Here is a 55,293-nt window from a genome sequence, read left to right as displayed (position 1 = left end):
CGCCAGCGACAGGCCGGCAAGACCCATGACCACGGCGAAGAAGGTGACCGGAAAATGCTTCAGCTGCGATTCCGCGAGCGCGTTCGATCCGTCGCCGTCCTGTGTCGCTTCCATGTCCTGCGTTCCCTGCATCCAATATTTTTCTATATTTCCAACATACGAAACTTGAAGAATCGTCCACTCACTCACCGTCGTTCTTGGCACGGGCCGCGACAAAAAGGCAGCCCCGTGCGATCAATGGCTTGACGCCGCGCGACCGGCCTTCGAGAACGTGACCCCGTCCGATTGCAAACCCTGAGACCCACCATGCCGCACAACTCCCGTCTCGCCATTGTCCTTGCCGCCGGCCTCGGTACCCGCATGAAGTCGGAGCGGCCGAAGGTGATGCACGAGGTTGCGAACCTGTCGCTCGTCGGGCACGTGCTGAAAGCGGTGACCGGGGCGGGGATCGACCGTGTCGCGGTCGTGGTCGGACCCGACATGCCGGAACTTGCCGCCGAGGTTGCGCGATTGGCGCCGGAAGCCGGATGTCACGTCCAGGGCGAGCGGCTTGGCACGGCGCATGCCGCGCGCGCTGCCGCGCCGGCGTTCGCCGACACGCCCGACCAGGTCTTGGTGCTGTTCGGCGACACGCCGCTGGTCTCTGCACACACGCTCGCGCGGGTTTCGGCCAGACTGGAAAGCGGTGCCGATGTCGCCGTGCTCGGGTTTCATGCCGCCGATCCGACCGGTTACGGGCGACTTCTGACGCAGGACGGGCGGCTGGTAGCCATCCGCGAAGAACGCGATGCAAGCGCCGAGGAGCGGAAGGTCGATTTCTGCAATTCCGGCATCATGGGCTTTAGCGGGGCACGCTTCGCCGAAATCCTCGGACAGGTCGGCAACGCCAACACCAAGGGCGAGTACTACCTGACCGACGCGGTCGAGATCGCCAACAGCATGGGCCTTTCCGTCGTGACGGAAACCGCCGAGGAGTGGGAGGTGCAGGGGATCAACACCCGCGCCCAGTTGGCGCGCGTGGAGGCCGACTTCCAGGCCCGCGCGCGGCTTGCAGCGATGGAGGAGGGTGCCAGCCTCGTTGCTCCGGAAACCGTGTTCTTCTCCCACGATACAAGGCTCGGCCGGGATGTGCTGGTGGAGCCCAACGTGGTCTTCGGACCCGGCGTCACCGTTGGCGACGGCGTCACGATCCGCGCCTTCTCGCATCTGGAGGAGGCCGTGGTCGAGGCCGGTGCGACGCTCGGTCCCTACGCGCGGCTGCGTCCCGGCGCGAGGATCGGCGAGGGCGCGCATGTCGGCAATTTCGTGGAGATCAAGAACGCGCGGATCGAGGCGGGCGCCAAGGTCAATCACCTGACCTATATCGGCGATGCCCGTGTCGGCGCGAAGGCGAATGTCGGCGCGGGAACCATCACCTGCAATTATGACGGGTTTCTCAAGCACCACACGGATATCGGCGCGGGCGTCTTTGTCGGCTCGAACTCGACCCTGGTCGCGCCGCTGACGATCGGCGACGGCGCCTATCTGGCGGCCGGCGGCGTCGTGACCGAGGATGTGCCGGCGGACGCCCTGTCGCTGGGCCGGTCGCGGCAGGTGATCAAGGAAGGGCGCGGCGAACAGCTGCGCGCCCGTTTTGCCCGCGCCAAGGCGGAGAAGCAGGGCGGCAAGTAACCGCCCTGGCGTCTCACACGCCGTAGAAGTCGCGATACCAGTCGACGAAGGCTTTCACGCCGTCCTCGACACTGGTCCTGGGCCGGAAGCCCGTCTCCTCGACCAGATCCTCGACATCCGCCCAGGTCGCCAGCACGTCGCCTGGCTGCAGCGGCATGAAATTTCGGATCGCCTTGACACCGCAGGCCGCCTCCACCGCGTCGACATAGCGCAGCAGCTTCACCGGTTCGGAATTGCCGATATTGTGGATCCGGTAGGGCGCACGGCTCGTCGCCGGGTCGGGTTCCGCGCCGTTCCAGTGCGGATTGGCCCGCGCCGGACGGTCGGCGATCCGCACGATGCCCTCGACGATGTCGTCCACATAAGTGAAATCGCGCAGCATCTCGCCATTGTTGTAGATGTCGATCGGCCGGCCTTCGAGAATGGCGCTGGTGAACTTGTAGAGCGCCATGTCGGGCCGCGCCCATGGGCCGTAGACCGTGAAGAAGCGCAAGCCGGTCAACGGGATGCCGAAGAGATGGGCGTAGCTGTGCGCCATCGCCTCGTTGGCCTTCTTCGTCGCTGCGTAGAGGGAGATCGGATGGTTGCCGCCGCGATGCGGGGACAGCGGCATCGCCTCGTCGAGGCCGTAGGCCGAGGAGGTCGAGGCGAAGACGACATGATCGACCGGGAAGGCCCGGGCCGCCTCCAGGATCGTCAGGAAGCCGGTCACATTGGCGTCGACATAGGCCTGCGGCACTTCCAGCGAATAGCGCACACCGGGCTGCGCCGCGAGATGGATGATCCGCTCCGGAGCGTGCTCCGCCATCAACGCCATGACCGCATCGCGATCCTGAAGCGAGATCCGCGCCTCGATGAAATTGTCGATCCCGTTGAGGATCTTCAGGCGCGCCTCCTTCAGCGCGGGGTCGTAATAGGGGCTGACGCAGTCAAGCCCGACCACGCGCCATCCGTCATCGAGGAGACGGCGGCACAGATGATAGCCAATGAAGCCGGCCGAGCCGGTAACGAGAATGGTGCGCATGGTCGCCGGTGTCGGGTGGGTCGGATCAGGTGTTCAGCATGGCATTGAGTAAGGGGCGCAGTTCCGATGCCAGTTCCTCGTCCTCCAGCGCATAGGCGATGTTGGCGGCCAGGAAGCCGGACTTGGAGCCGCAATCGTAAGTCTCGCCTTCGAAACGCAGACCGGTGAAAGGCTCCATGCCCATCAGCGCCAGCATGGCGTCGGTCAACTGGATCTCGCCGCCGGCGCCCGTCTCCTGGTTCTCCAGCAGTTCGAAGATCTTCGGCTGGAGGATATAACGACCGTTGATGAAAAGGTTGGTCGGTGCGGTTCCCGGTGCGGGCTTTTCCACCATGCCGGTGATCGAGAGCGTTTTGGCGGACGCGTCGCCATCGACCTCCACGATGCCGTAATTGTGGGTCTGGTCTTGCGGAACCTCTTCCACGGAGATGACGTTGCCGCCGTGCTCGTTATAGACCTCGACCATCTGCGACAGGCAGCCCGGATCGGATTTCATCAGCATGTCGGGCAGCAGGATGGCGAAGGGCTCGTCGCCGATGATGTCGCGGGCGCACCAGATCGCGTGACCAAGGCCCAGCGGCTCCTGCTGGCGGGTGAAGCTGGTCGTGCCGGGCATGGGACGAATCGCCTCCAGCAGCTTCAGCGCGCTGGCCTTGGTGCGGGCCCGCAGCGTGTCCTCCAGCTCGTAGGCGATGTCGAAATGGTCCTCGATGACGTGCTTGTTGCGCCCGGTGACGAAGACGACATGCTCGATGCCGGCGGCACGGGCCTCGTCGACCACATACTGGATGATCGGCCGGTCGACGATCGTCAGCATTTCCTTGGGCAGGGCCTTGGTGGCCGGCAGGAAACGGGTGCCCAGTCCCGCCACGGGAAGGACTGCCTTGCGGATCTTCTTTTTCTGCATCGAACGCGCTTTCCGGTTTGTTCTGGCCGTCTGGCGAGGCCTGAGGTGCGGGAAGGTAGCCTGAAAGGATGACGGAACCAAGTTGGAGCATCCGCTTAAACCGGAAGGCGTTTCCGTTTCGACAACGCAAGACCTCCCGGGAGGATGGCGACGGCCGATGCTTGCGCGCGGGCTCCATGCGGACTACTGACGGGCGGTGAAAATCTTGAGGGCCGGGGCGGCAAGGAGACACGGGACAGCCATGACGATGACCTGCAATCAGAGCGTGAAGGTCGGCAACGTGACGTTTGCCCAGGAGGCGCCCTTCGCGCTGATCGCCGGGCCCTGCCAGATGGAAAGCCGTGCGCATGTGCTGGAATGTGCGGCGGCGGTGAAGGAAATCGCCGACGGGCTCGGCATCGGTGTCGTTTTCAAGGCCTCCTTCGACAAGGCGAACCGCACCTCGATCGCCGCCTCTCGCGGGGTCGGGCTCATGGAGGCGCTGCCGGTCTTCGCCGAGATCCGCGAGACATTCGGCATGCCGGTCTTGACCGACATCCATTCCGCCGACCAATGCGCGCCGGTCGCGGAAGTCGTCGACGTGCTGCAGATCCCGGCCTTCCTGTGCCGCCAGACCGATCTGCTTGTCGCCGCCGCCAGGACGGGCCGTGTCGTCAACGTCAAGAAGGGCCAGTTCCTCGCTCCCTGGGACATGAAGAACGTGCTCGCCAAGATCGTCGACACCGGCAATCCGAACGTTCTCCTGACCGAGCGTGGCGCCTCCTTCGGCTACAACACGCTGGTCACCGACATGCGGGCGCTGCCGGTGATGGCCCAGACCGGCGCGCCGGTAGTCTTCGATGCCACCCATTCGGTGCAGCAGCCGGGCGGGCAGGGGGCGTCCTCCGGCGGCGAGCGTCACATGGTGGCGGTTCTGGCGCGCGCGGCCGTTGCCGTCGGCGTTGCCGGGCTCTTCATCGAGACCCATCCGGACCCGGACAACACCATCTCCTCCGACGGGCCCAACATGATCGCGCTCAAGGACCTGAAGGACCTGCTCGAGGACCTGATGGCCTTCGACAAGGTCGCCAAGTCGCGCCCGCGCGGCATCTGAGAACACGCCCGCGCTTCCCCTTTTGCGCCGTCTCGGCTAGAAGCGCGGACGATACGTTCCATCGTCACGATTTCATCGTAAGCCGTGCCCGCAGGGTGCCGGGCTTCACGCCTTCAGACCTCACTGCCATTTCTGATTTCACAGGGAGACGAGCATGACCGCCATCGTGGACATTACCGGACGCGAGATCCTCGACAGCCGGGGCAATCCGACCGTCGAGGTCGACGTCTATCTCGAGGACGGCGCCTTCGGCCGCGCCGCGGTCCCCTCCGGCGCCTCCACCGGCGCGCATGAGGCGGTGGAGCTGCGCGACGGCGGGTCCCGCTATCTCGGCAAGGGCGTCGAGCAGGCGGTCGACGCCATCAACGGCGAGCTCTTCGAGGCGCTCGGCGGTCTCGACGCGGAAGACCAGATCCAGATCGACGAGGCGATGATCGCGCTCGATGGCACGCCCAACAAGGCGCGCCTTGGCGCCAACGCCATTCTCGGCGTGTCGCTTGCCGTTGCCAAGGCGTCCGCCCAGTCGGCCGGCCTGCCGCTCTACCGCTATGTGGGCGGCACGGGCGCGCGGCTGCTGCCGGTACCGATGATGAACATCATCAATGGCGGCGCGCATGCCGACAACCCGATCGACGTGCAGGAATTCATGATCATGCCGGTCGGCGCCGAGACGCTGAAGGATGCCGTGCGCATGGGCTCGGAGGTGTTCCACACGCTCAGGAAGGAGCTGAAGGACGCCGGCCACAACACCAATGTGGGCGACGAGGGCGGCTTTGCCCCCAATATCGGTTCCACGGACGAGGCTATCGGCTTCGTCATGAAGGCGATCGAGAAGGCCGGCTACCGTCCGGGCGAGGACATGTTCCTGGCTCTCGACGCCGCCTCGACGGAGTTCTTCAAGGACGGCAAGTACCATCTCGACGGCGAGGGCAAGGTGCTCGCTCCCGAGGAGATGGCCGCCTATCTCGCCGATTTCGTCAATCGCTACCCGATCATCTCGATCGAGGACGGCATGGCCGAGGACGACTGGGCCGGCTGGAAGGCGCTGACCGACATGGTCGGTTCCAAGTGCCAGCTCGTCGGTGACGATCTCTTCGTCACCAACTCCACGCGCCTGCGCGAGGGCATCCAGAAAGGCGTCGCCAACTCGATCCTGGTCAAGGTCAACCAGATCGGCACGCTGACCGAGACGCTGGATGCGGTCGACACGGCGCACAAGGCGGCCTACACGGCCGTCATGTCGCACCGTTCGGGCGAGACGGAAGACGCGACCATCGCCGATCTCGCCGTTGCCACCAATTGCGGGCAGATCAAGACCGGCTCGCTGTCGCGCTCCGACCGGCTCGCCAAGTACAACCAGCTCATCCGCATCGAGGAAGAGCTCGGCACCCAGGCCCGCTATGCCGGTCGGGATGTGCTGCGGGGGTGAGGGTCTGAGTGCAGGGCGTACACCTTGCACCACCTGTCACTGGCCGACTGAAACGCGAAGCCGCCGGAGCGATCCGGCGGCTTTTGTTTTGGGGAAGACGACAGCCGGTTACAGGCGGATTGGAGCTGTGTGCCTGATCGCGACGGTGAGGGTTTTCGGTTTGTCTGTGGCGGCGGTTAAGTAAGGACCGGCCTAGTTCTTCCCGCCGGAGGCTGACGGCGGGTCGCTGCGTTTGATCGTCAGATGGATACCATCTTTGCGGTTCAGGATCAGGAGCGTCTCGAGGCGGCACCATTTGCCGCCAAAGCAGGGCGCGGCCCATTCGCTGACGTGGTCGTAGCGCTCCGCCACCGCAAACCCGTCCTCGGGCCGGGAGACGCGCACGGCCTTGAGCCGGAAGGACAGCCAGGGATCGAAGAGGACGGCGGTGTCGGTCATGACCTTGTCGACGCCGTCGGCATAATCCCATGTCCGCTTCCAGGCGACCCGGCACGCGCCGTTCGGCGCGGCATCATTGGGAAGTCCAAGTTCGACATAGGGATGTCCGCCGGTGAAATCTTTCTCCTCGTCCCCGGTCATGGACAGAACCGTCGTCCTGGGCTCGACGGCGGTTTCAAGGCCGAGGGCATGCAGGCTTGAAGAGACAATCCGGTAACCTTCGGGAAGAAGCTGCTCGTCAAGGCCCTGTGTCACGGGCTGGGCAAGGCACGCGGTCCGGAATGTGTCGAACACGTTCAGTATGCCCCGGAGGTCGGAAAAGTTCTTGTGGGAGAAGGCGATGCGGTGCGGTTCGGCCGAAACAGGCTGTCCGGCGGCCAACGACAAACCCAGCGCAAAACAGGAAAGTCGCAGCGCTCGGGGAAAGCGGTGACTTGACGCGAACACCATCGTCATGGCCCTCAGTTATCGCTTCGCCGCCAGAAACAATAACACGAAAGCCGGCAACCCGGACCAGCGCCCGTTCAGCCTGCGCGGGGTGCGAGGTCGACGAGGCTTCTGGCACTCACCCCGGCTTTGTCTCATGTGCATGCTTGATCGCGGCGGCGATGGTTTCCGGTTTTTCCGCGCCCATCACCATGAAACGCTCGTCGATGATGAAGCAGGGCACGCCCGTGACGCCGATGGCGTGGGCCTTGTCGAGGTCCTTGCGGATCTTCTCGAAGTCGGAATCCGTCGGCAGCAATTCGGCGACAAGGTCCGACATCATGCCGACATCGGCGGCGGCGCCAATGAGCACCTGCGGGTCGGTGAGGTCCGCGCCTTCGACGAAATAGAGCTGGAACAGCCGCTCGGCCATCTCGCTCTGCACCCCGTCGGCGCGTGACCACAGGATCAGCCGGTGGCAGTCGAGCGTGTTGGGCGACTTCTTGATGCGCTCGAAGGCGAAGGGAATGCCTTCTTGCGCGCCGGCGGCCCGGATCGGCGCGTAGACGGCCTCGGCCCGCTCGGTGCCGCCGAACTTCTCGTTCAGATAGGCCTGGCGGTCCTTGCCCTCGCGCGGCAGCGTCTCGTCGAGCTGATAGGGGAGCCAGCGCAGCGCGACGGGAATATCGGGGACGCTGGCCAGCGCCTTTTCCAGCCTGCGCTTACCGATATAGCACCACGGGCACATCACGTCGGAAATGACGTCGATCTGCATCGGCTGCGGCTCGGTTTCGGCGTCGCTGGTTTCGGCATCCATGAGGGCATTCCTTGTAGGCTGGCCTGACTGCCGCTCGAAGCCATGCTCCGAAAGGCGTCAGGCGAAACTTGTGCTGGCGACGATGGCCGCAATGCGACGCTCGATACGTTCGAGCGCTTGCCGGTTGCGAACCAGCGCGACGTCGCCGATTTCGGCCACCCTAGCAACAAAATCCTCGTCGCGCGATGCGGCGAGCGCAGCCGAGCGTACGGGATTTCCGATTGCCGCCGCGAAGGGATCGTCATTGTCGGCGGCCATCGGCGGCGTTGCGACGTCGATCTCGTCGAGCCGCAGCAGGTGCGGTTCGCCGCCGCGGAAGGCAAGGACGCGCCGCAGGGCGGCGAGATAGTGTTCGAACGCATCATGCGGGAGTTCGGCTCGCACGCGCGGTCCGCTTGCCCGGTAGCGCGACAGGCAGGCGCCGGCCAGGTGCCGCCGCGCGCCGGAGCGCAACAGCATGCGGCAGCGGGCGCCGAGTTCGTCGTCGGGCGCGGTCGAAGTGACGACGTCGCTGGCGCTGGCCTCCAGCAAGGCGGCGGCGGCCGGCTGCCCCTCCGCAAGCACCATGACCGGCAGGGCGATGTGGCGCGGGTCGCGGCGCAGGGCGGCGACAAGCTCCAGCGCGCGCGCCTCGGGAAGGTCCGCCACCAGCATGCGGAACGGGTGTTCGCCAAGCCGGGCAAGGGCCGCGTCCGGTGTCAGGCAACCGACAAGCTCGATGGCAGACAGGCCGCCCGACAGCGCGGCGGCGATGCGGCTGCCATTGCCGGCGACAAGAACGGGAATGCGGGTGCGCCGCGCCGCATCCTCTTCCGGCAGGAGCGGCTTTGTATCCGGGGCAAAGGGATCGCGGCCAAAGGCGGACCGGCGCAGCCGGGCCTCCTCCATGCGCAGGGATTGGCGCACGGCCTCCGCGATGCGTTCCTGCAGGACGGTCGGCGGGCAGGTCCCGGGCACAATCACGTCGGCAGCGCGCACGTCGAACCCGGCCGGCATCCGGTCGCCGACGATGACAAGCGGCAGGGCGATCCTCGCCGCGCGTGCCCTTTCGCGCAGGACCGCAAAGGCCGGGGGCAGTCCGTCCGCCGGCCCGCCGACCCAGACGAGCGCATCGGGAAGCGCTGCAAGCTCGCGCGCATCGTCCGGACAGGCAAAGGCGCCCGGACCGGTTTCAACGAGGCTCCGCGCCTGTGGTTCGGTGTCGCGTCCCCCGGCATGGCCGACGAGGATGCGCGGGCCCGCTTCCCTGGCAGTTTCCATGTCGGTCAGCGGACCCGTCACGCCACTTCGGCCCGGCTCATGCCGGCGCGCGCGGCGAGCGCTGCGCGGTCGACCTTGCCGGTTTCGCTGCGCGGCAGGCGGGCGACGGGCATCACCCGGAGCGGGATTTCGGCAAGGCCGGCATGTTCCGCCTCCAGATAGGCGAAGAAACCCTCGACATCGAAGAGCAGGCCTTTTTGGGGAACCAGCGCGGCATAAAGGCGGGCGCCGACCAGGTCGTCCTCGACGACGAAGGCGGCCGCCTCCAGGATGCCGGGATAGGCGGCATAGAGCGCATCGAGCGAAGGCAGCGAACCAACGCCGGGAGCGGTCATGCCGGGAATGCCGAAGGCGGTGATGCCGCTCTCGTTCTGGCGCAGCGGCAGGAGCGTGTCGACGAAACCGGCCTTGTCGGTCGGCACCCGCACCTTGCAGGCCGGCCAGGCGGCATCGGGGACCATGGCGCCGCGCACCTTCAGCGTGTTGGGCACGGATTCGGTGTCGATGTCGATTTCCAGCAACGCCGGTCCCTTTGCCGCGCTCGAAGGCGAGCCGATGCGGCCACTGGCGAAGGGGCGGGGCAGGGCGCTTCCCTCGCGACGTCTTGCGACCATGGCGAATTCGTCGGCGACATGCAGGTCGACCACGTCACGGTTGGTCTGGTGGGGCGTGGCCGCGGCCGAATGCGCATGCCACACGGGCACGATGCGGCACTCGGCAGTGTCGATGCGCCGTTCCAGCGCGGGGGCCAGCGAACCCGGGCACAGCACCATGTCAGCCTTGACGGCATCGGCATGGGCGGCGAGCCGGCGCAGCGAGGCCGGGTGGTGAAGATGCAGCGTGCCGCCGGAAAGCAGCCAGGGAACGAAGCCGGCACCAAGGCCGGCCATGCCCGTCAGTGCATAGGGCTGGACGAAAACCGGCGCGGGCGGCAGCGACAGTTCCAGATAGGGCATCAGGCCGGCGGCGATCCACTGGTTGTGGCTGCGGGCGATGGGCAGCGGCTCGCCGCTGGTGGAACGGGTCCAGGTCAGCGTCGCCACGTGATCGGCGGCGTTCGGGTCGCGGCGGACAGGCGCCGGCTCCATGTCGTCGGGCAGGTCGGCGAGGATCTGTTCGAGTTCCATCAGCCCGTCCTCGACCTCGTCCCCGAGACCGAAGACGAACCGCAGCGCGAAGAGTTCGGCGGCCGTGTCGCGGGCCTCCATGCCGATGGAGCGCCCACCGAAGCTCTCGCCTGCGATCAGCGCCTTGGCCCCGGCGCGCGTCAGCGCCTCGATGACGTTCTTCTGGCGCCAGTGCAGCGGCAAGGGAGCGACGACAAGACCGGCACGCAGCGCCGCCAGCAGGGAGATCACCGCATCGACAGTGTTGGCGCTCTGCAGGCCGACGACGTTGTCCTGCTTGAGGCCGACGGCGGCGAAAAAGGCGGCCAGCCGCGCGATCTCGCGATCGGCCTCAGCATAGGTGAGGCGGCGCGGCGTGTCGCGCAGTCCGCCGCTCGCCGCATCCGCATCGACAAGCGCGAGCCGGTCGGGGTGGGCGGCGGCGGTCTTGCGGAACAGCGCATCCAGCGTGACCTGACCCCAAAGGCCGGTCTGGCGGTGCATCTCGATAGTCTTCAGCGGCGTCAGGATCATCGCGTTACATCCACAACACTCAATTGTCCCTGGCAGACCACCAGGTCTCGAAACGGGGACCGAAAACGGAATGCGCCTGCGGGCGGGCGATGTCCCGCCAGCGGGCAACCCATTTTTCGGGAAGATGGAAGAGCGGCACAACATAGGCGCCGGAGATCAGGGCACGGTCGAAGGCGCGGACGGCGGCGGTGAAGCCGTCCTGGTCGCGCGCGGACAGCATCGCGTCGATCATCGCGTCGACGGCCGGGCTGGCAACCCCGGCATAGTTGAACGAGCCCTCCTGGCGGGCGGCCTCGCTGCCCCAGCGATAGCGCTGCTCGTTGCCGGGCGACAACGACACGAGCCAGGTGTTCAGCACCATGTCGTAATCGAAGGTCTGGCGGCGGCGCTGGTACTGGGCGCTGTCGACGGAGCGGATCGTCGTGGCAATGCCCACGAGCTTGAGCGCCCGCTGATAGGCGAGCGCCAGTCGCTCCTGGTCCTGGGCCGCGACCAGCATCTCGAACGCGAGCGGTGTTCCGTCCGGACCCTTCATCACGCCGCCGTCGATCCGGTAGCCCGCCTTGCCCAGTGCACCGACGGCCGCACGCAGCACGGCCCGGTCGCGACCCGACCCGTCAGCCTCTGTCGGACGCCATGTTCCGTCCATGACGGCAGGCTCGATCTCCTCGGCAAAGGGGGCGAGCAGGTCGCGTTCAAGCGCGCTGGCCGGGTGGCCGAGCGAGGAGAGGGGCGAATTGTCGAAGTAGCCGCCGGTCCGTGCATAGAGCCCGTGATAGAGCGTGCGGTTGACCCATTCGAAATCGAACAGCATGGCCAACGCCCGGCGCACACGCGGGTCGGAGAAGACCGGCCGACGGGTGTTGAAGACGAAACCGTACATGCCGGCAGGTGTGCCGAGGCTGAAACTCTCCTTCAGGACATCGCCCCCTGCGACCGCGGGAAAGTCGATCGATGTCGTCCAGCGTGCCGGATCCGCGACCGGGAGCACCTGCACCAGCCCTTTCTTGAACGCTTCGAGCAGCGCGTTCTCGTCGCGGAAATACTCGATCCGTACCTGGTCGAAATTGTAGAGACCGCGGCGGATCGGCAGGTCTTGCGCCCAATAGTCCGGATTGCGGCGGTAGATGATGCGATTGCCCGGATCGACGGCATCGATCACGTAGGGGCCGGAGCCGACCGGAGGCGTCAGCGTGCTCTTGTCGAATGTTTCGGGGTCGATCGTGTGCTTCGCGAAGATCGGCGACATGCCGACAAGCAACGGCAACTCGCGATCGGAACCGTCCTCGAAGGTAAAGCGGACGCTGCGCTCGCCCGTCTTTTCCATCGCGGTGATGCGCGCGTAGCGGGCACGAAAATGCGGCCGCCCCTTGTCGCGCAGGATGCCGAAGGAGAAGATCACGTCCTCGACCGTCACCGGCGTGCCGTCGGAAAAGCGGGCCTTTTCGTTCAGCCGGAACTCGATCCAGTCGCGTTCCTCCGGCAGCCGCACCGATTCGGCGAGCAACCCGTAAAGCGCGAAAGGTTCGTCCATGTTGCGCTCAAGCAGGCTCTCGATGACCAGCGCGCCGAAATCCGTGTCGCGGATGCCGCGTGCGGTCGTCGTGCCGCCTTGCACGATGAACTGGTTGAGGCTGTCGAAGGATCCCTGCACGCCATGTGTGACAGTGCCGCCGCGCGGGGCTTGCGGATCCGCATAGGGGAGGTGGGTGAAATCCGGGGCAAGGGCGGGTTCGCCATGCATGGCGATGCCGTGCCGCCACGGCACGTCTTCCGCCGCCTGCGCCGTCAGCGGTGCTGTTGCCGCCAGCGCGAGCGTGCCCGCGAGAATCAGGGATTTAAGTGTCTGCATCATGAGATCATCTCTAACCTGCAATCACTTTGTTATGGTTAACGACGTCTCAACGCAGCGTTCCCGGCGCCGGTCGTGCCGGCTCGCCGGTCCGGGTGCGGCTTTCGCGCAACATCTGCTTTCCGCGTGCGGCGCAAACCGCCGCGACGGCACGGCGCCACGCCGATAATCTGGATATTCGCGTGACTTGGCTGTAAAGATGCGCCCGTGACCGCAAGAGCCAAGGTCTTGCCGCATTCGTTGCGCAGAGGATTGGGCGAGTGGGCGACACATTTTTCTCCGGTTCGCGGCGGCGGTGCGCTTATATCTGCCCGTTGCGACGAAACCATGGACTTAGGGACGCATTGCATGGCTGAGAGATTCAAGAACCACCTGACGGGCATGACCGTTGCCGTGGCTGCGGCGATCGCCACCATTGGCGGCGCCGGCGCGCAGACGGTCGAACCGCCGGCAGATACGCCCTGGGTGAAAATCTGCAACACAGACCCGCAGTCCAACAAGGAAATCTGTGTCGTCACGCAGGAACTGCGCACCGATACGGGGCAGTTCCTGGCGTCAGTTGCCGTGCGCGAGATCGCTGGCGAGGCCCGCAAGACGCTGCTTCTCGCGGTGCCGCCGGGCATGCTGATCCAGCCGGGCCTGCGCGTCCAGGTCGACAGCGGCAAGCAGAGCGAAGCGAAATACGGCATCTGCTTCCCCAACGCCTGCTATTCGGAGCTGGTGATTGACGACGATTTCATCGGGTCGTTGAAGAAGGGCGGAAACCTGGTTCTCACCACGCTGAACCAGCAGGCCAAGCAGGTCCCGTTCCAGCTGACCCTGTCCGGCTTCACCAAGGTCTATGATGGCGACCCGATCGACGCGGCCGCCCTCCAGCAGAAGCAGCAGCAGCTCCAGTCCGAGTTGCAGAAGCGCGCCGAGGAAGCCCGCCAGAAGCTGATCGAGAAGCAGAAGGAAGTCTCCGGCTCGAACTGACCGGCGACGCTTCGACGTTCTCCAGCAATAAAAAAAAACGCCGCGATCCGGGGATCGCCTCGTTTTTGCTTGTCCCAAGGCGGAATACTCACGAGCCCGTCGGCGTCCGGGTCCCTGCCGTCCGTTCAGTGCAGGTCCACGTCGCGGGGCAGGTAGGAGCCATCGTCCTGCTGCTCGAAGATCTCGTCGACCTGCGGGTGGCGGACCGGCTCCCCCGTATCGTCGGGAACGAGATTCTGCTCGGACACATAGGCGACATATTCCGTCTCGGAATTTTCGGCGAGCAGATGATAGAACGGCTGGTCGCGGTCCGGGCGCACGTCGTCCGGGATCGCCTCCCACCATTCCTCTGTGTTCGAAAAGGTCGGATCGACATCGAAGATGATCCCCCGGAAGGGATACACCCGGTGCCGAACGACCTGTCCGATCATGAATTTCGCGGTGCGCATTTCGTCAGTTCAGCCAAGTTGAGCAGGTCTGGGGAACAATTCCCCTTGATTCAAGACTAGCGCATACGCCCTCAACGTTCAGTTTACAAGTCGCGACGGTTGCCGGGACCGGCACTGCACACGGACCTACAATCCGTAGACGGAGGCGAGTGCCGGATCTTTTGCCGCAACGATGCGCGCCAGATCGACAATCACTTTCGCCTGTTTCCAGGTCGCGTCGTCCTGCATCTTGCCGTCGATCATCACGGCGCCGGTTCCGTCCGGCATCGCTTCCAGGATGCGCAGGGCAAAGGCGACCTCGGCCGGCTCCGGACTGAAGACGCGCTTGGCGATGTCGATCTGGTTCGGGTGCAGGGACCAGGCCCCGACACAGCCCATCAGGAACGCGTTGCGGAACTGCGCCTCGCAGGCCTGGGAATCGGAGAAATCGCCGAAGGGGCCGTAGAAGGCCTTGATGCCCGCCGACATGCAGGCATCGACCATCTTCGCAACCGTGTAGTGCCAAAGGTCCTGCTGGAATGCGCCGCGTGCCGCGTCCGTTCCGTCTGCGTCGGCGAGCACGGTGTAGTCGGGATGACCGCCGCCGACGCGGGTGGTCTTCATGCCGCGCGATGCGGCAAGATCAGCCGGTCCAAGGCTCATCCCGTGCATGCGCGGGCTGGCGGTGGCGATTGTCTCGACATTCTTCACGCCCTCCGCCGTCTCCAGGATGGCGTGAACCATGATCGGGCGGGTGACGCCGGCGCGGGCCTCGAGTTGTGCCAGAAGCTGGTCGATGAAGTGGATGTCCCAGGGACCTTCGACCTTCGGCAGCATCACCACATCGAGCTTGTCGCCGACTTCGCTGACGATCTCGACGAGATCGTCGAGCACCCAGGGGCTGTTGAGGCAGTTGATGCGGGTCCACAGGCCGGTGGTGCCGAAGTCATTGTCGCGGGCCATCTGGATGAACCCGCGCCGCGCCGCGATTTTCTGGTCGGCCGGAATGGCATCCTCGAGATTGCCAAGGACGACATCCACGCCGGAAATCAGGTCCGGCACCTTGGCGCGCATCTTCTCCACATGCGGCGGCACGAAATGGATCATGCGTTCCAGCCGAACCGGCAACTCGCGCAAGGGGGCGGGAGCCCCTATGGCAAGCGGTTGATAGAATGCGCGCGGTGTCTTCACGTCCTGTTCCTCCCGAACATTTATGCTGCAATGCATATAAATACATTCGCGCTGCGGCATTCAAGCAGGAGATATGTCCGGGGCCGTGTTGTCCGCCCGCGCGCCGGTCAGACCCACTTGCGCATGATCCACATCCACTGGGAGGGGTACTCGCGGATCCACTGCTCGAACAGCGCATGGTAGCGCCGGGTGGCTTCCAGGGCGTCCGCCTTGCGATCGCCGGTATCCGGCATCTCGACGATACGGGCCTCGATCCGGAAGCGGTTGCCCGGGAGGCGGACGACGCGACTCGCGACGAGTGGAACGCCTGCCGCACGCGCGATGGTCGCAGGATAAAGGGTTGCATAGGCGTCGTGCCCGAAAAACGGTATCACGCCACCCCGGCGGTCCTGAAGGTCGGCCAGCATCGCGGTTCGGCCACCGGAGCGCGCCAGGGTCAGCAGCCTGCGTGCGGTTTCGTGGTTCTTGGGGAACAGTCCTGCGGGGTAGAGCCTCGCGCGCAGGTCGTAGACAATCCGGTCCGTCAGCGGGTTTTTCAGCGACTGGTAGACACCGGCCGGCTGCCACCCGGCGGCAAGACCGCCCAGCGCCGTTACTTCCCAATTGCCCGCATGCAGTGACACCACAACGGCGCCGCCGTCACCGACCGTCTCTCGAACGGCATCGATATCGTAGTCGAAACGCGCGGAATCGGCGGAAATCCGGTCGAGCTGCAAGGTTTCGGCGGCGATGCGTCCGAGGTTTTCCCACATGTCGCGGACGATCCGCTGCTTCTCGCGGGGGGAAAGCCCGGGCATCGCGCGGGAGAGATTGCCAAGCGCGCGCCGGTGGCGGCTGTTGAACGGCGCGATGAAGCGCCACGCCTTGCCCATCAGCCACGATGCCGTGTCGGGCGGCAGCAGGCGCAGCAACCAGAGGATGAAGGCGAGCGCGGCCCATTCGGCCCGATACCGAAGCCCGTGCAGTTCTGAGCCCTTGGTCATCTGCCCGACCGGGTTTGAGGTTGCCGTCTCATCGCAAGCTGTCGCCGCTCCGCGTCATTCCAAAGTTCCCTTCGCTGCCGTTGACCGGTCTTTGCGAACCCGCTAGGCCTGCGGTGATTAACCAAGCGGCCCGGGCTTGGCAACATGCCGGCCGCATGCGGACACCTCCTCGTGTCCGCCGGAGACCCCGATGGAAAATGTGATTTCACTGGCGCTTCCGTTCTTCGGCCTGATCTTTCTCGGGGTCGCGGCCGGAAAGCTGAAGAAGATCCCGGCGTCGGGGCTCGCCTGGATGCAGTTTTTCATCATCTATATCGCGTTGCCGGCCCTGTTCTTCCGCCTGCTGGCCAAGACGCCGATCGAGGAACTGACCAATATCGGCTATGTCGCGGCAACGACGTTCGCAACCTACTGCGCCTTTGCCGTCGCCTTCTGCGTGGGGGTGCTGGCCTCGCGCGGCAACATTCCGGAGGCGACCATCCAGGCGCTTGCCGGATCCTATTCCAATATCGGCTACATGGGGCCGGGCCTGACACTGGCCGTGCTCGGCCCGGCGGCGGCCGTGCCGACGGCGCTGGTCTTCTGTTTCGACAACATCCTGCTGTTCACGCTGGTGCCGTTGATGATGGCGATCGGCGGCACCGACAACGAACCTCCACTGACCATGGCCGTCACGGTCCTGAAGCGGATATTCACTCATCCCTTCATCCTTGCCACGATAGCAGGCGTGTTTGCCGCGGCAGTTCAGTTCCAGCCTCCTCAGGCGATTGAAACCCTGCTGACCTTCCTGAGCAATGCGGCAGCTCCCTGCGCTTTGTTTGCCATGGGCGTGACGGTGGCCCTGCAGCCGCTGGGACGCACGCCGCTGGAACTGCCGGTGATCATGGCCGTGAAACTGGTCGTCCATCCGTTGATCGTATTGGTGCTGCTCAACTGGGTGGGCGGTTTCGATCCGGCCTGGGTGGCGACCGCCGTCCTGATGGCCTGCCTGCCGCCGGCGGCGAATGTCTTCGTGATCGCCCAGCAATATCAGGTCTATGTCCAGCGCGCGTCCAGCGCGATCCTGCTCGGGACCATTGCCTCGACCATCACGGTCTCTGTCTTCATCTACCTGATCACCGAAGGGCTCCTGCCGCTGAATTGAACAGCCTTGGCAGAAGAGGGAGCTGCATGAACGAACAACCGCTTTCCGGCATCACCGTCGTCGATTTCAGCACGCTGTTGCCCGGTCCCCTGGCCAGTCTGATGCTCGCCGAGGCGGGCGCGACAGTGATCAAGATCGAGCGACCGGGCGGCGAGGACATGCGCTTCTTCCCGCCGCGCGTCGGGCCGGCAAGCGCGCTCTATGCGATGCTCAACCGGGGCAAGACCTGCGTCGAGGCCGACCTGAAGAATCCGACCGACCGCGACAAGGTCCTGGCGCTCGTGGACGGGGCCGATGTCGTCATCGAGCAGTTCCGCCCCGGCGTGATGCAGCGTGTCGGGCTTGGCGCCGATGTGCTGATGGCGCGCAATCCGCGCCTTGTCCATTGCTCGATCACGGGTTTCGGGCAGACAGGCCCTCGGGCGGGCGAGGCAGGGCACGACCTCAACTACATGGCCCTGACCGGCCTGCTTGCGCTGTCCTGCGGCACGGCCGAAGCGCCGGTGCTGCCTCCCGCTCAGCTTGCCGACATTGGCGGCGGCAGTTTTCCGGCGGTCATCAACATCCTGCTGGCGCTGTTCGCACGCGAACGGACGGGAAGGGGATCGCTCATCGACATCGCGATGTGCGACGCGATGTTCACTTTCGCGTTGTTTGCCCATGCGAAGCTTGCCGCAACCGGCATCCTTCCGGGCAATGGCGATGATCTCCTGACCGGCGGCTCGCCGCGCTACCGGATCTATCCGGCCTCCGACGGCGGACTGATCGCGGTCGGCGCGCTCGAGGAAAAGTTTTGGGCGGCGCTGTGCGAGGCGGTCGGGCTGGCCCCGGACCTTCGTGACGACGCGCGCGATCCTGTGGCGACCGGCGCGGCAATTGCCGCCCGTTTCGCCGCGCACGACACGGCCCACTGGTCAAAAGTGCTTGCGGCCGCGGACTGCTGCGCCACACCGCTCGCAACGCTGGAGGAGGCCCTGCGTGATCCGCATTTCATGGAGCGTGGGCTGTTCGACCACGTCGTCGAGACCGGCGCGCATCGTCTGCCGGCGACCGTGATGCCGATCGCTCCGGCATTTCGCGGTCCCCGGACCGCCAAGGCGCCGCTTTGAACGGCTGCTGATCAGCTGAGCGAAAGCCCGCGCATCAAGCGCGGCCGCGCCATCATCGGCGCAATGCCCTCGCGCATCAGCAGGCGGCGCAGGGGAGGCACACGGCTGGCCGCATAAAGCCCGACGCTGCGCAGCGCCTGCACCGGCAACAGGTCGCTCATCAGCGACCGGTTGAGAAGGTCGACCGCAGTGGTCCGCGAGGCGATGTCCGGGCGCCGGGCGCGCTCGTAGCGGGCAAGAACCGCGTCCGAGCCGATATCCTCGCCCTTGCTCCTGGCCGCGACCAGCAGTTCGGCAAGCGCCGCGACATCGCGCAGTCCGAGGTTGAGCCCTTGCGCCCCGATGGGCGGGAAGGCGTGAGCTGCCTCGCCGACGAGCGCACAGCGATTGGCGGCGACCGTTTCCGCCGTCATGCCGCCAAGCGGATAGACCTGCCGCTTGCCGGCGATCCGCATGCGCCCGAGAATCGAGGCAGCCCGGCGCTCCAGTTCCAGGGACAGCGTCTCGTCGTCCATGGCGAAAAGCCGCTCGGCCTCGTCGGGCTGTTCCACGCAGACGAGCGAGGACCGGCGGCCCGTCAGGGGCACCAGCGTGAAGGGGCCCGTTGGCGTATGGAACTCGTTGGAATGGTTGTGGTGCGAAACCTCGTGCTCGAGGTTGAGCACCAGCGCGGATTGCGGATAGCGCCAGGACTTCGCCGCGATGCCGGCAGCCGTGCGCACGGCCGACATGCGGCCGTCCGCGCCGATGACGAGACGTGCCTCGACCTGTCGGCCGCTCTCCAGCACCAGCGTTGCACCGTCGGTCCCGGTCTCGACATGCGCCAGCCGGTCCTCGATGCGCAGCAACGAGGCTTCCTGCCCGCAAGCGGCGGCAAGGGCGCTGTTCAGTTCGCTGTTCCGGATGTTGTGGCCGAAGGCATCGAGCTTCAGTTCCGATGCATCGAAGACGACCTCCGGCGCGCGCAACAGGCGCCCCGTGGCATCGATCAGGCGCATGTGCCGAAGCGGCGCCGTATGCGGCTCGACGTCGGCCCACAGCCCGAGTGCGCGCAGCATCTCCACGGACGAATCAAGAAGCGCCGTCGTCCTGTCGTCATGTGCAGGCAGGGCCGGGGCGACAAGCGCCACGGAAAACCCGTGACGGGCAAGCGCGATCGCCATCGTCATGCCGGAAGGACCCGCGCCGACAATCGCGACAGCCACCTTGTCGGCAGGGGGCCCTGCCGTCGATTTTTCCGAACTGGCGGATCTGCGCTTTGTCATTGCCGGCTCCCTCGGCGGATCTGCATACTCTCTCGTGTGGAAGATGACTGTCCGGCGCGGATTTGCAAGCTCGGGACATGCGCGATTGGTCGCATCCGCAAGGACGCGGATGAACGGATGCACCTCCTTTGCTACCTGTGACCGCGTGCCTTGCGCGGGGCCGAAACGCGGAAACGGAGAAGCGTACATGACCGGACGGGCGAAAACGCAGCGGGACGGAGCAGGGCGCATGCCGGGCCTGCACGCGCTTGCCCGCAGGCCCAGGGGCGCCGTCTTTCTGGCTGTCGGCGTGGCAGCGCTGGCCGGATGGGCCTATCTCGCGGCGATGGTCACGGCCATGGTTCCGGTCATGGACATGTCGGAACTCGGGCCCGGGATGGGGGCATTCAACCGGTTCAACATCTTTTCAGGGCTTCCGGCGGAAGCACGCGCGGCCCTTGCCGCCATCTGCCTGCCGGAAGGGGCGGCAACCTTCGGCATGCCTGTCGGCAGTGCGTGGTCTGCCGGCGATGCCGGCCTTGTCTTCGTCATGTGGGTGATGATGGCGCTGGCCATGATGCTGCCCGGTGCCGCACCGATGATCGCGACATACTCGGAGCAGCCGCGCCTGATCGCGGGGCGTGACGCGCGCGCCCTGCCGGTCGTGACCCTTGCGCTCGGCTATCTTTCCGTCTGGGTTGCCTATGCGGTCGTCGCGACCGCGGCACAGGGCGGGCTGACCGCCCTGCGACTGGTGTCGCCGATGATGGCGCCGGCAACACTCGTCCTTGCCGGGACCACGTTGATCGCGGCGGGGATCTACCAGTTCACGCCGGCCAAGCTTGCCTGCCTCATGCGTTGCCGTCGCCCGCTTCCCTTTTTCCTCGAACGGGTGCCGGAGGATTACTTCGGCGTGTTTCGTCTTGGCGTCTTCCAGGGATTGCTGTGCCTTGGCTGTTGCTGGGCACTGATGACTGTGATGTTCGCGGTCGGCATCATGAATGTCGTGTGGATCGCCGTTCTGGGACTGCTGATGGCTGTCGAGAAGACCGTTCACGCCATGTGGGTGCCCCGCGCCGTCGGGGCACTGTTCCTGCTTTGGGGCGGTTTTTTGCTGGCGGCCTCCGATGCCGGGAAGGCAATAACAGGGTTTTGAGCAGGCCGTCGGCGCAAGATCATTTGCGACAATTCCATGTCAGTTGTGTTGCAGTCTGGCGCACATGAAGGCATAGGAAGAGTTTGGGAGATGTTTCTCTCGTCTCGTCGGATCGACGACGCGAACCATTTCGCGAGGCAAGGCCTGTGGCAAAGGGCAAGATGGCGGATATCGACGCAGGCGTCGCGGAACGGCTCAAAAGCGCCCATCCGCTGTTTCTCATTCATGTCCTGACCGCGCTAGGCGCTCCCATCGCGTTGCTCGCCCTGCTGGCCGGATCGCGGGGCGACTGGAGCATGCTTTTCGTCTGGCTCGGCATTGCGCTCGTCATCGACGGCATCGACGGCCCCCTGGCGCGCCGTTTCGATATCGCCAGGCGCATGCCGCAATGGTCCGGCGCCTCGCTGGATTTCGTCATCGACTACGCCACCTATGTCTTCCTGCCGGCTTTCGCCCTTGCCGCCAGTGACATGCTGTCGACGCCCTGGAACTGGATCTGCGGCGGCCTCGTCGTGTTCACCGGTGCGCTGTACTTCGCCGACAACGGCATGAAGCAGCCGGACGGCTCCTTCAAGGGGTTCCCGGCCGGCTGGAACATGGTCGTCTTCGGCCTGATGGTGCTGTCGTCGTCGCAGGTGTTCACGGTGATCTTCGTGGTCGCGCTTTGCGCACTGACATTTGCCCCGATCCGCTTCATCCATCCGGTGCGCGTCGTGAAGTGGCGCATCCTGACGCTGGCCATGACGCTCGTGTGGTTTGTCGCGGCAGGGTTCGCCATCGCCAACGGCATGTCGGCGGAAGGCATCGCCAAGTGGGCGCTCGCCGTTTCCAGCGTCTACCTGCTCTGCGTGTCCGCCGTGCAGCAGGGCCTTGGAGCCCTGCGCGGGGCCTGAATTCCCACTTGGATTCCGTCCGGGCATTTGTCATGAGGAGGTGAGGGCGGCGCTCCTTTCCCCCGATGCCGCCCCTTGCAAGACGAGGACCCGGCATGATCGAACTGCTGAATGATCCGGCTGTCTGGGCAAGCCTCCTGACCCTGACGGTCATGGAGATCGTGCTCGGCATCGACAACATCATCTTCATTTCGGTACTGGTCAGCCGGCTCGACCCGCAGCAGGCCAAGCGTGCCCGCCAGATCGGTCTGGCGCTGGCCCTGATCTTCCGCATCGCGCTCTTGTCCATCCTGACGGTGCTGATCGGCCTGACCGCGCCGGTCTTTATCGTTTTCGGAGAAGACATCTCCTGGCGCGACCTGATCCTGCTTGCCGGCGGCCTGTTCCTGATCGTCAAGGGCACCCACGAGATTCACCAGGGCATCGAGGGCGGCCACGATGCGGGCGGATCGGCGGCGGTGGCGAGCTTCGGCGCGGTGATTGCCCAGATCATCGTCATCGACATGGTGTTCTCGGTCGATTCCATCGTCACGGCGATCGGCATGGCCGAGCATATCGAGGTGATGGTCGCGGCCGTGATCATCTCGATGATTGCGATGTACCTGGCTTCCGGGCCGATCTCTGCCTTCGTCCAGAAACATCCGACGACCAAGATGCTGGCGCTGGCCTTCCTGCTTCTGATCGGCGTTGCGCTGGTGGCGGACGGTCTCGGCTTCCACATCCCGCGCGGCTACATCTACTTCGCCATGGCCTTCTCGGCCGGTGTCGAGATCATCAACATCCTGGCGTCGCGTCGCCGCCGGGCGAAACACCAGTAACGCGAAAAGGGTTGCCGGCACCTCCCGGCAACCCCATGATCCCGTCCAGTTCGACAACAAGTCCCGATGGGAGCACAGGAAATGGTTCACGCAATCAGGGTTCACGAGACCGGCGGACCCGAGGTCATGCGCTGGGAGGAAATCGAGGTCGGGGCGCCGGCAGCGGGCGAGGCGCGCGTCCGCCACACGGCGATCGGCCTGAACTTCATCGACACCTACTTCCGCTCCGGCCTCTATCCGGCGCCTGCAGGCACGCCGTTCATTCCCGGCAACGAGGGGGCGGGCGAGGTCCTGGCCGTTGGCGAAGGCGTCACCCATGTCGCGCCCGGCGACCGGGTTGCTTATGTCGGCCCGCTCGGATCCTATGCCGAGGAGCGGCTGGTGCCGGCCGACAGGCTGGTCAGGATCCCGGAAGGGGTCGACGACAAGACGGCCGCCGGCATGATGCTGAAGGGCATGACCGCGCGCTATCTCTTGCGACGGACTTTCAACGTCACCTCGGACACGACGCTGCTGTTCCACGCGGCGGCGGGCGGCGTCGGCCTGATCGCCGGCCAGTGGGCGGCGAAGCTCGGCGCAACGGTGATCGGAACGGTCGGGTCCGAGGAAAAGGCTGAGCTCGCCCGGGCCAACGGCTACACTCATGTGATCAACTACCGGAGCGAGAATTTCGTCGAGCGGGTGCGCGAGATCACCGGCGGCAAGCTTTGCGACGTCGTCTATGATTCCGTCGGCAAGGACACCTATCCCGGCTCGCTCGACTGCCTGCGGCCGCTCGGCCTGTGGGTTTCGTTCGGCCAGTCGTCGGGCCCCATCACCGATTTCAATCTCGGCTTGCTCGGCCCGAAAGGCTCGCTCTTCGCGACCCGTCCGACGCTCTTTTCCTATATCGCCACGCGCGCAGACCTCGAGGAGACGGCCAACGACCTCTTCGACGTCGTTCGCTCGGGCGATGTGAAGATCCAGGTGAACCAGGAATACGCGCTCTCCGATGCCGTGCGTGCCCACCAGGATCTTCAGGGCCGCAAGACCACGGGCACGACGGTTTTCGTTCCCTGAACACACACCGGGAGAGGAGCCGCTTTCAAGCGGTTCCTCTCCCGGTGCAACCGGACGGCAGGCCATGGATCGTGCGCGTCATCTCTATGGTCCTGCGCTTCGCTATTTCGCGGCAGTGGCCGCATCCGGATCCATTCGCGCCGCGGCGCGCGAACTCAACGTCGCCTCGAGCGCCGTCAACCGGCAGATCCTCTGGCTTGAGGAAACCCTCGGACATGCGCTTTTCGACCGGGTGGCACGGGGCGTCCGGCTGACACCGGCAGGCGAGATCCTGCGCGCCCATGTGCTTCGCACCCTGTCGGATTTCGATGCCACCGCCGGCGATCTCGACGCCCTGACCGGCATGCAGCGCGGCGGCGTGCATGTCACAAGCGTTGAAAGCGTGGCGGAAAGCCTGTTGCCCGGGGTCATCGCGGCGTTCCGGCGCAAGTTCCCGGGCATTCATATCACCGTCCGGCTCACCGGTTCCGAGCAGGTGGCGCAAGCGGTCATCGCCGGCGAGACCGATGTCGGTTTCACCTTCGAGCCGCCGGAGGACCCGCGTCTCGACATCGCCTTTCACCGCGATCTTGCGATCGGCGCCGTGGTTCGTCCCGGCCATCCGCTGACGGGTACGCACCGGCCGAGCCTTGCCGAGTGCCTGGCCTATCCCTTCTGCCTGCCGTCGCCCGGACTGTCGCTGCGCAAGCGGATAGACCTGGTGCTTGCCGACCAGCCGCTCGGCCTGGGAGCCTTTGTCGAGGCGAACTCGCTGAAGCTGATGAAAGCCCTTGCCATTGCCGACGATGCCGTCATCTTCCAGACCATTCTGGGGCTGGAGCGCGAGCTTGCCGACGGATCGCTTGTCTTCCTGCCCCTGCGCGATCCGCCGCTGCAACGGGACCGGTTCACGGTGCTGACGTCGTCGCATCGCGGGCTCAGCCATGCGGCACATGCGTTCTTTGACCATTCCGTGACCGCATTGAGAGAACGCCTTTCACATATCGATGCCGAAACGGCATCTTAGGGCGCGCGAATCTGTTCTGGTCGCTGTCACAATGCTGTTGCACTCTTTCAAGGCGTGCCCAAGCGACGGTCATGGTTCAGACTTGACCGGACCCCGGCGCGCGACGCCGAACAGATACGGAATGGGACGATGGGACGACTGACCACGCATGTTCTCGACACCGCGCTTGGCAAGCCCGCAGCCGGCCTTGCCCTCTCGCTGTGGAAGGCCGAGGGAGCGGACGACGAGGCGTTCAGCTGCATTGCCCGGGCCGTCACCAATGCCGATGGCCGTGTCGATGCCCCGCTGCTGGAAGGCAATGCCTTCGTGACAGGCATTTACGAGCTCAGGTTCGAGGCAGGCGCCTATCTGGCCACTTCGGGGGCCAAGCTGCCCGATCCGCCGTTCCTCGATGTCGTTCCGCTGCGCTTCGGGATCGCCGACGCCGCCGCGCATTACCACGTGCCCCTGCTGCTCTCGCCCTTCGGCTATTCCACCTACAGGGGGAGCTAGGCGATGCGCCGGCAACTCCGCTTCCTGCACAAGGGTCAGATCGTCGAACTCGCCGATGTGCGACCCACCGAAACGGTGCTCGACTATCTGCGTCTGCGGCGGGGTCTCGTGGGTACCAAGGAAGGGTGCGGCGAAGGCGATTGCGGGGCCTGCACGGTCGCCATCGGCCGGTTGGTCGAGGGCCGGCTCGTCTATCAGCCGGTCAATTCCTGCATCCAGTTTCTCGGCATGCTGGACGGCGCGGAACTGGTCACCGTGGAGGACCTCGCTCAGGACGGGCGTCTGCACCCGGTGCAGCAGGCCATGGTCGACTGCCACGGGTCGCAATGCGGGTTCTGTACGCCCGGCTTCATCATGAGCCTTTTCACCTTGTATCACGCCCCCGATGCACAACCGACGCGCAAGACGGTCACCGACTGGCTGGCCGGCAACCTGTGCCGTTGCACGGGGTATCGCCCGATTGTCGACGCTGCGATGGAGGCCTGTTTCCAGGTGGCGGACGATGCGTTTTCGCGCCGCGCGGAGGAGACGACGGCCGCGCTTCTGGAGATGGCCGGGGACCCGCACGACCTGTGGCTCGGCGACGAACAGCGGTTCTTCGCAGCGCCGGCCTCTCTCGACGCCCTGGCGGCACTTTGCGAGGCGCATCCCCAGGCCACCATCGTTGCCGGTGCCACCGATGTCGGGCTCTGGGTGACCAAACAGCTTCGCGACCTGCCGCAGGTGATCTGGCTCGGGCGGGTACGCGATTTCGAAAAGGTCGAGGAAACGTCCGGCGGCGTGCTGATGGGGGCCGGTGCGACGTTCTCGGACACGCACGCCTTCATGGCGCGGATCGATCCGGATCTCGGCGAGTTGTGGCGGAGGATCGGATCCCGGCAGGTGCGGGCCTCCGGAACGGTCTGCGGCAATATCGCCAACGGTTCGCCCATCGGCGACAGCCCGCCGGCGCTGATTGCGCTCGGTGCGACGCTGGAACTGCGCAAGGGGGCGGCCTCGCGCACGGTGGCGCTTGAGGATTTCTTCATCGATTACGGCAAGCAGGACAGGGCGCCCGGCGAGATCGTTACCGGTCTCTACGTGCCACGCCTTGATCCCAATCATGCGTTTCGCTGCTTCAAGATATCCAAGCGCTTCGACCAGGACATCACGGCTGTGCTTTGCGCGCTGCGCCTGACGCTCGCCGACGGAATCGTGACGGACGCGCGCCTTGCATTTGGCGGCATGGCGGCCACGCCCCGGCGTGCGGCAAAAGCTGAGCTGGCGCTGATCGGGGCGCGGCCCGACCAGCCGTCGAGCTGGGCGGCGGCGCTGAAGGCGCTCGGAGACGATTTCGATCCGATCAGCGACATGCGCGCCAGCGACGCGTATCGCCGGGAGGTGGCACGCGCCTTGCTCGCAAAGTCACTGGTGGAAATCGGCGGAACGCCGGACGAGAGGACGCGGGTGACCGGTTTGCGTGGCGGAGAGACAAGCAATGCGGCTTGAAGACCACACCGGTGCGGCAGAGAGCGGGCTTCGGCAGGTGCGCCAGCCGTCGCCGCATGACAGCGCCGCACGCCATGTCACCGGCGAGGCCGTCTATGTCGATGACATTCGCGAGCCGGCCGGCACCTTGCATGTGGTGCCGGGATGGGCACGTGACGCGACAAGAGGCAGGATCGTCTCGCTCGACCTGGACGCAGTGCGTGCTGCTCCCGGCGTCGTCGCGGTTCTCACCAGCGCCGATGTGCCCGGCAAGAATGACGTTTCGCCGGCGCTAGGCGACGAGCCGATGTTCGCCGACGAAGAGATTTCGTTCTGGGGGCAGCCGGTCTTCGCGGTCATTGCCACCACCCGCGAGGCAGCCCGCCACGCGGAGCGCAAGGCACGGTTCGAGATCGAGGCGCTTGCCCCGGTGCTGACTGTGGAGGACGCCGTTTCGGCGGATACGACCGTCCTGCCGGACTACCAGTTCCGCAAGGGGTCTCCGGAGACCGGACTGGCCACCGCGCGCCAGCGACTGGAAGGGTCGATGCGGATCGGCGGGCAGGAGCACTTCTATCTGGAAGGGCAGGTCTCGCTGGCGGTGCCGGGCGAGGACGGCGACATGTTCGTGCATACCTCGTCGCAGCATCCGAGCGAGACGCAGCACGTGATCGCGCGCGTGCTCGGCGTTCCGGATGCGGCGGTCACCGTCGAGGTGCGGCGCATGGGCGGCGGCTTCGGCGGCAAGGAGTCCCAGGCCAATCACTGGGCCGGGATCGCTGCCGTCGCGGCGCGGGTGAGCGGGCATCCCTGCAAGATGCGTCTCGACCGTGACGACGACATGATCATGACCGGCAAGCGGCACGATTTCCGTGCCGACTGGATTCTCGGACATGACGAGAACGGCCTGGTGCGTGCCATCGACATGCGCTTCTTCGCCCGCTGCGGGTATTCCGCCGATCTGTCGCTCGGCGTCGTCGACCGGGCGATGTTCCACGCCGACTCCAGCTACTACTATCCCGATGCCCTGATCCATTCGCGCAGGCTGAAGACCAACACCTGTTCGAACACCGCCTTTCGCGGGTTTGGCGGGCCGCAGGGGATGCTTGCGGCCGAGTTGATGATGGACACGCTCGCGATCCGTCTCGGTATTGACCCGCTCGATATCCGCAAGCGGAATTTCTACGGCGAGGGACGTGATGTCACGCCCTTCGGCATGAAGGTGGAGGAGCATGCCACCCTGCATGCCGTTGTCGACCAGCTGGAGGAAAGCTCGGACTACCGGGCAAGGCGGGAGAGCATCGCCGCCTTCAATGCAGCGAGCCCGATCCTCAAGAAGGGCCTCGCCCTGACGCCGGTGAAGTTCGGCATCTCCTTCACGCTCAAGCATCTCAACCAGGCCGGTGCGCTGGTGCATCTTTACACCGACGGTTCGATCCATCTGAACCACGGCGGCACCGAGATGGGGCAGGGGCTGTTCCAGAAGGTCGCCCAGGTCGTCGCCGAGGAGTTCGGCGTGTCGCTCGACCGTGTGAAGATCACCGCCACCCATACCGGCAAGGTGCCGAATACCGGCCCGACGGCAGCGTCCTCCGGCACGGATCTCAACGGCATGGCCGCAAGGATCGCCGCGGAAAAGATCAAGGCGCGGCTGGTTGCCTTCGCTTGCGAGCGCTTCCAGGTCGAGCCCGATGCCGTCGCCTTCCAGGACAATGCCGTGCGTATCGGCGAGGAAACCGTCTCCCTCGGCCAGCTCGCGCGCGAGGCCCACATGGCGCGGATCCAGCTTTCCGCCACGGGGTTCTATGCGACGCCGGGCATCACCTGGGACCGGCCGAGCGCTTCCGGCCAGCCGTTCTTCTACTTCGCCTATGGCGCGGCCTGTTCCGAGGTCACCATCGACACGATGACCGGAGAAATGCGCGTCGACCGGGTCGACATCCTTCACGATGTCGGCCATTCCCTCAATCCGGCCATCGACATCGGCCAGATCGAGGGAGGTTTCGTGCAAGGGATGGGCTGGCTGACGACCGAGGAGCTCGTCTGGGACGATGCCGGACGGCTGCGCACCCATGCACCTTCGACCTACAAGATCCCGACGGCCTCCGACGTGCCGGAGGATTTCCGTGTCGAGCTGTTCGGTTCAAGCGGCAATCCGTCGCCGACCGTCTATCGCTCCAAGGCGGTGGGCGAGCCCCCGGTGATGCTGGCAATCTCCGTGTTCAGCGCCATCCACGATGCGGTGGCGAGCCTCAATCCCGGCGCGGTGCCGGAGCTTGATGCTCCGGCGACACCGGAACAGATCCTCAAGGCCGTTTCCCTCATGAAGCGGAGCAGGGGGCGCGCATGAGGGAACCGTGGAGCGCTGTTGCCGAATTGCTGGGGCGCCACGGCACATGCGCCATGGTCAGTGTCCTGGCGCTTGAAGGATCCGGTCCGCGCGAGGCGGGCGCGCGCATGGTGGTCGCGCCCGACGGTTCGTTCCACGGGACGATCGGCGGGGGAACGCTGGAATTCGAGGCCATCGCCCTTGCACGGCAATGCGCACGGGCTGCCGATGACCGGCTCACGCTGCGCGGGTTCTCGCTCGGTCCCGACCTTGGTCAATGCTGCGGCGGGCGCGTGACGCTCGCGGTGGAGAGCTTCAGTTCAGCCCGCCAGAACGAAGTGGAGCGGATTGCAGCGGCGGCGCGGTCGGGGGGGCTCGCGACCCGCGCCCGGATCGCCGCTGACGGGACGGTCGGGCCGCGCGAAATCCTGTCGGGGGACGATGCCGGCGGGCCAGCGCTGGATCTTTCGGGATCCCTGTTGTTCGAGCGCTTCGACGCGCCGGCGACCTCCCTCCTGCTGTTCGGGGCGGGTCATGTCGGCCGCGCCCTTGTTCTCGCGCTCGCGCCGCTGCCATTCAGGATCAGTTGGATCGACAGCCGCGCGGAGGCGTTTCCCGGCCGTGCGCCGGCGAATGTCGTATCCATCCATCACCCCGATCCGCCATCCACGCTGTCCGGCGGGCCCGAAGGCTGGGGCCTTCTCCCTCCGGGCGGAGCCGAGGTGCTGATCATGACCCACGATCACGCGATCGACCTTGCCATCGCCGATGCGGCCCTGCATCAGGCAGGCGTTCGCGGGGTCGGCATGATCGGCAGCCGCACCAAGGCGGCCCGGATGCGCTCCAGGTTGCGCGCTGCCGGCCATGGCGAGGACGCGCTTGCGCGCTTTCGCTGCCCGATCGGCATCGCCGGGATAACATCGAAGGAGCCGGCCGCCATTGCCGTTGCGGTGGTGGGCGAACTGATGATCCGCCGGGAGGCGGCCGCGACTTTCCACAACAAAGACGATGGCAGGCTTGCCGGGGGACTGAGGGCCGTATGACAAGGGCTCGGGGGGAGCGATGACAGACAGACTACCGACCGATCCGCCTGCGCCAGGCCGCGACCGGCAGGGAGAAATCCTGCTGGAGGCAAAGGGAATTTCCAAGCAGTTCGGCGACATTCTCGCCAATGACGACGTGTCCCTGACGCTGCGTGCGGGGGAAATCCATGCGCTGCTGGGCGAGAACGGCGCCGGCAAGTCGACACTGGTCAAGATTCTCTATGGTGCGCTCGAGCCGAACGCCGGCAGCCTGCACTGGCAGGGCAGGGAGGTGTCGATCGAGACGCCGGCTGAAGCACGTCGCCTCGGCATCGGCATGGTGTTTCAGCATTTCTCGCTGTTCGAGGCGCTGACGGTCGCGGAGAACATCGCGCTGGCGATGCCCCGCACGATCTCGATGCGCGATCTCTCCGCACGCATTGGCGAGGTGTCCCGGGACTATGGTCTGACACTCGATCCCGGCGCCGTCGTCGCGGACCTTCCCGTCGGCATCCGTCAGCGCATCGAGATCGTCCGCTGCCTGCTCCAGGAACCGCGACTGATCATCATGGACGAGCCGACCTCCGTGCTGACGCCGCAGGAGGCGGACCAGCTGTTCCTGACATTGCAGCGCCTCACCGCGGAAGGCTGCGCCATCCTCTACATCTCGCACCGGCTTGAGGAAGTGCAGCGGATCTGTCACCACGCCACCGTGATGCGTCACGGCAAGGTGGTGGCCGAATGCGATCCGGCACAGGAAACCGCCGGTTCGCTGGCAAGGCTCATGGTCGGCACGGCGGTACACGACCTGAAGCGCGGCGTGCCGGCCCGGGAAGGCGTGGCACGGCTGGAGCTCTGCGGATTGTCGGCCGGGCCTGAAGGCCCGTTCTCGGTGCCGCTCGAGGACATAGACCTGGCGGTCCACGGGGGTGAAGTTGTTGCGATTGCCGGCATCGCGGGAAACGGGCAGGGGGAACTCTTCGACCTGGTATCGGGAGAACGGCAGGCGACACGGGCGGAAAACGTCCAGATCGACGGCAAGCATGTTGGTCGCACGGGCATCACGGAGCGGCGGCGGTCGGGGGCGGCCTTCGTTCCCGAAGAGCGACTTGGCCACGGCGCGGTGCCCGGTCTGAAGCTTTCGGAGAATATCGTGCTGACGCGCCATGCCACGGGCGACGAGCTGACGCGCGGCGGTTTCGTCGACGGTTCGCGCGCGAGCCAGATGGAGCAGCGCATCAAGACCAATTATGATGTACGCATGTCGCATGACGACCCGGAAGCGCGCTCGCTTTCGGGCGGCAACCTGCAGAAATTCGTGATCGGCCGCGAACTGGACCGCCAACCGGGCGTCCTCGTCGTCAATCAGCCGACCTGGGGGGTCGATGCGGGTGCGGCAGCTCTTATCCGCCAGGAACTGATCGACCTTAGCCGGCAGGGCGCGGCCGTCCTGGTCATCAGTCAGGATCTCGACGAGATCTTCGAACTGGCCGACAGGATCGCCGTCATCTCGCGTGGGCGGCTATCCCGGCCGGAACCGGCGCGCGGCATGACGCGCGAGCGCATCGGCCTGCTCATGGGCGGCGTTGAAGAAGAGAGCGGGGACGCCACACATGCGGCTTGAGTTGGAAAAACGCGCCGAACGATCCAGCCTGATGGCACTGTTGTCGCCGGTGATCGCGCTTGCACTGACGCTTGTCACCGGAGGCATCCTGTTCGCCGCGCTGGGGCAGAACCCGGCCATTGCCCTCTACACGTTCTTCATCGAACCGCTGACGGCGTCCTGGTCCTTGCAGGAACTGGTCGTCAAGGCCACTCCGCTGATCCTGATCGGTGTCGGCCTTGCGGTCTGCTATCTGTCGAACAACTGGAATATCGGCGCGGAAGGACAATTCACGTTCGGCGCCATTGTCGGCTGCATCCTGCCGATCATGTTTCCCGCCTTCGAGAACGTCCTGACGCTGCCCCTGATGCTCGTCATGGGCATTGCCGGGGGCATGGCCTGGGCAGCAATCCCGGCCTTTCTCAAAGTGCGGTTCGGCACCAACGAGATCCTGACCAGCCTGATGCTGGTCTATATCGCGCAGCTTCTGCTCGACTGGCTGGTGCGCGGTCCCTGGCGTGACCCGGACGGGTTCAACTTTCCCGAAAGCAGGGTTTTCTCCGAAGCGGCAACGCTGCCGGCGCTGGCCGACGGGCGCATGCATGTCGGGGCCATCTTCGCCGTTATCGCCGTTCTGGTCCTCGCCGTGGTCCTGCTCAAGTCGCTGAAGGGCTTCGAGATCAGGGTTCTGGGCCAGGCTCCAAGGGCGGGCCGGTTCGCCGGCTTCTCGCAGAACCGGATGGTCTGGTTCGCCTTCCTGCTTGCCGGCGGCCTTGCCGGCCTTGCCGGTATCAGCGAGGTCTCCGGCTCCGTGAACCAGCTGACGCCGATCGTCTCGCCCGGTTACGGGTTCACCGCGATCATCGTCGCATTTCTCGGCCGGCTCAACCCGATCGGAATTTTCTTTTCCGGCTTCCTTCTGGCCCTGTCCTATCTCGGCGGGGAGGCGGCGCAGGTCGGTCTGGGCATCTCCGACAAGACCACCCGCGTCTTTCAGGGCATGCTGCTTTTCTACGTGCTCGCCTGCGACACGCTCATCCTGTACCGGGTCCGGTTGGGGCGGCCGGCGGCGACGGGCAGGGGGAACTGATCCATGGGAGCCTACGAATCCATTCTTCTGACAGTCATCACGGCGGCAACGCCGCTGCTGCTTGCGGCCATCGGCGAACTGGTCGTCGAGCGCTCGGGCGTCCTCAACCTCGGTGTCGAGGGCATGATGATCGTCGGCGCGGTGATGGGCTTCGCCGGGGCGCAGGCCACCGGCTCGCCCTATGTCGGAGCGCTGTGCGCATTGCTTGCCGGCATGGGCATGGCACTGCTTTTCGGCTTCCTGACGCTGCATCTCGTTGCCAACCAGGTGGCAACAGGACTGGCGCTGACCCTGCTCGGATTGGGGCTGTCAGGGATGATCGGCGAAGCGTTCGTCGGCCGGCCGGGGATCAAGCTGCAAGCTCTGTCGATCCCGGGCCTCAGCGATCTTCCGGTCATCGGGCGGATCGTGTTCGGGCAGGACCTGCTGGTCTATGTGTCGCTGGCGCTGGTCGCGGGCGTGACATATGTCCTCTTCCGCACACGCGCGGGCCTCGTCATCCGCGCTGTCGGCGACAATCACGGTTCGGCCCATGCACTCGGCGTCTCCGTGCTCAAGGTGCGCTATCTCGCGGTGCTCTTCGGCGGCGCCTGCGCTGGGCTTGCCGGGGGCTACCTGTCGCTTGCCTACACGCCGCAATGGATCGAGGGGATGACGGCCGGACGCGGCTGGATCGCGCTGGCGCTGGTCGTCTTCGCCACATGGCGTCCGTTGCGCGTGCTGGCCGGCGCCTATCTTTTCGGGGCCGTCGGCATCCTGCAGTTTCACGCACAGGCGCACGGGGTCGCCATTCCCTCGCAATTCCTGTCCGCCTTGCCCTATGCTGCGACGATCGCCGTGCTTGTCATCATATCGCGAAACCGTATCCTGACCCGGATCAACACGCCGGCCTGCCTTGGCAAGCCCTTCGTGCCGGACCGGTGATGCGTGGAATGCCGGACAGGGGGAACGCCTCCCTACCGCAAAAAAGCCGTCGGGGGACAACCGGCGTCGGCTTCAAACAGGGGACGTAGGAGCTTGAAATGAAGAAAGTTCTTGGATTGGCGGCGGCAGCGCTGCTTGGCATGGGCCTCGTTGGCGCCCAGGCCGCGGACAAGCTGAAAATCGGCTTCATCTATGTCGGCCCGATCGGCGACCACGGCTGGTCGTACCAGCACAACCAGGGCCGACTCGCGATCGAGGAAGAATTCGGCGACCAGGTGGAGACGGTTTACATCGAGAACGTGTCGGAAGGCCCGGACGCGGAGCGCGCCATCGAGCGTCTGGCCCGCGACGGTGCCGGGCTCATCTTCACAACCTCGTTCGGCTTCATGAACCCGACCGTCAAGGTCGCCAAGAAGTTCCCGGACGTGAAGTTCGAGCACGCCACCGGCTACAAGCGCGCCGACAACCTGTCGACCTATTCGGCCCGCTTCTACGAGGGGCGCTACATCATCGGCCAGATCGCCGCGAAGATGTCGAAGTCCGGCACCGCCGGCTACATCGCCTCCTTCCCGATCCCCGAAGTCGTGCGCGGCATCAACTCCTTCATGCTCGGCGCGCAGTCCGTCAATCCGGACTTCAAGGTCAAGGTCGTGTGGGTGAACACCTGGTATGATCCGGGCAAGGAAGCGGATGCGGCCAAGGCTCTGCTCGACCAGGGCGCCGACGTGATCGCCCAGCACACGGACAGCCCGGCGCCGCTGCAGGTTGCCGAAGAGCGTGGCGCGATCGGTTTCGGCCAGGCCTCCGACATGATCAACTTCGCGCCCAAGGCGCAGCTCACCGCGATCGTCGACGACTGGAGCGTCTACTACAAGGGTCGCGTCAAGGCGGTTCTCGACGGCACCTGGAAGAGCGAGGACGTCTGGGGCGGCCTGGCTGCCGAAATGGTTCTGATGGCGCCGTACACCAACCTGCCGGAAGATGTCGCCAAGGCGGCAGCGGAAACGCAGGAGAAGATCCGCTCCGGCGAATTCCACCCGTTCACCGGCCCGATCTTCAAGCAGGACGGCTCTGAAGCTGTCGGCGAAGGCATCATCCTCGATGACGGCGTCCTGCTCGGCATGAACTGGTACGTCAAGGGCATCGACGACAAGCTGCCGCAGTAAGAGGCGGCCAGAGTAAGAGGCGGCCAGTCGACAAAACCGGGCCGTCACGGCCGAATGACATGCCGGGAGAGGGATCTCCCGGCATTTTTGTTCGACATGCGGAGGTGCCAAGGTCGCACGGGTGATCCGGGCTGCCTTGACCGAGCCAAGAGGGCGCACAGGGCAGGGACACCTGACATCGGTTTCCCGGTCCGCGGCACCGAGGCGAAAAAGTGTTGTATCCGTCCGTATTTGGGAATATATCTCACATATGGACAAAGACCATACACAGCGACACAAGGCCCTGGCCGAGCATCTCCGTTTGCTGCGAACGGGACGCGATCTTACCCTTCAGGATCTTGCGGAAAGCAGCGGGGTCAGTCGCGCCACGCTCTCGCGCATCGAGAACGGCGACGTCAGCCCGACGGCGGAGACGCTTGGTCGTCTGGCTTCGGCTTTCGGTCTGCCGCTTTCCCAACTGCTTTCGCCGCTTGAGCCGGACTTTCCGCCGCTCGTCCGGCATGCGGAGCAGGGGATCTGGCATGATCGCGAAAACGGCTTCACGCGCCGTGCGCTGTCGCCGCCCAGCGGTCGGCTCAAGCTCGAAATGATCGAGTGCGAAATCGCTCCCAACCAGCGCATTTCCTATGATCGACCCGCTGTCGCAGGGCACGAACACCACCTCGTCCTGCTGTCCGGCGCGCTTGCCCTCACCATTGACGGCGATCGCCATGACCTGCGTCCGGGGGACTGCATGCGCTACCGGTTGTTCGGCGCCTCGTCCTTCGAGACCGGAGAGCAGCCGGCTCGCTACATCATTGCGTTGGCTTGAGGGTCCGACACATGGAAACGCAGATCATCGAACTCGACGGCCCCGCTATCGAACGACGGCTGGCGGCGCTGTCGCAAATCCTCATCGAGAGTGTGGCGGATGGAGCTGCAATCAGCTTCATGGCTCCCGTGTCCGATGACGACGCGGCCATGTTCTGGTTGCGGGACGTCCGGCCCGAAGTGCAGGCAGGGCGCCGCGTGGTTTTCGGCGCCGAGCGCGGTGGCGAGACTGTCGGAACCGTCCAGCTCCTCACGGCCATGCCGCCCAATCAGCCGCATCGCTGCGAGATCGCAAAGATGATTGTTCATCCGGGAGCCCGAAGGCTCGGAATTGGCAGGGCCTTGATGAACCGCGCGATCGAACGCGCGCGTGAACTGGGCAAGACCCTGGTCACGCTCGATACGAGAACCGGCGATGTTGCCGAACCGCTCTACGCCTCCGTCGGGTTCGAAGTAGCGGGGATGATTCCGGACTTTGCCTTCGACCCGGACGGCCAGGCACGGCACGCGACCACCTACATGTTCCGGCGGATCCAGGGTCAGGGACAGGATCTGTGACCGTGCCGGATCCGGCTCGCTCACCTAATGTGTCCGCCTGTCTGACCACACGCGCTGTTGTCACTAGCGAGAATGGTCACGATTTATGCCAGACAGAACGGTCACGAACAGGGCGGTGAAACGGGCAGGGCAGGAGCAAGGCTGACCGCCCGCAGACCCCACATATCGCAGGGCGGGAAGCCTTGCGGGGAGGAGGGGCGACGACTTCAGCTACAACGGGTTTTACCCAGTTGAATTGGCGGACAGGGAACCGTCGCGTAGGAACAGAAAACGCAGCAGTCACCTGCTTTGGGCTTCAGCACTTCATGACATGCCTTGCACTCATAGAACCACTGGCAGGAACCAGTGGGCATGGTTTCCGTCTCAACATGACCGCACACGGGACAAGTCAGTGTGCTTTCCAAAACTACTTCTTGATCAGCCATCGCCTCACATCCGCATAGTCAGATAGTCGTTTATCCGGGTCTCGTTGAAGACAACAACCCAGGCCAAAACCGTCATCGCCGTGCTCCCCGACAACCACCACTTCAACCTTGCAAGCGACTGCCGTCGAAACGCGAGGAACCAGGACACAGCCAAAAGGACTGAAGAAATCGCAAGAACGTAGTAGCTTGCAGCGGCGATCTTCCCGAACACCGCCAGCCAACTTCCTCCCAGTCCCAGCAACATCATCGCCATCGGTAGGACGCAGCAGGTCGCGACCCCTAGCGCCGAAATCGAACTCAGATAACTCAGGCTCAAAAATTTCTGCATCTCGATCTCCCGGCCCATCACGGCATTGCGTAGTGACTTTCGGTGCCCGCAGACATACTTCCTGTAGTCACTACAGGCTCAAGCCGGATGACATCACATGATCGCGATTGGAGAAGCATCGAAACGGAGCGGTGTCGGTATCGAGACAATCCGCTACTACGAACGGGAAGGGGTTGTTCCGGAACCGGGGCGGGCAACCAACAATCGGCGGCTTTATACGGCTGATGATGTCGGCCGGTTGCGCCTCCTGAAAAGGCTGCGCGATCTTGGTTTCCCCCTTGCCGAAGCGAAGATGCTGCTGGACCTTTCCGAGAACCGGGCCTCGGACTGTGAGGCTGTGAAGGAGCTGGCGGAAGTTCATATCGCCAATGTGGAAACCAAAATCGCCGAACTGAAGAAGCTTGAAACCGCGCTGAAGCAGCTGATCTCAAACTGCTCGCGGGGCAATGTCCTTTGCCCAATGCTCAGCCAACTTCGAACCGAATAGGACCGACCATTCAGCGGCTTCGACCTTTTGCCGGCCTTTCCGCCCCTTCGCGATGTAATCAGGATCATCAAACAAACTCGGACTCGGAAACGGACCTTGGTGGCTTCCGTCCGCACGCCGTACGTGAAATTCGCATAAGATATATTATGGAATAAAAAATCACGGACTGATTGGCTGGCTCACGCCGCGATATGGAGGCTTTGTTGCCAGTGTCATGCCTCGCCGCTACGCTGTTGCGATTGATCGCATCATCCATTCTGGAAAAAGAGGTTTTCGTGGCCAGCGTCCGTCATTCAATCTCGACCACAAGCCTGAAACTGTTTGCCGCGGCATCGCTTGTCCTGATCATGGGGGCTGGCGCGCGTGCTGATATGGCCGCCGTGCTTGGCATGGAGCGTGCCGCGCTTGCCGAGAGTTGCCAGAAATTGGAGTTTCTCGGCGGTTTCGCCAAGGAGGTCGACGTCAACGGCGATGCTCTTCCGGACGTGCTGACGGATTACGGCCTGCTGAAATGCGATGGCACGCAGATGATGTTTTGCGGTTCCGCCGGCTGCACGCAAAACCTCTACGTCCAGCGCGATGGCGGCTCCTATGACAAGGTGGCAGAGTTCCTCGCTTACGACCTGCGCTTCGACCGTCCCTCGCAGGCCGCATTCCTTGCCGTCCTTCACGGCGGGTCCTGCGGGCGTTCGGGGGCCGAGACATGCTACCGACGCTACCGGCTTGCCGGCAAGGCTGTGCAGAACCTGTATGAGGAGCCCCGCGACCGCTGGTTTTTCGCGGCCGAACCGGTGCCCTTGGCAATGTTTGAAGCTGCGAGCGGCGACGGACTACGGTTTGTGTGCGACGGCACGTCGGTGCGCATCCACTATGCGCCCACATGGATGCGGAATGAGGACGGATCGGTGAGCGATCACGCACGCGATCTGGCGAAGCCGCAGGGAGGACGGATCAAGATCGAGATCGAGGTCGACAGCGGACAACCGGTCCGGGTGCCCTTCTCCATCGACGACGAGACCCGCTCCCTGTTATCGCCCGCGCTGGCAACGGAGCAAGCCATCTTCGCCGGGTTGATGCGGGGACGAACATCGGTGTTTCATCTCGGCGGTTCCCTGGAGCACTTGCGCTCGTTTCCGTTGAACGGATCGTCGAAGGCGGTCGGAGCGCTGCTCCGAAACTGCAACTAGAACGACCGGCCGGGCTATCCCCCGTCGCGGACACTGTCCTCCAGGAGCCGGTCCACGTCGTCCGCTTCCACCACCTTGCGGGCTATGCCAAAGGCGAAGCCCTGACGGCAGAGCGAGGCAATCTCCTTGCGCTGCCGCTCCGCGTCGGCCGCACCCTTGCGCCAGGGACCGAAACGCTTCTTGCGCGCTGCAATGCAGGCCGCGGCAAGGTCGCCTTCTTCCTCGTCCGCCATCAGGTGTTCGGCAAGCTCTGCCTCGATGCCCTTGGCCTGAAGCACTGCGTTGATGCGGCGCGCAGAGCGCCCCTTGCGCCGTTCCGAAGCGATGCGGGCCTCGGCGAAAAGCCGGTCGTCGACCAGCCCGGAACTGGCGCAGCGTTCCACCGTTCTGTCGATCATGTCACTGAAACCGGCCGGGTCGAGATCGAGTTCGCGCGCCACGCGCATCACCTTGCGCTCCAGTACCCTGCGCAGGTTCTCGCGGCTCGATCCGTATCTGTCGAGATAGTGCAGCGCCGATTTCATCAGGCGCTCTTCCGTCGGCTTTCTGGCCGGACGCTTCATTTCTCGTCGTCGAGCTCGATGGAAAACCGCATGCCGTCGAACCCCGGTTCGACACCGCCGGGCAACTCCCTGCACAAGGTCGCATAGTCGAGGTCGATATGCATGTTGGTCAGGATCGCGTGCTTCGGCCTGGCCCGCGCGATCCAGGCCAGAGCCTCGTCCAGCGAGAAATGTGAAGGGTGCGGCGTTCGGCGCAAGGCGTCGATGACCCAGATGTCGAGACCGAGAAACACGGGTTCCGCGGGTTCCGGGATCGCCTTCACATCCGGCAGATAGGCCAGCGATCCGAAGCGGAAGCCGAGTGCGGGAATATCGCCATGCTCGACCTCGACCGGCAGGAACGGGATCGGCCCGCCCGCCCCGTCGATGACGCCGGGTTCTCCCGCCACGATCGTCTCGTCTTTCAGGATCGGCGGGTAGCTCGAGCCCGGCGGCGTGGCGAAACCATAGTGGAAGAGCTCATGGGCGCGCCGCGACGTCCGAGCATCCATGTGGACGGGAATGAGCTTGCGATGGGTGATGGCCAGAGGCCGCAGGTCGTCTATGCCGTGAATGTGGTCGGCATGGGCATGTGTCACGAGCACCGCGTCGAGATCCGTGACCCTGGCATCGAGCAATTGCTGGCGCAGGTCCGGTCCTGCATCGACCAGAACCGTGGTCGTGCCGTCGGGTCCGTGCCGCTCGACCAGCAACGCGCAGCGCTTGCGCCGGTTCTTCGGCTCGTCCGGATCGCAATCGCCCCAGATGTTGCCGACGCGCGGCACGCCGGCCGACGATCCGCATCCCAGCAGCGTGAAATCGAGCCTTGCGCCCGCGGCCATCGGATCAGCTCCCGGTCGCCGGGTTGAAGCGCGCCGGCACGCGCGAGAACAGCCGGAAGAAGTTCTCCGTTGTCTGCCGCGCCATCTCGGCTTCGTCGACGCCGCGCGTCTCGGCCAGCACCTTGTTGGTGTGGGCGACATAGGCCGGCTCGTTGCGTTTGCCCCGCCAGGGCTGCGGCGCCAGATAAGGCGCGTCGGTCTCGACCAGCAGCCTGTCGGCGGGAAGTTCGGCGGCGATGGCACGCAGTTCGTCCGAGCGCTTGAAGGTCACGATGCCGGAGAACGAGACATAAAGTCCGAGCTCGATCCCGGTCATCGCCAGTTCCCGGCCTGACGAGAAGCAGTGCAGGAGTGCGGGAAAGGCCCCCTTCTCCGTTTCATCCCTGAGGATCGCGGCCATGTCATCGTCGGCATCGCGCGAATGGATGACGAGCGGAAGCCCCGTTTCGCGCGCCGCAGCAATATGCCGGCGCAGCCCAGTTGCCTGCGCCTCGCGCGGCGCCTTGTCGTAGAAATAGTCGAGCCCGGCCTCGCCGATGGCAACGACCTTCTCATGCTGTGCCAAACGGACCAGATCGTCCGTGGTGACAACGGATTCCGCCTCCTCACCCGCATTGTGCGGATGGGTCCCGACGGAACAGAACACGTTGTCATGGCTTTCCGCCAGCGACCGGATCGCGTCAAAGCGTGCAACCCGGGTCGAGATCGTCACCATCAATCCAACGCCGGCCTCGCCGGCACGGCGTATGATTTCGTCGCGCTCGGCATCGAAATCGGGAAAATCGAGATGGCAATGGCTGTCGACAAGCATCATTTCGCCCCGTCGTCGGGATGTTCCGTTTCCACATAGCGCGGGAAGACGCCTTCCGGCCTGGGCAGGGCAACGCCCGGGGCAAGCCGGCCACCGCCACCCAGCGAGGCGAAGTCGCGCGCGCCCTCGTCGAGCGCCAGCAGGTCGAGCAGGCGCCCCGCGCTGCCCGGGATGACCGGCTGAGCCAGGATCGCCACCTGCCGGATCACTTCCGCGGTGACATAGAGCACGGTTCCCATGCGGGCCGGATCGCTCTTCTTCAGGGCCCAGGGCTCCTGGGAGGCGAAGTAGCGGTTGGCTTCCGCCACGCAGGCCCAGACCACCGACAGGGCCTGATGGATTGCCTGGCGGGACATCGCCTCGCGCACCACCGGCAGCATCGCGTCGGCCTGCGCCAGGATCGCCTCGTCCTCATCTGTGAAAGTGCCGGGCTGCGGCAGGCTGCCCTCGCAGTTCTTGGCAATCATCGACAGCGAACGCTGCGCGAGGTTGCCGAGGTCGTTGGCGAGATCGGCATTGATGCGGTTGACGATCGCATCGTGGCTGTAGTTGCCGTCCTGACCGAAAGGCACTTCGCGCAGGAAGAAATAGCGCACCTGGTCGAGTCCGTAATGATCCACCAGCGCAAAGGGATCGATGACGTTGCCGACGGACTTCGACATCTTCTCTCCCCGGTTGAACAGGAAGCCATGTGCGTAAACGCGCTTCGGCAGCGCGATGCCTGCCGACATCAGGAAGGCGGGCCAGTAGACGGCGTGGAAGCGGACGATGTCCTTGCCGATCACATGCAGGTCGGCCGGCCAGTAGCGCCAGCGCGGGTTGTTCTCGTCGGGGAAGCCGGCGGCGGTGATGTAGTTGGTCAGCGCATCGACCCACACATACATCACATGGCGCTCGTCGCCGGGCACCTTGACGCCCCAGTCGAACGTGGTGCGGGAGATCGAGAGGTCCTTCAGGCCGCGCTTGACGAAGCTGACGATCTCGTTGCGCCGCTCGTCGGGCCCGATGAAGTCCGGGTTGGCCTCATAGTGGGCGAGCAGCCTCTCCTGATAATCGGAGAGGCGGAAGAAATAGCTCTCCTCCTCGACCCATTCCACCGGCGAGCCTTGCGGTCCGTAGCGTACGCCATCCGCACGCAGCTCCGTTTCGCCTTCCTGGTAGTAGGCCTCGTCGCGCACCGAGTACCAGCCGGAATAGCTGTCCTTGTAGATATCGCCATTGGCCTCCATGCGGCGCCAGATCTCCTGGCTTGCGGCGTGATGGCGCGGTTCGCTGGTGCGGATGAAATCATCGTTGGAACAGCCGAGTGCGCCGGCCATCTCGCGGAACCGTGTGGCGTTGCGTTCGGCCAGGTCCTGAACCGGAATTCCTTCCGCGCGCGCCGTCTGCAACATCTTCTGCCCGTGTTCGTCGGTTCCCGTCAGGAAGAACACATCCCGCCCGTCGAGCCGCTGGAAGCGCGCGATGGCGTCGGTCGCCAGCGCCTCGTAGGCATGTCCGATATGCGGGGCGCCGTTGGGATAGGAAATGGCGGTCGTGACGAAAAATGGGGTGCGTTCGGTCATGGCCTGTCAAAGGGTCCGGCGTTCGGGTGACGTGTTCTAGAATGTGCAAGCGTCGGCGAGATCAGGGGCGCGCGGCTTCGGCAAGATCGCGCAGCGCATTGAGCACCACCTGCTTCCTGTCGAGATTGAAGGCATCCGCCTCGCGAGCGGCGCGGGTGGTCTTTTCCCATACCTCGCTGACCCTGACAAGGCGCGGGAGTGGCTGGCCCCGATGCGCGGAGATCAGTCCGTGCAGATGCTCGCCGACGAGATCGTGAAACAGGCTCCAGGCATCTTCGGCGCCATGCTTCGACACCTGGTCGGCCAGCGCGTGGGCGGCCGAGATGTCGAGTTGCGGCAGATGCGAGACAAGGCCTGCGAAACTGTCGGCAAGCGCGATCATGTCGCCGTCGGCCAGGGTGACCGCCTTGCGCAACGAGCCGTGGGCGAGTTCCGCGGCGCGCTGTGCCGTGCGGCTCGACGGTTCGGCGACACCGAGGCTCGCCAGCCCCGCCAGCACTTCCTCATGCGCCAGCTCGCGCATCGGCAGCAAGCGGCAGCGCGAGCGGATCGTCGGCAGCAGCCGGCCAGGTGCGTGCGACAGGACGAGGAACAAGGACCGGCGCGGCGGTTCTTCAAGAACCTTGAGCAGGGCGTTGGCCGCGTTGGTGTTCATGTCGTCAGCCGCATCGACGATACAGATGCGCCAGGACCCGTCCGACCCGGTCGAACCGAAGAACGGCACTGTCCGGCGGATCTCGTCGACCGTCAGGTCCTGCTTGATCTTGTCCTTGGACTTGCGCTTGGGATCATAGGGACGCCGCAGATGGAGAAGCCCGGGATGAGCCCCGCCCGCCACCTTGCGGAAATCGGGATGATCGGGCGCCAGCCCCAGATCGGTGGCGTTCAGCACCTCGGGCGCGGCAGGGTCCGGATGCGCCAGGGCAAACCGGGCGAAGCGGAAGGCGAGCGTCGCCTTGCCGATGCCTTTCGGCCCGGCCAGGATCCACGCATGATGCATGCGCTGCGAACGGTAGGCGGCAAGCAGGGCCTGTTCGGCCTCCGCGTGGCCGAGCAGCATATCGCGCGCGCGCGGCAGCGGGATGTCTTCGAGCGCGTCCGCCTCGGTGACCAGCGGGTCGTTGAGTTCGGTCATCCGCGCGCATCCAGATCTCGGGCAAAGCGGGCTCGAACCGCGCTCCAGATCGTCTCTTCCACCTCGCCTGCACTCTGCGTTCCGTCGACGACGAGAAACCGGCCAGGCTGGCTGTGCGCCAGTTCAAGGAACAGTTCGCGGCGACGTGCATGCACTGTCTCGCCGTCGGTCTCGAAACGGTCGGGCACGGGGGCGCCCGCCGTGGCGCTGCGAGCTGCGACCCGCGCAAGGCCCGTTGCCGGCGGCACATCGATCAGCACCGTCATGTCCGGGCGGTAACCGGCAATCGCCAGCGTTTCCAGCCGGTCCAGAAAGCCCGTGTCGACGCCGGCCTCGCCCTGGTAGACACGCGTGGAATCGGAAAACCGGTCGCACAGAACCCAGTTTCCGGCCTCGAGAGCCGGACGGATCGTGGTGTCGACGTGATCGGCCCTCGCGGCGGCGAACATCACAGCCTCCATCTCCGGACCGAGCGGTTTGACGCGGCCACCGAGCAGCATCCGGCGGATGGTCTCTGCCCCCGGCGATCCTCCCGGTTCGCGCGTCACCAGCGGGTCGATGCCGGCCTCGGTCAGGCGCGCCTTCAGCCTTGCGATCTGCGTCGACTTGCCGGCGCCCTCACCTCCCTCGAAGGTCAGGAAACGGCCAGTCCTTGCGAGTGCCGCCTCATCCTTCATCGAGCCACCATCCGAACAGGGTTTCGCGCAGGACATCTTTTGCGCGGTCGGTCACGGTGCCACGCTCCACCGCATCCGCGGTGACCAGCGGTGCCCGGTAGACAATGGTCGCGTCCCGCAAGACCCGCAATTCGCCCACCTTCCGGCCACGCTCGACCGGTGCCGACAACGGGCCCTTGTAGACCGCCCTCAAGTGGTAGTCGTGGCGATCGCCGCGCGGCAGCAGGATTTCCACGGACCGCTCGACCCTCAAAGGCACCTGCGAAACGGTTCCGCCGAAGACGCGCGCCTGTGCGACCGTGTTGCCGGCGGAATACAGAACCACCTCCTCGTAATCCTTGTCGAGGCTGTCGAAAAGGTTGCGCAACGCGTCCCGGCGGTCGTCGGAACTCTTGTGACCCGCGACAACCCCGACCAGGCGCCGCGAGCCGCGCAGCACCGACCCGATGCCGTTGAAGCCGGAGGCCTCGGAATATCCCGAGACCAGGCCGTCGAGCCCCGGAATCTCGGCAAGCAGCGGGTTCTTGTTGCGCTGGAAGATGCCGTTCCAGGTGAAGTCGGGCGCGCTGAACAACGTGTAATAGGGCGTGTGGCGCGTGAGCACATAGGCGGCAAGGCGGGCGAGATCGCGTGCGCTCGTGTGGGTGTTGGCCGAATCGTAGCCGGTCGGATTGGCGAAACGCGTGTCCGTCATGCCCAGTTCGAGCGCCCGGGCATTCATGCGGGCTGCGAAAGCCTCCTCGCTGCCGGCCATCCCTTCCGCCAGCACGATGGCCGCGTCATTGGCATTTTGAATGATCAGCCCGCGCAGCAGGTCGATCACCGGCACCTCGCTCTTCAGCCTGGCGAACATGGTGGTGACCCGTGCCGGTGCGCCGCCGGTGCGCCAGGCGTGCTCGCTCACGGGAAATGTCTGATCCTGGGTGATCTCGCCCGCCGCGAGCGCGTCGAAGACAATGACGGCGGTCATCAGCTTGGCGGCGGAGCCCGGCTGAAAACGCAGGTTGGCATTGCGGTTGGCAAGCAGCGTGCCGGTGGTGAAGTCGAGCAACACCGCCGATGTGGACTCGGCCGCTTTGGCCGTGTCCTCGGCATTCGCCGGCGCGGCAACGAAAGCGACCATGGGCACGAGGACGGCAAGCGTCCGGCCGACCGAGCGGATCAGGCGGCGGATCGCCATCCGCGTGTTAGCGGGCTGAAGGGGTGCAAGTGGCGGCTTTGCGTGCGGCATCGCTCCTGCCCCGACATGCGCCGTCATGCGTCCTGCTCCTGTCGCCGTCGCCACCAGGCCGGCGAAAGTCGCCAGCGTGCTCCCCGCGCCATGAGGCGCCGGGGCGAAACATACCGCCTTGGAGTGGGTCCGCCTACCGGCTATTTGCCGATTGCCGAATTGTTTCAGCGCGGTGTGCGGGCAAGATCACGCGGGGCAACACCGCCGGTGATCGCGTCGAAGGCGCTGTAGGCGGCCTCGATCCGTGCCGTGGCGTGATACGACGAGATCGCGGAGCCGCGTGCAAACGTGCTCGGCTGGCCGAGATAGGCCGGACCGGGTGCGGTTTCGCGCTCGCCCGTCAGGCTGAGCGGAGCGTTGCCCTGCGTCGTTCCGCTCTCGTCATAGCCAAGCACCGGTTGTCCGGCGGACACATCGGGAGCCGAAGCGGAGAAGGTGTTGAGCGAGGCAACGCGCACCGTCGCGGCGCCGGCCTCGAAGGCCATTGCCGGATCGAATGCTGCGGTAACCATGCGGCCGAAATCGCCCGACCCGGCGAGAACCGGACCATAAGGCCGGTTGCGCGGCACGGGCGCCGGACCGATGGCGACGGGAGCCGAGGGTTGCGGATCCGCCATGGCGAGCATGGTGCCCGGCATGGTCGCGCCCGGCTCGACGGCACCCGGACCGCGATAGGAGGCGAGAAGGAAGGCCTCGTCCTGGCCGTGCAACGGCGCACGGCCGATATACTCGACCTTGACCTTCGCAACGCCCTTGCTCTTGTAGTCGAGCATGGTCGCGACGCGCTCGGAGAGGTCGATCGTGCGGTTGCCATGGAACGGCCCGCGATCGTTGACGCGCACGATCAGCGAGCGGCCGTTCTTGACGTTGGTCACTTTGGCGTAGGACGGAAGGGGCATCGTCGTGTGCGCGGCGGTCAGCGCGTTGCGGTCGAAGATCTCGCCATTGGCGGTCATGCGTCCGTGGAATGTCGGTCCGTACCAGGAGGCGAGCCCTTCGGACTTGTAGTTCGGGTCGAGCTTTGGCCGGTACCATTTGCCGGCGACCTTGTAGGGCTTGCCGACCATGTAGCGACCGCCGCCCTTGGGGACCGGCTTGCCGCCGTCGACCATGCGCGGACTGGCCGCGACGCCGTATTTTTCTTCGCTGAACTTGACCTTGCCACCGCTTTTCGGCGCGGAACCGCAGCCGGCCAGCGCCAGACAGAGGGTAGACACCGTCACGAATGCCAGCGTGCGGGGCGTCGCCAGTCGCGACAGGCTGCCCGCACCCGACAAGGGCGTCATGGGGTGGAAAAACCTGGGGTTTGCGCTCAAGTTCCGACGGTTGTCCGCCAGTGCCTTGTCGTTCGTCATGCTGCCGCCCTACTCGATACCTGAACCGGCGGATTCCGGAGCCGTGAAGCCTGTCCCGCATGCATCCGGGACGCTTTTCACAACAACTCGCGTTCCTCATGCCCGTTGCCGGCGGAATTCCTTCCCGCCGGTCCGACATGTCCGGACACTGCCCTTGCCCCGGTTTCATCGCCGCGCACGACCCTCAGTGGCCGCATTCCGCGATGACGGGATCTGCTCGTTTGGCAGTGCACGCCGGTCGGACCCGTTTTCACGATGCCGCCCCCCAAATGGCGCATCACGACACGAGTACCACAGCGTCTATTACTGCAAGGTGAAGACAGGGTCGATAAGCCGATTGCGCGCGACGGCCGCTTTTCCACCGACCTGTAGCAAATGGGCCGCAGTTCCCGGACCTTTCTGCAGCGGCCGGGTCAGTTCTCCATTCTGGCGCGTCCCGACAACCCGTCGTCGCGCGTCCAGAAAAGCGTGTCGCCCTCTCCTTTCGACAGGGTGAAGCAGAACTGCCTGCCCTCGTACCAGCTCTGCCATTTCTGGCAGAGACGGTTGCCCCTCACCCACCACCTGCCCTGATCCTTGGGCTTCATGAAGCGGCCGAGACCGACGGCATCGCCCGATCCGTTCACACGGCCGTCGGACTTGTAGTGGAGTGGAAACTCGCCGCCGAGCGGGGTCTTGAGATAGATGCGCTTGCCGGCAACGGTCTGCAGGATTTCGCGTTCCGACAACGGGGTGCGCGCTTCTGCGATGCTTGCCGTGGTGACGCCGGCCACCAGCGCGAGGATCGCGCCGCATGCTGAAATCTGCCTGTGCATCTGTGTCTCCCGGATATCTGTTGCCAGGCGGGCGGCGAACCGAACCGTTCCCGCCTGTTCCTTTCTGGCTACGGGTCTGGAGGCAAAGCGGATCAGGGCGAACGAGACGCGCGCTTTTCGGCAAGCGGATCGCCGGAAGGTGCCCGCGACCGGCAAGTCGTTCTCATACATCCGGTTTTACGCCCGGCACGCACTTGTGTGACGCCGGTCACACCATGGCGCTGCGGGTCACGCTACAAGAAGGACATGGCGCGTGCCCCCGCGCCGGACGCCGATCAAACGGCGCTGCCGCCGATCCGGTCCCTGCCTCGACCTTCCGGATCGGCGGCTTTCTTTTCAGCGTCACGCATCCGCCCTCCACCACCGCATCTCCGCCCTTGCCGCTTGACAAGTAGACGCGGCAAGGCGAAACGGGATCGCGCAGGATGGGTGGCCGAGTGGTTTAAGGCAGCGGTCTTGAAAACCGCCGTGCGGGAGACCGTACCGTGGGTTCGAATCCCACCCCATCCGCCATTTTCTGACTTCGCGCTGTCGCCCTTCGGGCGTCGCTCCAGTCAGGGCCTCGCACAAGCTCGGACGGCCCTTGGCCTTGCGACCCCATTGCGCCCGTTTATGATGTGAAACCGGCCTCCTGAGACTGACTTAGCAAACGTCTTGTTCAGCTCGGCTGATCGAACGTCCGGCTTCGTCCCAACTTGCCCAACCAGGAAAATTGAGAGGGTCCTCGTCCGCAATATGGGCGAGGCGGCTGGACCAGTTGTCGATGTTTTGCTCAAGCCGGCGTTTCGTTTCCAATTCGTCGCCATAGCCATAGCCGTGACCGGAAGCTTCAAAATGGCATTGGGGTGCAAGAACCGAAAAGCCGAGGTAATGCAGGGAATACTGGATGGGCCAAAGCATGGTGCTCATCTCACCACCACGGGCACCAGGACCGAAAGCGGTTTCAGGCGCGCCAGTCGTCACGGAAAGGACGGCTCGCTTGCCTTTGAAATATCCTGTGTCGTAGCGCATGCGGCTTCGGTAGATTTTTCCGGAGACGAACACGCGGTCGAACCAGCCCTTCAGGATGGCCGGCGGCCCATGCCACCAGAGAGGAAACTGGAGGATCACCACATCGGCCGCTTCCAGTTTTGCAATTTCCGCGACGACATCCTGCGGCAGTGTGTGCGTGTCGCTTGCGTGTCGCTGCTCGGCCAACGGGACGAACGCCGATGCATCGATGCGATTCCGATAATGACGGCCGGCCTCGACCGGATCAAAGCCTTCAGCGTAAAGATCGGAAATTACGACCTCATTGCCACTGGTTGAAAGCGCCCGCTGGGCCGCGCCCGTCAGTTGAGCGTTATAGGAGGTTGCTTCCGGATGGGATTGGACGATGAGGAAATTCATGAAGGGTGTCCTTATTGCTGACTTGGCCATCATTTCGCGATAGTTTACGCAAGCCAATTCGCCATCAACGCCAGGCGCGCTTGCAATAATGCAAATAAGAACGAGTTCAGACGATCTCGAATTGATCCGGTCGATTGCCTCTGCCGGAACCCTGGCGGAAGCGGCCCGTCAACTGTCCATCAATCACGCGACGGCGTTTCGACGCCTCAACAGAATAGAAGAGAATTTGGGCGTTCGACTCTTTGACAGGAGCCGATCCGGCTACGTGCTCACCCCGGCCGGCGAACTCGCGATTGACCATGCTGAAAGGGTGGCCGACGAGTTGGCTGCGTTTGAAAACAAGGTGGTTGGAACCGAGCAGACACCGGCCGGCACAGTAAGATTGACCACGACCGACACCCTTCTGGCTGGTCCTGTGGGTTCCATCCTTTGCCGGTTCAGACAGCTCTATCCGAAGATTGATGTCGAAATCGTCACATCCAACACCGTCGCGAATCTGGAGCGGCGAGAAGCGGACCTGGCTCTTCGACCTGCCCGAAACCCTTCGGCATCATTGTTGGGGCGACGTGTCGGCAAGATCGAACTGGCCATTTACGCCAAGCACGGGCTCGCCACCGGGCTTGATCCTTTGACTTCGGATGTCCTGGAGTGGATCGGCCCCGAGGACAGTTTCGGCGATCCCGCGCTGGCCGCGTGGTTCGCGTCCAATGAAGTGGAGCAGCGAGTACACGTGCGTACGAACACGCTGATGGGCATGCTTGCCCTGACGGCGAGTGGCAATGGCTTTTCGGTCCTTCCGACCTATCTCGCAAATTCGATCGCCGGCCTCGAACAATTGTCTCCCCCTATACCCGAGCTCACAATCGACCTTTGGCTTCTCCGCCATCCTGCACTGCGCGAGACCGCAAGAATCCAGGCACTCGCTGATTTTCTAGCCAGGGCGTTTTCGATGAAGCCGCTTTGACCAGGCAGCTACTCCTTTATCATCTCAGAAACCGACGTTCCGCTCCCCACCCATTTCCGTCGTTTGCTCGCGCCTTAATTCGAGAGGGCTGTAGCGTAGGCGTAGTTCTCGGTGTCATCGGCTTCGGCCCGCCGCTTCAATCCGTCTTGCCCCGCACTTCCCCGAAACCCTCGACAGCCCTATCGGCGGGCCAGTTCATACGCCTTGCCGAGAAGGGCCCGGCATCGGGCATAGGTCTTGTCGGGATTGACGGCGCAAACCCAGTGCATTCGCCCATAGACGGGATGCGGCAGGATTTCGTCGCGAGCGGCGTAATCGAAATTCGCAGCTTCGAGGGCAGAGCGAGAAGTGTGCTCGGGGAAAAGCTCTCCAAACGTCTCCCGGTCAAGCGCGATGTTCAGCCGGAACGAGCCGTCCCCATCAAGGCGGGCAAAACCGTCGAACTCAGTGTCTCGCGTCACGATGGTGGCGAAAGGCATGCGCCTTTCCGCCCCCCGGAAAAAGAAGAGATCGGGTGTGCTGGTATCGACGTGAACATCTGAACCAAGGGAAGCGATATCAGACTTGATGGTTTCCGGCGGTGGCATCAACAACTCCTTTTAGTCAAATTTGGCCAAAAGCCCGATAGCGCGTTTGGCCAAGTTTGGCTATGGGTTCTGTTGAAAGGCTGGAACATCATGAACGTCACACGTCTGCTCGTTCTGGGCACAATTCGACATCTCGGCGCGGCACATGGATATGCGTTGCGTCGACAGTTGGATGACTGGCGCGTGGAGACATGGACGACGGTAAGGTCTGGTTCGGTTTATCACGCGCTCGGGCAACTGCACAAAGAAGGGAAGCTGGCGACGTGCGGTAGCGAGGCCGGCGCACGAGGATCGGAACGGACTGTTTTTTCTTTGACCGCGAGCGGGGAAACAGAGTTCTTTTCCCTGCTGGAACTGGCGCTGGAGAGTTTCGACCTCCCCCAATTGAGCGCCGGCATTGCTTTCCTTGGGCACCTGCCGCCCGGACGCGCCCAAAGCCTCCTTGCATCCCTTCATGAGCGTCTCACCGCAAATATGGTGTTTCTCCAAAAGCTTGCAGAGAACACGCCAGATGACCAAGCGGTGCCGCGGACCGCTGACCTTCTGGACCTATGGGCCGGCAATCTTGAGGCTACAGCCCGGTCCGTGGATCGGCTTAAATCGAAAATCACCAGCGAGTAGGCGGATCAGGCAGCGGGCTCGCTTAGTCTGATTCCGTTGCGTGCCGAGGCGAATTTGACGCCTGCCATGTGGTTGCCGGGATACTTTTCGTGTCGTGGCGCGACGGCCCTGAATTGCTTGAGCTTGTTGAAGCCTCTCTCGGCCAGATTGCGCATCCGACGATCCCCGGAATGCGGGCTCATACCCCTTCCCTGCGGCTGACTTGCAATCGCTTCCGGGCTTGCTCACTCCGGTTTGCCGGTGGCTTTAACAGGAACCGTTCGCGCCGCCTGTTCCTTTCCGCCCATGCGGCCGAAAAGCGTCCTCGCGAGAAAGGCCTGTTTCAGCCAGGGCACCCGGTTCCACCGTCTCGCACAGCCTCTTGCACGCCCGATTTTTTGTGATAACAACATAAAGATATCTTTATATGGACAATATCTTATGGAATCGATTTTCGCCTTCACCCTGGCAAGCGTTGCACTGCTGGGCTCTCCCGGGCCCGGCATCACCGCATTGGTCGCGGTCGGCAAAACCAGCGGCCTGACCGGCGGCTTCCGGTTTCTCGCCGCGATGCAGGTCGGCCTTGCGCTGGCCGCCGGGTTCAGCGCCCTCGGTCTGGCGAGTGCGCTGGAAGCGTTCCCGGCGGCGCGCACGGTGCTCTCGGCAGTGTCGATCTGCTATCTGGTTTGGCTGGCCTGGCAGATCGCCAGCGCCCCGGTTGCCGGCGAAATCGGCGACGCCGACCGCGCGGTCAAGCCGAGCATCCTGACCGGCTTCGTCCTGGGTGTTGCAAACCCCAAGGCCTACCTGGCATTTGCATCGCTGTTCGGATCTTTCGTTGTCCTCCAGCCAGCCCTCGGGACGAGTGACACCCTGGCCAAATGGACGCTCTGCGTCGCCGTCATGATCGTGGTGGACTTCGCGTGGCTGGCCCTGGGCGCCAGCCTTGGCCGGATAGTGCTCCGCCCTGCGGCGGAGCGCGTCATGAATGTCGCAATGGGCGCGGCAATCGTCCTGGCGTGCCTGATGGCGTTTATCTAGTCAGCGTTCCTGATGATCACTTGCCGAGCCGGAAGAGTTCGGAGGCATGTTTGGCGGTGATGCCATGCACGAAGGCGGAAATCAGGACCGCAGCAATGGCGATCACGATGATTTCGTTGATCATTTTGACCCCTTCGAAGTCCATCGCCACGAACACCGCGAAGAGCGCCGTGGCCAGGCCTCGCGGTCCGAACCAGCCGTAGAAGAGCCGCTCGTTGACGGATGTCGGCGTACCAAGCAGGGAGATCCAGATTGCGAGTGGACGGACGACCACCAAAGAGAGCAGCACCACAAGAAGGCCGGCAGGCGTCAGGAACATCAAGGCTTCCGGGACGAAGAGCGCGCCAATGAAGAAGAAGCTGAGCATGGCCAGGAACTGTCCGTCGCCTTCGAGAAAATGGCGCGCCGGCAGGTCGGAAACCTTGGCGGCGTTGGCGTGGGCGATTCCGGCTACGAAAACCGCGACGAAAGCGTTGCCCCCGACATGCTCGGCGGCGAAGAAGATGAACCCCACCAGGATCAGCATCGCCACCTGTCCGAGTTCCTCGTCCATGAGTTTCCGCTCAATGACATGATTGCGGAGTTTGCCGAGAACGGAACCTGCCAGCAGACCAACCGTAACGCCAATGCCGATCTGTGTGACAATCAGCACCAGAAGACTGGTCCCGCCGGCGGAAGAGCGGGCATCTCCAACAGCCAGGCCCGCGAAGAAGATCACGAAGGGCAGCGCGAGGCCGTCATTGAGCCCGCTTTCCGCATTCATTGCATCCCGGAAGGGTTGGGGAATTCGTTCGTTGGAGCGGATGGATTGACCGAGGGCCGCGTCCGTCGGCGAGAGAAGCGCGGCCAGCAGGCAGGCTTCCCAGAATGGCCAGTGCGGCAACAGGACCAGATTGATCGCAGTCCCGATGACGATGGCAAGCGGCAGTCCGATGAGCAGCATCCGCCGTGTCCGCTGACCGATCTGCCTCAGCGTCTTACGGTGCAGGGTTGTGGCATCGGCAAAAAGCAGCAGGGCCAGCGTGACCTCGGCCAGATGATGGAAGGTCGTGGCCGCCTCCAGATCCAGCGTCGCGCCGCCTGTACCAACCACCACGCCGATGGCAAGAAAGACCATCGGCATTGTTATGCCGACTGAAGCGATCTTGGCCGAGTACATGCAGCAGACAAGCATCGCGAACGCGATATAGACGAGATAATGTTCCATGGCTGTCTCAGCTGGGCCTTTGCTCCGTTTCGACCGGCGCCCCGCCAACATTCAACGTCGGCCGGACCTTCGTCCCCTTGTTTGTGGCCGAGACTTTTCTCCCTGTCGACGCTCCTGTCGTCACGCTCGCCGAATACTGGAGGCCCGCGGCCGGTCGGACTGGTTGAGGCGCGCGCAGAAGCCCGCTTCACCTGCGGCCTGAGTGATCTGCAACCACAATCCACACGCACGTTGAAGGGACGAGGCCGCCGGGATCAAGGCCACCGCGATGCTCGTCACCGCTTTGGAGCTGAGCGTCCCGACCGCCGCCGCCCGGCCGCATCGACGAGACGCCGAAAGGTCGGGCATTCCATGTGAGAGGGAGCGGGACAGTCCGCAACGTGACGCAGCGTGTCGCGCAGCGCCGCGAGTTCGCCGATCTGCCGGTCCAGTTCGTCCGCCTTTTCATGCAGCAATCCGCGTGGCAGGTCCGGGGCGCCGTTCCGGCCGAACATTCCCGATATCTCGTCGAGGGAAAAGCCGGCCGACTTCCCCATCGCGATCAGCTTGAGCTGCAACAGGACTTCCGGCGGAAACTGGCGCCGCAGGCCGCTGCGGGCGATGGAGGAAATCAGTCCGATCTCCTCGTAATAGCGCAGCGCCGAGGGGCGCATGCCGCTGCGTTCGGCGACCTCGCCGATGTCGAGAAATTTCATGCTTGACCTCAAGTCGACTTGAACTTGTAGCCTGCCCTCTCTGATCGTTTCAGGCAAGAGGAACCCCGAATATGAATCCCGCAACCCCGCCCGCATCCGCCGCCGCCCGCCGGGCAAGCCTGGCGGTGCTCGCTCTCTCGATGCTGCTCGCGTCTCTGGGGACGAGCATTGCCAATATCGCCCTGCCCGCACTGGCGGAGGCCTTCTCGGCGCGGTTCCAGGAGGTCCAATGGGTCGTTGTCGCCTATCTGGCCGCCCTGACGGTGTCGGTCGTCGTCGCGGGGCGGCTTGGCGACATTTTCGGGTTGAGGCGCATGCACCTTGCCGGCCTTGCGCTGTTCACCCTGGCTTCGCTCTTGTGCGGCCTCGCGCCGGATCTCTGGCTGCTGGTTGCCGCGCGTTCCCTGCAGGGCATCGCGGCCGCGTTCCTGATGACGCTGACCATCGCGCTTGTGCGCGAGAGCGCGCAGCCGGAGCGTATGGGGCGGGCCATGGGCCTGCTGGGCACGGTGTCCGCCATCGGCACAGCCCTTGGCCCCTCGCTTGGCGGTTTTCTGGTGTCAGCGACCGGCTGGCCAGGCATCTTTCTCGTGCAGGCACCGGTTGCGGCAGCCACATTTGTCCTCGCGTTCGCGTCGCTGCCGCGAGATGCCGACCGGACGGAGACCGGGACCGCCGGCCCCGGCCTTGGCGATCCCGGATTGTGGTCCGGCCTTGCGCCGGCTCTCCTGGTCAATCTCCTGGTCGCGGCGGTGATGATGACGACGCTGGTGGTCGGTCCGTTCTATCTCGGCCTCGGACTGGGGCTGAACGCGGTGTCCGTCGGCCTGATCATGTCGGTCGGACCGGCGATCTCGATCGTCAGCGGCCTGCCTTCCGGGCGCGCGGTCGACACATGGGGCGCGCGGCGCGTTCTCGGCACCGGGCTGGGGCTGTTGGCGACAGGAGCGTTTTCCCTGTCGGTCCTGCCAGGCATCCTGGGCGTTGCCGGCTATGTGCTGGCCATCGCGATCCTGACGCCGGGCTACCAGCTGTTCCAGGCGGCCAACAACACGGCTGTCATGGCCGACGTCCCAGGAGACCATCGCGGCGTGGTTTCGGGGCTGCTCAGCCTGTCGCGAAACACCGGCCTCATCCTCGGGGCGTCCGCGATGGGCGCCGTCTTCGCCGTTGGCGTGGGCACCGGCGATTTCGCCGCGGCATCGGCCGTCGCGGTGGAAAGCGGCATGCGTCTGGTGTTCGGTGTCGCCGGCCTCCTCATGGCGCTTGCCATCGGCATTGCCTTCATCCGCCCGGCGATGCGGAGAACGTCGTGACAGCCTTGCCCTGATCGGCGCCCGGGGTCAGCCGACCCGGTGCAGCCGCAGCGGCTTGGTCGCCCCGCGC

The 55,293-nt window shown here is 64.7% G+C and carries 54 protein-coding genes and 1 tRNA gene (1 of these 55 only partly in view); 28 read left to right on the top strand and 27 right to left on the bottom strand.

The features are described from left to right. Positions 1-114, bottom strand: partial view of an SLAC1 anion channel family protein gene (locus tag ACN0T5_RS05620; protein WP_417767641.1) — the start only. The gene continues 882 nt to the left of window position 1, outside the view; only the first 114 of its 996 coding nucleotides appear in the window; its start codon is at positions 112-114; the stop codon falls past the left edge of the window. A 192-nt stretch (positions 115-306) separates the two neighbouring features. On the opposite strand from ACN0T5_RS05620, the gene glmU reads away from it, so the two are divergent. Beyond that, positions 307-1,671 (top strand): bifunctional UDP-N-acetylglucosamine diphosphorylase/glucosamine-1-phosphate N-acetyltransferase GlmU, encoded by a 1,365-nt coding sequence (gene glmU / locus ACN0T5_RS05615; RefSeq protein ID WP_417767640.1) that lies wholly within the window; start codon positions 307-309, stop codon positions 1,669-1,671. Positions 1,672-1,684: 13 nt separating this feature from the next. Here the strand turns inward: glmU and ACN0T5_RS05610 are convergent, their stop codons facing one another. Together ACN0T5_RS05610 and galU are read right to left on the bottom strand one after the other, a co-directional pair. Beyond that, positions 1,685-2,695, bottom strand: coding sequence for an NAD-dependent epimerase (locus tag ACN0T5_RS05610; RefSeq protein ID WP_417767639.1), 1,011 nt, complete (start codon positions 2,693-2,695; stop codon positions 1,685-1,687). 25 nt (positions 2,696-2,720) lie between these two features. Then, positions 2,721-3,602 carry a UTP--glucose-1-phosphate uridylyltransferase GalU gene (gene galU / locus ACN0T5_RS05605; protein WP_417767638.1) on the bottom strand — a complete coding sequence of 294 codons (882 nt, stop codon included), beginning with the start codon at positions 3,600-3,602 and terminating at the stop codon, positions 2,721-2,723. A 241-nt stretch (positions 3,603-3,843) separates the two neighbouring features. Between galU and kdsA the strand changes: the two genes are divergently transcribed. Next, the gene (kdsA, locus tag ACN0T5_RS05600) at positions 3,844-4,695 is read left to right on the top strand and encodes a 3-deoxy-8-phosphooctulonate synthase (protein WP_417767637.1); all 852 of its coding nucleotides are present in this window, start codon (positions 3,844-3,846) and stop codon (positions 4,693-4,695) included. 154 nt (positions 4,696-4,849) lie between these two features. Beyond that, positions 4,850-6,124: a phosphopyruvate hydratase gene (gene eno / locus ACN0T5_RS05595; protein ID WP_417767636.1), complete on the top strand. Its 1,275-nt coding sequence runs from the start codon at positions 4,850-4,852 to the stop codon at positions 6,122-6,124. Positions 6,125-6,316: 192 nt separating this feature from the next. On the opposite strand, the gene ACN0T5_RS05590 is transcribed toward eno, so the two are convergent. From ACN0T5_RS05590 to ACN0T5_RS05570, 5 genes are all read right to left on the bottom strand, one after another. After that, the gene (locus ACN0T5_RS05590) at positions 6,317-6,856 is read right to left on the bottom strand and encodes a hypothetical protein (RefSeq protein WP_417767635.1); all 540 of its coding nucleotides are present in this window, start codon (positions 6,854-6,856) and stop codon (positions 6,317-6,319) included. A 271-nt stretch (positions 6,857-7,127) separates the two neighbouring features. Then, positions 7,128-7,805 carry a DsbA family oxidoreductase gene (locus ACN0T5_RS05585; RefSeq protein WP_417767634.1) on the bottom strand — a complete coding sequence of 226 codons (678 nt, stop codon included), beginning with the start codon at positions 7,803-7,805 and terminating at the stop codon, positions 7,128-7,130. Positions 7,806-7,862: 57 nt separating this feature from the next. Further along, positions 7,863-9,086, bottom strand: coding sequence for a hypothetical protein (locus ACN0T5_RS05580; protein ID WP_417767633.1), 1,224 nt, complete (start codon positions 9,084-9,086; stop codon positions 7,863-7,865). Next, a complete protein-coding gene (locus ACN0T5_RS05575) occupies positions 9,083-10,705 on the bottom strand; it encodes an AMP-binding protein (protein ID WP_417767632.1) in 1,623 nt (540 codons plus the stop codon). The genes ACN0T5_RS05580 and ACN0T5_RS05575 overlap by 4 nt, the downstream gene beginning before the upstream one ends. Before the next feature lie 19 nt (positions 10,706-10,724). Next, complete coding sequence (locus tag ACN0T5_RS05570) at positions 10,725-12,560, bottom strand: extracellular solute-binding protein (protein ID WP_417767631.1); 1,836 nt, start codon at positions 12,558-12,560, stop codon at positions 10,725-10,727. A 345-nt stretch (positions 12,561-12,905) separates the two neighbouring features. Between ACN0T5_RS05570 and ACN0T5_RS05565 the strand changes: the two genes are divergently transcribed. After that, positions 12,906-13,532, top strand: a complete 627-nt coding sequence (locus tag ACN0T5_RS05565) for an invasion associated locus B family protein (RefSeq protein WP_417767630.1) — start codon at positions 12,906-12,908, stop codon at positions 13,530-13,532. 125 nt (positions 13,533-13,657) lie between these two features. Here the strand turns inward: ACN0T5_RS05565 and hspQ are convergent, their stop codons facing one another. The 3 genes from hspQ to ACN0T5_RS05550 all read right to left on the bottom strand — a co-directional run bounded on the left by hspQ (position 13,658) and on the right by ACN0T5_RS05550 (position 16,134). After that, positions 13,658-13,981 (bottom strand): heat shock protein HspQ, encoded by a 324-nt coding sequence (gene hspQ / locus ACN0T5_RS05560; RefSeq protein WP_306027437.1) that lies wholly within the window; start codon positions 13,979-13,981, stop codon positions 13,658-13,660. 126 nt (positions 13,982-14,107) lie between these two features. After that, positions 14,108-15,151, bottom strand: a complete 1,044-nt coding sequence (locus tag ACN0T5_RS05555; protein ID WP_417767629.1) for an HpcH/HpaI aldolase/citrate lyase family protein — start codon at positions 15,149-15,151, stop codon at positions 14,108-14,110. 107 nt (positions 15,152-15,258) lie between these two features. Further along, on the bottom strand, positions 15,259-16,134 hold the full coding sequence (locus ACN0T5_RS05550; RefSeq protein ID WP_417767628.1) for a lysophospholipid acyltransferase family protein: 876 nt from the start codon (positions 16,132-16,134) through the stop codon (positions 15,259-15,261). 190 nt (positions 16,135-16,324) lie between these two features. Between ACN0T5_RS05550 and ACN0T5_RS05545 the strand changes: the two genes are divergently transcribed. Further along, complete coding sequence (locus ACN0T5_RS05545; protein WP_417767627.1) at positions 16,325-17,278, top strand: AEC family transporter; 954 nt, start codon at positions 16,325-16,327, stop codon at positions 17,276-17,278. A 26-nt stretch (positions 17,279-17,304) separates the two neighbouring features. Next, on the top strand, positions 17,305-18,387 hold the full coding sequence (locus ACN0T5_RS05540) for a CaiB/BaiF CoA transferase family protein (RefSeq protein WP_417767626.1): 1,083 nt from the start codon (positions 17,305-17,307) through the stop codon (positions 18,385-18,387). A gap of 11 nt (positions 18,388-18,398) precedes the next feature. On the opposite strand, the gene ACN0T5_RS05535 is transcribed toward ACN0T5_RS05540, so the two are convergent. Next, on the bottom strand, positions 18,399-19,652 hold the full coding sequence (locus ACN0T5_RS05535; protein ID WP_417767625.1) for a UbiH/UbiF family hydroxylase: 1,254 nt from the start codon (positions 19,650-19,652) through the stop codon (positions 18,399-18,401). Positions 19,653-19,839: 187 nt separating this feature from the next. Here ACN0T5_RS05535 and ACN0T5_RS05530 point away from each other — a divergent pair, with 187 nt between their 5' ends. The 15 genes from ACN0T5_RS05530 to ACN0T5_RS05460 all read left to right on the top strand — a co-directional run bounded on the left by ACN0T5_RS05530 (position 19,840) and on the right by ACN0T5_RS05460 (position 36,024). Beyond that, positions 19,840-20,787, top strand: coding sequence for a DUF2182 domain-containing protein (locus ACN0T5_RS05530; RefSeq protein WP_417767624.1), 948 nt, complete (start codon positions 19,840-19,842; stop codon positions 20,785-20,787). A gap of 161 nt (positions 20,788-20,948) precedes the next feature. After that, entirely contained in the window at positions 20,949-21,680 is a 732-nt protein-coding gene (locus ACN0T5_RS05525; RefSeq protein ID WP_417767623.1) for a CDP-alcohol phosphatidyltransferase family protein, read from the top strand. Between the two features lie 95 nt (positions 21,681-21,775). Then, a complete protein-coding gene (locus ACN0T5_RS05520; protein ID WP_417767622.1) occupies positions 21,776-22,498 on the top strand; it encodes a TerC family protein in 723 nt (240 codons plus the stop codon). 81 nt (positions 22,499-22,579) lie between these two features. Continuing rightward, positions 22,580-23,557 carry a quinone oxidoreductase family protein gene (locus ACN0T5_RS05515; protein WP_417767621.1) on the top strand — a complete coding sequence of 326 codons (978 nt, stop codon included), beginning with the start codon at positions 22,580-22,582 and terminating at the stop codon, positions 23,555-23,557. A 64-nt stretch (positions 23,558-23,621) separates the two neighbouring features. Further along, complete coding sequence (locus ACN0T5_RS05510; RefSeq protein ID WP_417767620.1) at positions 23,622-24,563, top strand: LysR family transcriptional regulator; 942 nt, start codon at positions 23,622-23,624, stop codon at positions 24,561-24,563. A gap of 129 nt (positions 24,564-24,692) precedes the next feature. Further along, positions 24,693-25,055, top strand: a complete 363-nt coding sequence (gene uraH / locus ACN0T5_RS05505; protein ID WP_417767619.1) for a hydroxyisourate hydrolase — start codon at positions 24,693-24,695, stop codon at positions 25,053-25,055. 3 nt (positions 25,056-25,058) lie between these two features. Beyond that, positions 25,059-26,543 carry a xanthine dehydrogenase small subunit gene (gene xdhA / locus ACN0T5_RS05500; protein ID WP_417767618.1) on the top strand — a complete coding sequence of 495 codons (1,485 nt, stop codon included), beginning with the start codon at positions 25,059-25,061 and terminating at the stop codon, positions 26,541-26,543. Next, positions 26,533-28,872 carry a xanthine dehydrogenase molybdopterin binding subunit gene (gene xdhB, locus ACN0T5_RS05495; protein WP_417767617.1) on the top strand — a complete coding sequence of 780 codons (2,340 nt, stop codon included), beginning with the start codon at positions 26,533-26,535 and terminating at the stop codon, positions 28,870-28,872. The genes xdhA and xdhB overlap by 11 nt, the downstream gene beginning before the upstream one ends. Then, positions 28,869-29,894, top strand: a complete 1,026-nt coding sequence (gene xdhC / locus ACN0T5_RS05490) for a xanthine dehydrogenase accessory protein XdhC (RefSeq protein ID WP_417767616.1) — start codon at positions 28,869-28,871, stop codon at positions 29,892-29,894. The genes xdhB and xdhC overlap by 4 nt, the downstream gene beginning before the upstream one ends. 19 nt (positions 29,895-29,913) lie before the next feature. Further along, positions 29,914-31,497, top strand: coding sequence for an ABC transporter ATP-binding protein (locus ACN0T5_RS05485; protein WP_417767615.1), 1,584 nt, complete (start codon positions 29,914-29,916; stop codon positions 31,495-31,497). Beyond that, the gene (locus ACN0T5_RS05480; RefSeq protein WP_417767614.1) at positions 31,487-32,566 is read left to right on the top strand and encodes an ABC transporter permease; all 1,080 of its coding nucleotides are present in this window, start codon (positions 31,487-31,489) and stop codon (positions 32,564-32,566) included. Before ACN0T5_RS05485 ends, ACN0T5_RS05480 begins: the two co-directional genes overlap by 11 nt. A 3-nt stretch (positions 32,567-32,569) precedes the next feature. Continuing rightward, a complete protein-coding gene (locus ACN0T5_RS05475) occupies positions 32,570-33,490 on the top strand; it encodes an ABC transporter permease (protein WP_417767613.1) in 921 nt (306 codons plus the stop codon). Positions 33,491-33,588: 98 nt separating this feature from the next. Beyond that, a complete protein-coding gene (locus ACN0T5_RS05470; RefSeq protein ID WP_417767612.1) occupies positions 33,589-34,656 on the top strand; it encodes a BMP family ABC transporter substrate-binding protein in 1,068 nt (355 codons plus the stop codon). Positions 34,657-34,906: 250 nt separating this feature from the next. Continuing rightward, positions 34,907-35,467, top strand: coding sequence for a helix-turn-helix domain-containing protein (locus tag ACN0T5_RS05465; RefSeq protein ID WP_417767611.1), 561 nt, complete (start codon positions 34,907-34,909; stop codon positions 35,465-35,467). A gap of 11 nt (positions 35,468-35,478) precedes the next feature. Then, the gene (locus ACN0T5_RS05460) at positions 35,479-36,024 is read left to right on the top strand and encodes a GNAT family N-acetyltransferase (RefSeq protein WP_417767610.1); all 546 of its coding nucleotides are present in this window, start codon (positions 35,479-35,481) and stop codon (positions 36,022-36,024) included. A gap of 206 nt (positions 36,025-36,230) precedes the next feature. Here ACN0T5_RS05460 and ACN0T5_RS05455 read toward each other — a convergent pair whose 3' ends face one another. Together ACN0T5_RS05455 and ACN0T5_RS05450 are read right to left on the bottom strand one after the other, a co-directional pair. After that, positions 36,231-36,449 carry a GDCCVxC domain-containing (seleno)protein gene (locus tag ACN0T5_RS05455; RefSeq protein WP_417767609.1) on the bottom strand — a complete coding sequence of 73 codons (219 nt, stop codon included), beginning with the start codon at positions 36,447-36,449 and terminating at the stop codon, positions 36,231-36,233. 4 nt (positions 36,450-36,453) lie between these two features. Beyond that, the gene (locus tag ACN0T5_RS05450; RefSeq protein WP_417767608.1) at positions 36,454-36,777 is read right to left on the bottom strand and encodes a hypothetical protein; all 324 of its coding nucleotides are present in this window, start codon (positions 36,775-36,777) and stop codon (positions 36,454-36,456) included. 97 nt (positions 36,778-36,874) lie between these two features. On the opposite strand from ACN0T5_RS05450, the gene ACN0T5_RS05445 reads away from it, so the two are divergent. Next, complete coding sequence (locus ACN0T5_RS05445; RefSeq protein WP_417767607.1) at positions 36,875-37,264, top strand: MerR family transcriptional regulator; 390 nt, start codon at positions 36,875-36,877, stop codon at positions 37,262-37,264. Between the two features lie 170 nt (positions 37,265-37,434). After that, the gene (locus ACN0T5_RS05440) at positions 37,435-38,451 is read left to right on the top strand and encodes a hypothetical protein (RefSeq protein WP_417767606.1); all 1,017 of its coding nucleotides are present in this window, start codon (positions 37,435-37,437) and stop codon (positions 38,449-38,451) included. A gap of 14 nt (positions 38,452-38,465) precedes the next feature. Here ACN0T5_RS05440 and ACN0T5_RS05435 read toward each other — a convergent pair whose 3' ends face one another. The 9 genes from ACN0T5_RS05435 to ACN0T5_RS05395 form a co-directional block, all read right to left on the bottom strand. Beyond that, the gene (locus tag ACN0T5_RS05435; protein WP_417767605.1) at positions 38,466-38,975 is read right to left on the bottom strand and encodes a regulatory protein RecX; all 510 of its coding nucleotides are present in this window, start codon (positions 38,973-38,975) and stop codon (positions 38,466-38,468) included. A 35-nt stretch (positions 38,976-39,010) separates the two neighbouring features. After that, the gene (locus ACN0T5_RS05430; RefSeq protein WP_417767604.1) at positions 39,011-39,835 is read right to left on the bottom strand and encodes an MBL fold metallo-hydrolase; all 825 of its coding nucleotides are present in this window, start codon (positions 39,833-39,835) and stop codon (positions 39,011-39,013) included. A gap of 4 nt (positions 39,836-39,839) precedes the next feature. Continuing rightward, positions 39,840-40,646, bottom strand: coding sequence for a TatD family hydrolase (locus ACN0T5_RS05425; RefSeq protein ID WP_417767683.1), 807 nt, complete (start codon positions 40,644-40,646; stop codon positions 39,840-39,842). Further along, positions 40,646-42,211, bottom strand: coding sequence for a methionine--tRNA ligase (gene metG / locus ACN0T5_RS05420; RefSeq protein ID WP_417767603.1), 1,566 nt, complete (start codon positions 42,209-42,211; stop codon positions 40,646-40,648). Before metG ends, ACN0T5_RS05425 begins: the two co-directional genes overlap by 1 nt. 61 nt (positions 42,212-42,272) lie before the next feature. After that, entirely contained in the window at positions 42,273-43,346 is a 1,074-nt protein-coding gene (locus ACN0T5_RS05415) for a DNA polymerase III subunit delta' (RefSeq protein WP_417767602.1), read from the bottom strand. Then, entirely contained in the window at positions 43,343-44,023 is a 681-nt protein-coding gene (tmk, locus tag ACN0T5_RS05410) for a dTMP kinase (RefSeq protein ID WP_417767601.1), read from the bottom strand. Before tmk ends, ACN0T5_RS05415 begins: the two co-directional genes overlap by 4 nt. Further along, on the bottom strand, positions 44,013-45,281 hold the full coding sequence (locus ACN0T5_RS05405; protein WP_417767600.1) for a D-alanyl-D-alanine carboxypeptidase family protein: 1,269 nt from the start codon (positions 45,279-45,281) through the stop codon (positions 44,013-44,015). The genes tmk and ACN0T5_RS05405 overlap by 11 nt, the downstream gene beginning before the upstream one ends. 137 nt (positions 45,282-45,418) lie before the next feature. Continuing rightward, the gene (locus ACN0T5_RS05400) at positions 45,419-46,540 is read right to left on the bottom strand and encodes a septal ring lytic transglycosylase RlpA family protein (RefSeq protein ID WP_417767599.1); all 1,122 of its coding nucleotides are present in this window, start codon (positions 46,538-46,540) and stop codon (positions 45,419-45,421) included. 482 nt (positions 46,541-47,022) lie between these two features. Continuing rightward, complete coding sequence (locus ACN0T5_RS05395; protein WP_417767598.1) at positions 47,023-47,424, bottom strand: hypothetical protein; 402 nt, start codon at positions 47,422-47,424, stop codon at positions 47,023-47,025. Between the two features lie 423 nt (positions 47,425-47,847). On the opposite strand from ACN0T5_RS05395, the gene ACN0T5_RS05390 reads away from it, so the two are divergent. Then, positions 47,848-47,937: transfer RNA gene (locus tag ACN0T5_RS05390), tRNA-Ser, on the top strand. Positions 47,938-48,066: 129 nt separating this feature from the next. On the opposite strand, the gene ACN0T5_RS05385 is transcribed toward ACN0T5_RS05390, so the two are convergent. Beyond that, positions 48,067-48,813 carry an NAD(P)H-dependent oxidoreductase gene (locus ACN0T5_RS05385; protein WP_417767597.1) on the bottom strand — a complete coding sequence of 249 codons (747 nt, stop codon included), beginning with the start codon at positions 48,811-48,813 and terminating at the stop codon, positions 48,067-48,069. Positions 48,814-48,934: 121 nt separating this feature from the next. Here ACN0T5_RS05385 and ACN0T5_RS05380 point away from each other — a divergent pair, with 121 nt between their 5' ends. Next, entirely contained in the window at positions 48,935-49,777 is an 843-nt protein-coding gene (locus tag ACN0T5_RS05380; protein WP_417767596.1) for a LysR family transcriptional regulator, read from the top strand. Positions 49,778-49,956: 179 nt separating this feature from the next. Here the strand turns inward: ACN0T5_RS05380 and ACN0T5_RS05375 are convergent, their stop codons facing one another. After that, positions 49,957-50,364 (bottom strand): DUF6194 family protein, encoded by a 408-nt coding sequence (locus tag ACN0T5_RS05375; RefSeq protein WP_417767595.1) that lies wholly within the window; start codon positions 50,362-50,364, stop codon positions 49,957-49,959. A 90-nt stretch (positions 50,365-50,454) separates the two neighbouring features. Here ACN0T5_RS05375 and ACN0T5_RS05370 point away from each other — a divergent pair, with 90 nt between their 5' ends. Next, positions 50,455-50,985, top strand: a complete 531-nt coding sequence (locus tag ACN0T5_RS05370) for a PadR family transcriptional regulator (protein ID WP_417767594.1) — start codon at positions 50,455-50,457, stop codon at positions 50,983-50,985. 420 nt (positions 50,986-51,405) lie between these two features. After that, positions 51,406-52,005: a LysE family translocator gene (locus ACN0T5_RS05365; RefSeq protein ID WP_417767593.1), complete on the top strand. Its 600-nt coding sequence runs from the start codon at positions 51,406-51,408 to the stop codon at positions 52,003-52,005. Positions 52,006-52,021: 16 nt separating this feature from the next. Here ACN0T5_RS05365 and ACN0T5_RS05360 read toward each other — a convergent pair whose 3' ends face one another. Further along, positions 52,022-53,212 carry a cation:proton antiporter gene (locus ACN0T5_RS05360; protein ID WP_417767592.1) on the bottom strand — a complete coding sequence of 397 codons (1,191 nt, stop codon included), beginning with the start codon at positions 53,210-53,212 and terminating at the stop codon, positions 52,022-52,024. 275 nt (positions 53,213-53,487) lie between these two features. Beyond that, positions 53,488-53,907: a helix-turn-helix domain-containing protein gene (locus tag ACN0T5_RS05355; protein WP_417767591.1), complete on the bottom strand. Its 420-nt coding sequence runs from the start codon at positions 53,905-53,907 to the stop codon at positions 53,488-53,490. 71 nt (positions 53,908-53,978) lie between these two features. Here ACN0T5_RS05355 and ACN0T5_RS05350 point away from each other — a divergent pair, with 71 nt between their 5' ends. Beyond that, on the top strand, positions 53,979-55,223 hold the full coding sequence (locus tag ACN0T5_RS05350; protein WP_417767590.1) for an MFS transporter: 1,245 nt from the start codon (positions 53,979-53,981) through the stop codon (positions 55,221-55,223). The last annotated feature ends 70 nt before the right edge of the window (positions 55,224-55,293 follow it).

Source organism: Stappia sp. (assembly GCF_048261845.1).
Classification (GTDB): domain Bacteria; phylum Pseudomonadota; class Alphaproteobacteria; order Rhizobiales; family Stappiaceae; genus Stappia.
The sequence above is the reverse complement of the archived record's forward strand: the minus strand, read 5'-3'. Positions and strand labels throughout refer to the sequence as shown.

What these genes read in the sequence shown, in the direction of transcription:
- ACN0T5_RS05470 (WP_417767612.1), top strand. Translation starts at nt 33,589, where the DNA reads ATGAAGAAAGTTCTTGGATTGGCGGCGGCAGCGCTGCTTGGCATGGGC.
- kdsA (WP_417767637.1), top strand. Translation starts at nt 3,844, where the DNA reads ATGACGATGACCTGCAATCAGAGCGTGAAGGTCGGCAACGTGACGTTT.
- ACN0T5_RS05540 (WP_417767626.1), top strand. Translation starts at nt 17,305, where the DNA reads ATGAACGAACAACCGCTTTCCGGCATCACCGTCGTCGATTTCAGCACG.
- hspQ (WP_306027437.1), bottom strand. Translation starts at nt 13,981, where the DNA reads ATGCGCACCGCGAAATTCATGATCGGACAGGTCGTTCGGCACCGGGTG.
- ACN0T5_RS05485 (WP_417767615.1), top strand. Translation starts at nt 29,914, where the DNA reads ATGACAGACAGACTACCGACCGATCCGCCTGCGCCAGGCCGCGACCGG.
- ACN0T5_RS05400 (WP_417767599.1), bottom strand. Translation starts at nt 46,540, where the DNA reads ATGACGCCCTTGTCGGGTGCGGGCAGCCTGTCGCGACTGGCGACGCCC.
- ACN0T5_RS05450 (WP_417767608.1), bottom strand. Translation starts at nt 36,777, where the DNA reads ATGCAGAAATTTTTGAGCCTGAGTTATCTGAGTTCGATTTCGGCGCTA.
- tmk (WP_417767601.1), bottom strand. Translation starts at nt 44,023, where the DNA reads ATGAAGGATGAGGCGGCACTCGCAAGGACTGGCCGTTTCCTGACCTTC.
- xdhB (WP_417767617.1), top strand. Translation starts at nt 26,533, where the DNA reads ATGCGGCTTGAAGACCACACCGGTGCGGCAGAGAGCGGGCTTCGGCAG.
- ACN0T5_RS05415 (WP_417767602.1), bottom strand. Translation starts at nt 43,346, where the DNA reads ATGACCGAACTCAACGACCCGCTGGTCACCGAGGCGGACGCGCTCGAA.
- ACN0T5_RS05565 (WP_417767630.1), top strand. Translation starts at nt 12,906, where the DNA reads ATGGCTGAGAGATTCAAGAACCACCTGACGGGCATGACCGTTGCCGTG.
- ACN0T5_RS05570 (WP_417767631.1), bottom strand. Translation starts at nt 12,560, where the DNA reads ATGATGCAGACACTTAAATCCCTGATTCTCGCGGGCACGCTCGCGCTG.
- ACN0T5_RS05425 (WP_417767683.1), bottom strand. Translation starts at nt 40,646, where the DNA reads ATGCTTGTCGACAGCCATTGCCATCTCGATTTTCCCGATTTCGATGCC.
- ACN0T5_RS05360 (WP_417767592.1), bottom strand. Translation starts at nt 53,212, where the DNA reads ATGGAACATTATCTCGTCTATATCGCGTTCGCGATGCTTGTCTGCTGC.
- ACN0T5_RS05535 (WP_417767625.1), bottom strand. Translation starts at nt 19,652, where the DNA reads ATGACAAAGCGCAGATCCGCCAGTTCGGAAAAATCGACGGCAGGGCCC.
- eno (WP_417767636.1), top strand. Translation starts at nt 4,850, where the DNA reads ATGACCGCCATCGTGGACATTACCGGACGCGAGATCCTCGACAGCCGG.
- ACN0T5_RS05530 (WP_417767624.1), top strand. Translation starts at nt 19,840, where the DNA reads ATGACCGGACGGGCGAAAACGCAGCGGGACGGAGCAGGGCGCATGCCG.
- ACN0T5_RS05375 (WP_417767595.1), bottom strand. Translation starts at nt 50,364, where the DNA reads ATGCCACCGCCGGAAACCATCAAGTCTGATATCGCTTCCCTTGGTTCA.
- ACN0T5_RS05350 (WP_417767590.1), top strand. Translation starts at nt 53,979, where the DNA reads ATGAATCCCGCAACCCCGCCCGCATCCGCCGCCGCCCGCCGGGCAAGC.
- ACN0T5_RS05370 (WP_417767594.1), top strand. Translation starts at nt 50,455, where the DNA reads ATGAACGTCACACGTCTGCTCGTTCTGGGCACAATTCGACATCTCGGC.
- ACN0T5_RS05385 (WP_417767597.1), bottom strand. Translation starts at nt 48,813, where the DNA reads ATGAATTTCCTCATCGTCCAATCCCATCCGGAAGCAACCTCCTATAAC.
- ACN0T5_RS05405 (WP_417767600.1), bottom strand. Translation starts at nt 45,281, where the DNA reads ATGACGGCGCATGTCGGGGCAGGAGCGATGCCGCACGCAAAGCCGCCA.
- uraH (WP_417767619.1), top strand. Translation starts at nt 24,693, where the DNA reads ATGGGACGACTGACCACGCATGTTCTCGACACCGCGCTTGGCAAGCCC.
- ACN0T5_RS05575 (WP_417767632.1), bottom strand. Translation starts at nt 10,705, where the DNA reads ATGATCCTGACGCCGCTGAAGACTATCGAGATGCACCGCCAGACCGGC.
- ACN0T5_RS05610 (WP_417767639.1), bottom strand. Translation starts at nt 2,695, where the DNA reads ATGCGCACCATTCTCGTTACCGGCTCGGCCGGCTTCATTGGCTATCAT.
- ACN0T5_RS05510 (WP_417767620.1), top strand. Translation starts at nt 23,622, where the DNA reads ATGGATCGTGCGCGTCATCTCTATGGTCCTGCGCTTCGCTATTTCGCG.
- ACN0T5_RS05465 (WP_417767611.1), top strand. Translation starts at nt 34,907, where the DNA reads ATGGACAAAGACCATACACAGCGACACAAGGCCCTGGCCGAGCATCTC.
- ACN0T5_RS05545 (WP_417767627.1), top strand. Translation starts at nt 16,325, where the DNA reads ATGGAAAATGTGATTTCACTGGCGCTTCCGTTCTTCGGCCTGATCTTT.
- ACN0T5_RS05435 (WP_417767605.1), bottom strand. Translation starts at nt 38,975, where the DNA reads ATGAAATCGGCGCTGCACTATCTCGACAGATACGGATCGAGCCGCGAG.
- ACN0T5_RS05515 (WP_417767621.1), top strand. Translation starts at nt 22,580, where the DNA reads ATGGTTCACGCAATCAGGGTTCACGAGACCGGCGGACCCGAGGTCATG.
- ACN0T5_RS05550 (WP_417767628.1), bottom strand. Translation starts at nt 16,134, where the DNA reads ATGACCAAGGGCTCAGAACTGCACGGGCTTCGGTATCGGGCCGAATGG.
- ACN0T5_RS05430 (WP_417767604.1), bottom strand. Translation starts at nt 39,835, where the DNA reads ATGGCCGCGGGCGCAAGGCTCGATTTCACGCTGCTGGGATGCGGATCG.
- xdhA (WP_417767618.1), top strand. Translation starts at nt 25,059, where the DNA reads ATGCGCCGGCAACTCCGCTTCCTGCACAAGGGTCAGATCGTCGAACTC.
- glmU (WP_417767640.1), top strand. Translation starts at nt 307, where the DNA reads ATGCCGCACAACTCCCGTCTCGCCATTGTCCTTGCCGCCGGCCTCGGT.
- galU (WP_417767638.1), bottom strand. Translation starts at nt 3,602, where the DNA reads ATGCAGAAAAAGAAGATCCGCAAGGCAGTCCTTCCCGTGGCGGGACTG.
- ACN0T5_RS05460 (WP_417767610.1), top strand. Translation starts at nt 35,479, where the DNA reads ATGGAAACGCAGATCATCGAACTCGACGGCCCCGCTATCGAACGACGG.
- ACN0T5_RS05520 (WP_417767622.1), top strand. Translation starts at nt 21,776, where the DNA reads ATGATCGAACTGCTGAATGATCCGGCTGTCTGGGCAAGCCTCCTGACC.
- ACN0T5_RS05475 (WP_417767613.1), top strand. Translation starts at nt 32,570, where the DNA reads ATGGGAGCCTACGAATCCATTCTTCTGACAGTCATCACGGCGGCAACG.
- ACN0T5_RS05355 (WP_417767591.1), bottom strand. Translation starts at nt 53,907, where the DNA reads ATGAAATTTCTCGACATCGGCGAGGTCGCCGAACGCAGCGGCATGCGC.
- ACN0T5_RS05585 (WP_417767634.1), bottom strand. Translation starts at nt 7,805, where the DNA reads ATGGATGCCGAAACCAGCGACGCCGAAACCGAGCCGCAGCCGATGCAG.
- xdhC (WP_417767616.1), top strand. Translation starts at nt 28,869, where the DNA reads ATGAGGGAACCGTGGAGCGCTGTTGCCGAATTGCTGGGGCGCCACGGC.
- ACN0T5_RS05395 (WP_417767598.1), bottom strand. Translation starts at nt 47,424, where the DNA reads ATGCACAGGCAGATTTCAGCATGCGGCGCGATCCTCGCGCTGGTGGCC.
- ACN0T5_RS05365 (WP_417767593.1), top strand. Translation starts at nt 51,406, where the DNA reads ATGGAATCGATTTTCGCCTTCACCCTGGCAAGCGTTGCACTGCTGGGC.
- ACN0T5_RS05445 (WP_417767607.1), top strand. Translation starts at nt 36,875, where the DNA reads ATGATCGCGATTGGAGAAGCATCGAAACGGAGCGGTGTCGGTATCGAG.
- metG (WP_417767603.1), bottom strand. Translation starts at nt 42,211, where the DNA reads ATGACCGAACGCACCCCATTTTTCGTCACGACCGCCATTTCCTATCCC.
- ACN0T5_RS05480 (WP_417767614.1), top strand. Translation starts at nt 31,487, where the DNA reads ATGCGGCTTGAGTTGGAAAAACGCGCCGAACGATCCAGCCTGATGGCA.
- ACN0T5_RS05455 (WP_417767609.1), bottom strand. Translation starts at nt 36,449, where the DNA reads ATGGCTGATCAAGAAGTAGTTTTGGAAAGCACACTGACTTGTCCCGTG.
- ACN0T5_RS05525 (WP_417767623.1), top strand. Translation starts at nt 20,949, where the DNA reads ATGGCGGATATCGACGCAGGCGTCGCGGAACGGCTCAAAAGCGCCCAT.